The organism is Inquilinus sp. KBS0705 (assembly GCA_005938025.2).
GTDB lineage: Bacteria > Bacteroidota > Bacteroidia > Sphingobacteriales > Sphingobacteriaceae > Mucilaginibacter.
Genome location: VCCI02000001.1, coordinates 1,671,810 through 1,729,480, shown reverse-complemented (window position 1 = coordinate 1,729,480; position 57,671 = coordinate 1,671,810). Strand labels below are relative to the sequence as shown.

Annotated in this window: 50 protein-coding genes (2 of these 50 cut by a window edge); 34 read left to right on the top strand and 16 right to left on the bottom strand. The window is 42.5% G+C overall.

Annotated features, from left to right (window positions below; all coding sequences use genetic code 11):
- The 9 genes from FFF34_007625 to FFF34_007585 form a co-directional block, all read left to right on the top strand.
- A protein-coding gene (locus FFF34_007625; protein ID TSD67256.1) for a hypothetical protein crosses the window boundary here: on the top strand, positions 1-94 show its 3' end. It extends 860 nt beyond the left edge of the window; 94 of the gene's 954 nt are visible here — the last part of the coding sequence; its start codon lies beyond the left edge, outside the window; the stop codon is at positions 92-94.
- Between the two features lie 93 nt (positions 95-187).
- Positions 188-1,645: a serine/threonine-protein phosphatase gene (locus FFF34_007620; protein TSD67255.1), complete on the top strand. Its 1,458-nt coding sequence runs from the start codon at positions 188-190 to the stop codon at positions 1,643-1,645.
- On the top strand, positions 1,632-5,702 hold the full coding sequence (locus tag FFF34_007615) for a cell cycle protein (protein TSD67254.1): 4,071 nt from the start codon (positions 1,632-1,634) through the stop codon (positions 5,700-5,702). The genes FFF34_007620 and FFF34_007615 overlap by 14 nt, the downstream gene beginning before the upstream one ends.
- Before the next feature lie 60 nt (positions 5,703-5,762).
- Entirely contained in the window at positions 5,763-6,551 is a 789-nt protein-coding gene (locus tag FFF34_007610; protein TSD67253.1) for an FHA domain-containing protein, read from the top strand.
- Positions 6,551-7,963, top strand: coding sequence for a serine/threonine protein kinase (locus tag FFF34_007605; protein ID TSD67252.1), 1,413 nt, complete (start codon positions 6,551-6,553; stop codon positions 7,961-7,963). Before FFF34_007610 ends, FFF34_007605 begins: the two co-directional genes overlap by 1 nt.
- A gap of 100 nt (positions 7,964-8,063) precedes the next feature.
- Positions 8,064-9,107 (top strand): NAD(P)-dependent alcohol dehydrogenase, encoded by a 1,044-nt coding sequence (locus FFF34_007600; GenBank protein TSD67251.1) that lies wholly within the window; start codon positions 8,064-8,066, stop codon positions 9,105-9,107.
- Between the two features lie 270 nt (positions 9,108-9,377).
- The gene (locus FFF34_007595; protein TSD67250.1) at positions 9,378-11,768 is read left to right on the top strand and encodes an FtsX-like permease family protein; all 2,391 of its coding nucleotides are present in this window, start codon (positions 9,378-9,380) and stop codon (positions 11,766-11,768) included.
- 57 nt (positions 11,769-11,825) lie between these two features.
- A complete protein-coding gene (locus tag FFF34_007590) occupies positions 11,826-12,509 on the top strand; it encodes a winged helix-turn-helix transcriptional regulator (protein TSD67249.1) in 684 nt (227 codons plus the stop codon).
- Between the two features lie 71 nt (positions 12,510-12,580).
- Positions 12,581-13,423, top strand: a complete 843-nt coding sequence (locus FFF34_007585; protein ID TSD67987.1) for a 4-hydroxy-3-methylbut-2-enyl diphosphate reductase — start codon at positions 12,581-12,583, stop codon at positions 13,421-13,423.
- A 5-nt stretch (positions 13,424-13,428) separates the two neighbouring features.
- Here the strand turns inward: FFF34_007585 and FFF34_007580 are convergent, their stop codons facing one another.
- From FFF34_007580 to FFF34_007570, 3 genes are all read right to left on the bottom strand, one after another.
- Positions 13,429-14,073, bottom strand: coding sequence for a lipid-binding protein (locus FFF34_007580; protein ID TSD67248.1), 645 nt, complete (start codon positions 14,071-14,073; stop codon positions 13,429-13,431).
- 63 nt (positions 14,074-14,136) lie between these two features.
- The gene (locus tag FFF34_007575; protein TSD67247.1) at positions 14,137-14,580 is read right to left on the bottom strand and encodes a hypothetical protein; all 444 of its coding nucleotides are present in this window, start codon (positions 14,578-14,580) and stop codon (positions 14,137-14,139) included.
- A gap of 24 nt (positions 14,581-14,604) precedes the next feature.
- Positions 14,605-15,051, bottom strand: a complete 447-nt coding sequence (locus FFF34_007570) for a KTSC domain-containing protein (protein ID TSD67246.1) — start codon at positions 15,049-15,051, stop codon at positions 14,605-14,607.
- A gap of 276 nt (positions 15,052-15,327) precedes the next feature.
- Between FFF34_007570 and FFF34_007565 the strand changes: the two genes are divergently transcribed.
- Positions 15,328-16,569, top strand: coding sequence for a GAF domain-containing sensor histidine kinase (locus tag FFF34_007565; GenBank protein ID TSD67245.1), 1,242 nt, complete (start codon positions 15,328-15,330; stop codon positions 16,567-16,569).
- Here FFF34_007565 and FFF34_007560 read toward each other — a convergent pair.
- A complete protein-coding gene (locus tag FFF34_007560; protein ID TSD67244.1) occupies positions 16,555-17,448 on the bottom strand; it encodes an alpha/beta hydrolase in 894 nt (297 codons plus the stop codon). The two genes, FFF34_007565 and FFF34_007560, sit on opposite strands and share 15 nt — an antisense overlap.
- A 250-nt stretch (positions 17,449-17,698) precedes the next feature.
- Here FFF34_007560 and FFF34_007555 point away from each other — a divergent pair, with 250 nt between their 5' ends.
- Positions 17,699-18,823 (top strand): DUF5009 domain-containing protein, encoded by a 1,125-nt coding sequence (locus FFF34_007555; protein TSD67986.1) that lies wholly within the window; start codon positions 17,699-17,701, stop codon positions 18,821-18,823.
- Between the two features lie 60 nt (positions 18,824-18,883).
- On the top strand, positions 18,884-19,492 hold the full coding sequence (locus FFF34_007550; GenBank protein TSD67243.1) for an alpha-ketoglutarate-dependent dioxygenase AlkB: 609 nt from the start codon (positions 18,884-18,886) through the stop codon (positions 19,490-19,492).
- Here the strand turns inward: FFF34_007550 and FFF34_007545 are convergent, their stop codons facing one another.
- Together FFF34_007545 and FFF34_007540 are read right to left on the bottom strand one after the other, a co-directional pair.
- Positions 19,493-20,200: a response regulator transcription factor gene (locus FFF34_007545; protein ID TSD67242.1), complete on the bottom strand. Its 708-nt coding sequence runs from the start codon at positions 20,198-20,200 to the stop codon at positions 19,493-19,495.
- The gene (locus FFF34_007540) at positions 20,197-21,273 is read right to left on the bottom strand and encodes a hypothetical protein (protein ID TSD67241.1); all 1,077 of its coding nucleotides are present in this window, start codon (positions 21,271-21,273) and stop codon (positions 20,197-20,199) included. The genes FFF34_007545 and FFF34_007540 overlap by 4 nt, the downstream gene beginning before the upstream one ends.
- 155 nt (positions 21,274-21,428) lie before the next feature.
- Between FFF34_007540 and FFF34_007535 the strand changes: the two genes are divergently transcribed.
- The 5 genes from FFF34_007535 (at position 21,429) to FFF34_007515 (ending at position 26,704) form a co-directional block, all read left to right on the top strand.
- Positions 21,429-23,096 carry a hypothetical protein gene (locus FFF34_007535; protein ID TSD67240.1) on the top strand — a complete coding sequence of 556 codons (1,668 nt, stop codon included), beginning with the start codon at positions 21,429-21,431 and terminating at the stop codon, positions 23,094-23,096.
- A 387-nt stretch (positions 23,097-23,483) separates the two neighbouring features.
- Positions 23,484-24,530: a sugar kinase gene (locus tag FFF34_007530; protein ID TSD67239.1), complete on the top strand. Its 1,047-nt coding sequence runs from the start codon at positions 23,484-23,486 to the stop codon at positions 24,528-24,530.
- Positions 24,520-25,179, top strand: coding sequence for a bifunctional 4-hydroxy-2-oxoglutarate aldolase/2-dehydro-3-deoxy-phosphogluconate aldolase (locus tag FFF34_007525; GenBank protein TSD67238.1), 660 nt, complete (start codon positions 24,520-24,522; stop codon positions 25,177-25,179). The genes FFF34_007530 and FFF34_007525 overlap by 11 nt, the downstream gene beginning before the upstream one ends.
- On the top strand, positions 25,180-26,475 hold the full coding sequence (locus FFF34_007520; GenBank protein ID TSD67237.1) for an MFS transporter: 1,296 nt from the start codon (positions 25,180-25,182) through the stop codon (positions 26,473-26,475).
- A gap of 1 nt (position 26,476) precedes the next feature.
- Positions 26,477-26,704 carry a DUF2132 domain-containing protein gene (locus FFF34_007515; GenBank protein TSD67236.1) on the top strand — a complete coding sequence of 76 codons (228 nt, stop codon included), beginning with the start codon at positions 26,477-26,479 and terminating at the stop codon, positions 26,702-26,704.
- Positions 26,705-27,334: 630 nt separating this feature from the next.
- Here the strand turns inward: FFF34_007515 and FFF34_007510 are convergent.
- Positions 27,335-28,648 carry a DEAD/DEAH box helicase gene (locus FFF34_007510; GenBank protein ID TSD67985.1) on the bottom strand — a complete coding sequence of 438 codons (1,314 nt, stop codon included), beginning with the start codon at positions 28,646-28,648 and terminating at the stop codon, positions 27,335-27,337.
- A gap of 129 nt (positions 28,649-28,777) precedes the next feature.
- Between FFF34_007510 and FFF34_007505 the strand changes: the two genes are divergently transcribed.
- The 5 genes from FFF34_007505 to FFF34_007485 are packed head-to-tail and all read left to right on the top strand — an operon-like array spanning position 28,778 to position 34,182.
- Complete coding sequence (locus FFF34_007505; GenBank protein TSD67235.1) at positions 28,778-29,941, top strand: DUF2961 domain-containing protein; 1,164 nt, start codon at positions 28,778-28,780, stop codon at positions 29,939-29,941.
- Positions 29,942-29,950: 9 nt separating this feature from the next.
- On the top strand, positions 29,951-30,814 hold the full coding sequence (locus tag FFF34_007500; protein ID TSD67234.1) for a 2-hydroxyhepta-2,4-diene-1,7-dioate isomerase: 864 nt from the start codon (positions 29,951-29,953) through the stop codon (positions 30,812-30,814).
- 12 nt (positions 30,815-30,826) lie between these two features.
- Complete coding sequence (locus tag FFF34_007495) at positions 30,827-32,053, top strand: hypothetical protein (protein ID TSD67233.1); 1,227 nt, start codon at positions 30,827-30,829, stop codon at positions 32,051-32,053.
- 47 nt (positions 32,054-32,100) lie between these two features.
- Positions 32,101-33,378 carry an L-fucose:H+ symporter permease gene (gene fucP, locus FFF34_007490; GenBank protein ID TSD67232.1) on the top strand — a complete coding sequence of 426 codons (1,278 nt, stop codon included), beginning with the start codon at positions 32,101-32,103 and terminating at the stop codon, positions 33,376-33,378.
- 15 nt (positions 33,379-33,393) lie between these two features.
- On the top strand, positions 33,394-34,182 hold the full coding sequence (locus FFF34_007485; protein ID TSD67231.1) for an SDR family oxidoreductase: 789 nt from the start codon (positions 33,394-33,396) through the stop codon (positions 34,180-34,182).
- A gap of 1 nt (position 34,183) precedes the next feature.
- Here the strand turns inward: FFF34_007485 and FFF34_007480 are convergent, their stop codons facing one another.
- From FFF34_007480 to FFF34_007470, 3 genes are read right to left on the bottom strand one after another with little or no spacing between them, the layout of a single operon-like run.
- Complete coding sequence (locus FFF34_007480) at positions 34,184-34,834, bottom strand: arylesterase (protein ID TSD67984.1); 651 nt, start codon at positions 34,832-34,834, stop codon at positions 34,184-34,186.
- A 34-nt stretch (positions 34,835-34,868) separates the two neighbouring features.
- Entirely contained in the window at positions 34,869-37,421 is a 2,553-nt protein-coding gene (locus FFF34_007475; GenBank protein TSD67230.1) for an FtsX-like permease family protein, read from the bottom strand.
- Positions 37,422-37,426: 5 nt separating this feature from the next.
- Entirely contained in the window at positions 37,427-38,116 is a 690-nt protein-coding gene (locus FFF34_007470) for an ABC transporter ATP-binding protein (protein ID TSD67229.1), read from the bottom strand.
- Between the two features lie 168 nt (positions 38,117-38,284).
- Here FFF34_007470 and FFF34_007465 point away from each other — a divergent pair, with 168 nt between their 5' ends.
- The 3 genes from FFF34_007465 (at position 38,285) to FFF34_007455 (ending at position 43,647) form a co-directional block, all read left to right on the top strand.
- Complete coding sequence (locus tag FFF34_007465; GenBank protein TSD67228.1) at positions 38,285-38,989, top strand: NUDIX hydrolase; 705 nt, start codon at positions 38,285-38,287, stop codon at positions 38,987-38,989.
- Between the two features lie 96 nt (positions 38,990-39,085).
- The gene (locus FFF34_007460) at positions 39,086-42,631 is read left to right on the top strand and encodes a PKD domain-containing protein (protein TSD67227.1); all 3,546 of its coding nucleotides are present in this window, start codon (positions 39,086-39,088) and stop codon (positions 42,629-42,631) included.
- Positions 42,631-43,647 carry a type IX secretion system membrane protein PorP/SprF gene (locus FFF34_007455; protein TSD67226.1) on the top strand — a complete coding sequence of 339 codons (1,017 nt, stop codon included), beginning with the start codon at positions 42,631-42,633 and terminating at the stop codon, positions 43,645-43,647. The genes FFF34_007460 and FFF34_007455 overlap by 1 nt, the downstream gene beginning before the upstream one ends.
- 124 nt (positions 43,648-43,771) lie before the next feature.
- Here the strand turns inward: FFF34_007455 and rpoN are convergent, their stop codons facing one another.
- On the bottom strand, positions 43,772-45,247 hold the full coding sequence (gene rpoN / locus FFF34_007450) for an RNA polymerase factor sigma-54 (protein TSD67225.1): 1,476 nt from the start codon (positions 45,245-45,247) through the stop codon (positions 43,772-43,774).
- 149 nt (positions 45,248-45,396) lie between these two features.
- Between rpoN and mscL the strand changes: the two genes are divergently transcribed.
- Both mscL and FFF34_007440 read left to right on the top strand, forming a co-directional pair.
- Positions 45,397-45,798 carry a large conductance mechanosensitive channel protein MscL gene (mscL, locus tag FFF34_007445; protein ID TSD67224.1) on the top strand — a complete coding sequence of 134 codons (402 nt, stop codon included), beginning with the start codon at positions 45,397-45,399 and terminating at the stop codon, positions 45,796-45,798.
- On the top strand, positions 45,791-46,138 hold the full coding sequence (locus tag FFF34_007440; protein TSD67223.1) for an MmcQ/YjbR family DNA-binding protein: 348 nt from the start codon (positions 45,791-45,793) through the stop codon (positions 46,136-46,138). Before mscL ends, FFF34_007440 begins: the two co-directional genes overlap by 8 nt.
- A gap of 301 nt (positions 46,139-46,439) precedes the next feature.
- Here the strand turns inward: FFF34_007440 and FFF34_007435 are convergent, their stop codons facing one another.
- Positions 46,440-47,318 carry a ChaN family lipoprotein gene (locus FFF34_007435; protein TSD67222.1) on the bottom strand — a complete coding sequence of 293 codons (879 nt, stop codon included), beginning with the start codon at positions 47,316-47,318 and terminating at the stop codon, positions 46,440-46,442.
- Between the two features lie 125 nt (positions 47,319-47,443).
- Here FFF34_007435 and FFF34_007430 point away from each other — a divergent pair, with 125 nt between their 5' ends.
- From FFF34_007430 to tsaB, 4 genes are all read left to right on the top strand, one after another.
- Positions 47,444-47,602 (top strand): 50S ribosomal protein L34, encoded by a 159-nt coding sequence (locus FFF34_007430; protein TSD67221.1) that lies wholly within the window; start codon positions 47,444-47,446, stop codon positions 47,600-47,602.
- Between the two features lie 76 nt (positions 47,603-47,678).
- Complete coding sequence (gene rnpA, locus FFF34_007425) at positions 47,679-48,062, top strand: ribonuclease P protein component (protein TSD67220.1); 384 nt, start codon at positions 47,679-47,681, stop codon at positions 48,060-48,062.
- The gene (yidD, locus tag FFF34_007420; protein ID TSD67219.1) at positions 48,059-48,301 is read left to right on the top strand and encodes a membrane protein insertion efficiency factor YidD; all 243 of its coding nucleotides are present in this window, start codon (positions 48,059-48,061) and stop codon (positions 48,299-48,301) included. The genes rnpA and yidD overlap by 4 nt, the downstream gene beginning before the upstream one ends.
- 20 nt (positions 48,302-48,321) lie before the next feature.
- Positions 48,322-49,002 carry a tRNA (adenosine(37)-N6)-threonylcarbamoyltransferase complex dimerization subunit type 1 TsaB gene (gene tsaB / locus FFF34_007415; protein ID TSD67218.1) on the top strand — a complete coding sequence of 227 codons (681 nt, stop codon included), beginning with the start codon at positions 48,322-48,324 and terminating at the stop codon, positions 49,000-49,002.
- On the opposite strand, the gene FFF34_007410 is transcribed toward tsaB, so the two are convergent.
- Positions 48,999-50,432, bottom strand: a complete 1,434-nt coding sequence (locus tag FFF34_007410) for a hypothetical protein (GenBank protein TSD67217.1) — start codon at positions 50,430-50,432, stop codon at positions 48,999-49,001. The two genes, tsaB and FFF34_007410, sit on opposite strands and share 4 nt — an antisense overlap.
- Before the next feature lie 130 nt (positions 50,433-50,562).
- A complete protein-coding gene (locus FFF34_007405; protein ID TSD67216.1) occupies positions 50,563-52,161 on the bottom strand; it encodes a hypothetical protein in 1,599 nt (532 codons plus the stop codon).
- A gap of 86 nt (positions 52,162-52,247) precedes the next feature.
- On the opposite strand from FFF34_007405, the gene FFF34_007400 reads away from it, so the two are divergent.
- The 3 genes from FFF34_007400 to FFF34_007390 all read left to right on the top strand — a co-directional run bounded on the left by FFF34_007400 (position 52,248) and on the right by FFF34_007390 (position 55,885).
- Positions 52,248-52,634, top strand: a complete 387-nt coding sequence (locus FFF34_007400) for a DUF423 domain-containing protein (protein ID TSD67215.1) — start codon at positions 52,248-52,250, stop codon at positions 52,632-52,634.
- Positions 52,635-52,639: 5 nt separating this feature from the next.
- A complete protein-coding gene (priA, locus tag FFF34_007395; GenBank protein ID TSD67214.1) occupies positions 52,640-55,129 on the top strand; it encodes a primosomal protein N' in 2,490 nt (829 codons plus the stop codon).
- Positions 55,130-55,228: 99 nt separating this feature from the next.
- On the top strand, positions 55,229-55,885 hold the full coding sequence (locus tag FFF34_007390) for a protein-L-isoaspartate(D-aspartate) O-methyltransferase (protein ID TSD67213.1): 657 nt from the start codon (positions 55,229-55,231) through the stop codon (positions 55,883-55,885).
- A 91-nt stretch (positions 55,886-55,976) separates the two neighbouring features.
- Here FFF34_007390 and smpB read toward each other — a convergent pair whose 3' ends face one another.
- Both smpB and FFF34_007380 read right to left on the bottom strand, forming a co-directional pair.
- On the bottom strand, positions 55,977-56,426 hold the full coding sequence (gene smpB, locus FFF34_007385; GenBank protein ID TSD67212.1) for an SsrA-binding protein SmpB: 450 nt from the start codon (positions 56,424-56,426) through the stop codon (positions 55,977-55,979).
- A gap of 27 nt (positions 56,427-56,453) precedes the next feature.
- A protein-coding gene (locus FFF34_007380) for an iron/manganese transporter (GenBank protein ID TSD67211.1) crosses the window boundary here: on the bottom strand, positions 56,454-57,671 show its 3' portion. The gene runs 681 nt beyond the window's last position; the window shows 1,218 of its 1,899 coding nt (coding positions 682-1,899); the start codon falls outside the window, past its right edge; the stop codon is at positions 56,454-56,456.

The window sequence follows — 57,671 nt, the reverse complement described above, 5'->3', positions numbered from 1 at the left end:
AAGCGATATACATTCGCCTAAATGGGTAGAACTGCCGGTAAACTCGCGCATGTTGTTAAATGGTATTGTTGGTTTAAACCTGTTTAAATCATAGGTATGTCGCAAATATTATCTATAGGCTTGTTAGTAGTTGGGTTTTGCCTGCTGGTAACCCATTTTATTGATATTAAAAGATCGGGTAAACGCAATGGCTGAAAACTTTTACGGAGTAACCGACCCCGGTAAAGTGCGGGATAATAACGAGGATACCTTTTTGGCAAAAAAGGTAAGTAACGGCCTTGTGCTTGCCGCCGTTATTGATGGGGTAGGCGGCTACAATGGCGGCGAAGTGGCTGCTGCCATAGCCCGCGATGTAGTGGCCGCCCAGCTAGCAAACATCAACGGCGACATTATACAAGCGATGATAGACACGTTTAAGCTCGCCAATAAAAATATAGTCGACAAAAAAGCGGAAGACCGCGAACTGGAAAGCATGGCCTGCGTAGCCACCATGGCTATGGTTGATGTACCCAACAACCAGTTTTACTATGCCCATGTGGGCGATACCCGCCTGTACCTGCTGCGCGATGGTTCGCTGGTAAAAATATCCAAAGATCACTCGTTTGTAGGTTTTTTAGAAGATAGCGGCCGCATTACCGAAACCGCAGCCATGAACCACCCCAAGCGTAACGAGATAAACAAGGCGCTTGGCTTTACCACCCAGATTGATACCGACGAAAGTTTTATAGAAACCGGACAGTCGCCGTTTTTACCCGGCGATATGCTGCTGCTATGCAGCGATGGTTTAACGGATATGGTTGATAAGAACCAGATATTATCTATCATCACAGGCGAGGGTACCCTAAAAGATAAGGCAACCACGCTGATAGATGCTGCAAACGCCAACGGCGGCAGGGACAATGTTACCGCTGTATTGGTGAAAAACGATAAGGACCCCGCCAAGCCAATAGCAGCAGTACCCGCTACTGCCGAAACAAGGAAAAAGCCGCAGGAAGATAACGTTATGGCTACGGCCCCCCGGGAAAGCAAATCACAATCGAAAGAAGAAGAAACTACGCCTATGGCACAAAATAAAACTAATGGCCTTACCATTATACTGGGTATACTATGCCTGGTGTTTTTGGCTACCTCGGTTTGGCTGTATATGAGCAGCCACAAAGGCACGGCAACCCCTCAAACGGCCGATACTACCGCCCAAAAGCTGCGCAACCAGCAGGAAGTAAAACTGCAGGATGCCATAGACGAGATGAAGGGCGATACGTTGGTACTAAGTGACACGGTATTTAAACAACCCATTCTGCTAACCGATACCCTGCACATCGATCAGGATAGTTTGTATGTAAAGGTGAAAGGCAATATCACCTTAAAAAGAGATACCACATACCATGGCCCGGCGCTGGCCATTGGCAGCGCCAGCAAACACATCGTTTTAGACAATTTGAAGTTTGAAGATTTTGACGTGGCGATACATGTAACCAACTCGGCACTGGGTTTAGTGAACACCCAATTTGAAAATTGTAAGATATCGATACAAAAAAATGTTTCTTTTTATCAAAAAAAATCAGTAAATTACTATTTTGAGGAGACGAATATTTTAAAAGATTCCATAGCTAAACCAACAAAAAAAGCAAATGGAACCCGCTAAGATGACGAATACAAGCCGCGTAAAAGAACGGTTGTTCATATTGGCCATAGCAATCCTTTTCGGCTTCCTTTTTTTTAGATTATTTACAGTTTTACAAAGCCGCTTTGCCGATGTAGACAAGCGCTTGCAAGACGGTACAATAGTAAATTTAAACGATAAAGACCCCGCTGCAAAGATAAAAGCACTGCTAACTAAAGGCTATTATTTTGAAGATAAGCGCGATATTGAATTGATTACCAGTACTGTACGCAACAATATCAATAACGGGCAAAAGATTGACAACGTTGGTGAACTAAATAAGCGCAAGTACTTCATCACCGCCGACGATGCCTTTGAACAAGGCGGCGAAAGTTTTAAGGCCAGGGTAGCCGCATCACGCTCATTATTAGGCTACACCGGCGATGATTCGGTAAGGTTTGTACAGGAAAAGAACAGCCCGCCCGGCCTGCCAACCGTAACCAACCTGGCAATGGGCGAATACAGCATAAGCGGTAGCATTCTCGATAAAAAGGAGCCGGTACCTGGTGTGCTTATACGGCTGGAAATGATTCTGCCTCAGGACAGTATATTTAATGATGAAGAGCTACAGGACGTTAAAACCCTTACTCAAAAAGGTAACGGCTTTACCAAGGTTTACCTGCCCGATAGCGCCGGAAAGAAGCGCCTGCAGGAACTAACCGCCTATGCCCGTACGGATGCACAGGGTAACTATGAGTTTAAGAACCTGCCCGGGGGCAAAGCTTTTAAAGTACTGCCATTACAACCTGGTTATCAGTTTGGTGCATCGCAGGGTGTACAGGATTTAGACGATGACGTAAGCTTATCATTTACCCGGTCGCCGCATACGGTTAGGCTATTTTCAACGCGGGATTTCAATATTTTAAAGAAAGAAAAGTCGCTTATTATACGGACGCCTGCGGAGTTTAATCGTTCTTTTTGGATCATAGCTGTCAGCTTTATAGGGGCTTTCTTGCTGGTACACTTGCTGTTATCATGGAAATTCAGCGAAGCTGATCAACTGATACTACCTGTAATAATGATGCTTACAGGGTTATCTTTTTTAACCCTATTAAGCTTACAGGACCCATTGCGCGATAGGTTTTTAGCTAAAGATATGCTGTTTTACCTGGGTATTGGCTTGGCGGCCATGTTCACTATGCTGATAGTAAAACTACGCCGCTTTACCCCCGACCATTGGTTTTACAGGATGGTGGTATTTAAAAATGCCCGTACAGCAGCTAATGGCTGGCCTTGGGTGGTGCTGGCTGCCAGCCTGTTAGCAATGACCATTAAGTTTGGTACCGGCCCTGAAGGTAGCGGTGTAAAGGTTAACCTGTTCGGCTTTCAGCCTAGCGAAATTGTAAAATATTTGATCATTCTGTTCCTTGCAGGCTTTTTCGCAGCGAACGAGAAACTGATAAGCGAATATACCAGTTGGACAAAGCGCTGGTCGTTCTTCTCTACCGCTTTGATAGCCATTTTGGTAACTTTAATGCTGTTTTTACTGCTCGGCGACTTAGGCCCTGCAATGGTGGTATGTTTCACGTTTATAGCGTTATTCTCCTTCTCGCGGGGCGATTTTATGTTTATGGCGGGTGCTGTGGTGCTATATGTATTGGTATCCTGTATAATAAAGAACGTTTGGTTATCAGCAGTAATAACAGCCAGTATAGTAGCGCTTGTAATGTTATTTAAGCGCCGCCAGCTAAGCGAATCGGCTATGATGGTATTGGTTATCATGGCCGCTTTTTTAACTATCGATCAAATACCTTATTTGGGCAAGGTGTTCCCTGGTCCTGTTCAACGTTTGGTAGACCGTAAGGCTATTTGGCAAGATGCCTGGAATAATGAGGTTTATGGCGGCGACCAGGTGGCCAACGGCCTTTGGGCTATGAGTAGTGGCGGTGTATCCGGCCAGGGTGTTGGCGAGGGCTTTGCTAAAACTATTCCCGAAGCCCATACAGATATGATACTACCATCAATGGGCGAAGAATTTGGCTGGACAGGTATCGTTTGTATCTTCCTATTGTTCTTACTGTACCTGCATAGGTCCATTATTATTGGCCGCCGAACGGGAACACCGTTCTTGTTTTACTTATGCGCAGGTATAGGTATATCCACCTTTGTGCAGTTTTTACTAATAGCAGGCGGCTCTACAGGGGCATTGCCTTTGTCGGGTGTTTCGCTGCCTTTTCAAAGTTATGGTGGCTCGTCATTAGTGGCTAATTTACTGGCGTCGGGCTTTTTATTGTCGGCATCAATGGTAAGGGGCACAACTGTTCAAATGAATTACATATCGCGCCAGCAAGATAAAAACCTGGTACCGGCTTTAATAGCTGCTTGTATAGGTATAGTGTTACTTAGCGTAAACGTATCCCGCTATTTATTCAACAATAAAAAATGGGTGGTACAACCCGCTTTAGTTGCCGATAGGAGCGGCGCGCGCATGTTTAGTTATAACCCGCGCATAGCCATATTAATGAACAGGCTTGAAGCCGGTAACCTGTATGACCGTAACGGCGTTGTACTGGCTACCAGTAAGCCTGATGTGGTTAAAAAGCAACACCGGCAATTAGTAATAGCAGGCGCCGGAGATTATAATATCGATTCGGCTATGCACAAGCGGCTCGACAGGTATTATCCTTTTGATCAGCAAATGTTTTTTTGGACAGGGGATGCCAATACTGGTGTGTTTAACGGTAGTAGCAATGGCTATTTTGCCGAATATGAACATGCAGCTGAATTGCGCGGTTTTAAATTACCCACTACCAACTTTAATGTTACAGCTAACCGTTACCAGGAAGACAGGTTTTTGGCGCGAGGTGTAAAAGAAATGAATGTAGTTAAAAAGGACTACAGCGCCTTATCTCCGTTACTTTTAGCAGGCATAAACAGCGTTGAGGTAGAAGCCTTTAAAAAGCGCAACCGCGATGTTAGGCTTACAATAGATGCAAGCCTGCAAACAAGCATACAAAACTCCATAGCTACCGATACATCATTGTTGGACAACCGGGTGTCGGTAGTAGTAATGGAATCTAATACCGGGGATGTGTTAACCTCTGCTGTTTACCCGTTGCCGCCTGTACACGACTGGGATAAGTTAACCATGAGCAATGCTGAACAAAATCAGCTGGCCAACTGGATGACCACAACCGACCTTGGTTTTACTTATGCATCTCAACCAGGCTCAACGGCGAAATTGGCCACCTCACTGGCATCATTCAACAAATTAGGATTAGCAGCAGCCGATAAGAAATTTAATGTAGCATCATGGGAGCGTATACGTACAAAGGGTGTTGAGCCAGATGAAACCGGGCTGATAACATTGGAACGGGCCGTTGCAAAATCAAACAACGTCTACTTTATAAAACTGGCTAACCAGGAACACCTGGAAGAAGATATGGCAACCATTTACCTTAAAACAGGTATGTTTTTACATGGTGTAGGCGGGTACTATTTCGATCGGGATAACCTTAATACGGCCCAGGAAGAAAAATGGCGTAAGCTGTGGCGTAAAACCGAGTTTAACACCAAACCCAAATATGATCCTAATAATATTAGGCGTACGCGTGCTAAAGGTATTTCGGGAATGTCATGGGGGCAGGGAGAGTTAATAGCGACACCAGCAGCAGTGGCCAGGCTGGCTTCGGGCATTGCAAATGGCGGTACTATGATGAATAATCGGTTTGTATTAAAGGTGAGCGATTCTGCAACTACCATTAAACCTGGTATTAAATTAGCTAACGACCCTAAATATGCCCAGCTGATGCGTGGCTATATGATAGAGCAGAGTGCCCCTAAGGAGTGGATATTAGGCATTGCAGTGGCCGGTAAAACAGGCACCCCCGAGCGTATATGGAAAAAACAGCAGATAAATGATGGCTGGTACGTTTTTTTTGCACCCAAAGCTAACGGCCCGGGCAATATGGTGGTTTGTGTGCGGATAGAATCTACAAAGGGTTCGTCGGATGCGGTACACCTTGCAGGGAAGCACGTTATACCATTTTTATTAGAAAAGGGTTATATTAAAAGTATAACTCAGCAAACAACTGAATAAAGCTTTGGTTTAATATATTATATCATCACAATTAACCTGAAAAAGTAGAAATTACACGGCATGGTATTTAATTTGTTTAAAAGCGATAAAGAGGATCGTCCCGTCGATGTAAAAGGCATCAGGTACGAGGTTTTACAATTTGTTAAGCAAGAGCTGCAAAAAGCAGAAGGTGGAGAGGGTGGCAATATAAAGGGCCTATGCTTGTATTTAGCACCTACACCGGCAGAAAAGCACGTTTACGAAGCTGCAGTTTATGAAGACCAGCCCGAAATATTTAAAGACGAAATTCAAAGAATTGCCGACGATTACGCAGTGAATTTGCCCGAAAGCTGGACTTTGGACGTAACCTTTGAAGAGAGATTCCCGGAAGAGGCTGTCGTATCTAAAAAATTAAATGCCGCCTTCTTCATTAAAACCACTAAAAACTTCATTAAACAATCGGCTACTGCATATTTAAGGGCGTTAAGCGGCGAGACTGCGGAAAAGGAATATGCAATTACATCAGATATAGAAAAAGTAAATATCGGCAGGGATATAAAGGCGCAGGCTGATGATGGTTTTTTTCGCACCAATCAAATCGCATTCCCATCAGATAGCACTGTTGATGCTAACAGATACGTGAGCCGCCAGCATGCGCACATCGAGTGGAATAACGATGCTGGCAGGTTTATGCTATATGCTGATGAAGGGGGTGTGCCGCCACGCAATAAAATAAAGATACGGACGGAAAAAAGCGAAGATATTATCAAACTACACTCTACCCAAATCGGGCACCAGTTACAGGAGGGTGATCAGATCATTTTGGGTGAATCGGCCGTTTTAGAGTTTAGTTACCAACCAGCTAAATAATGAGTAAAGTATTTACCATAACAGAAGGATTAGAGAATTTGGGTGCCCTGCGCACCGGCGGTCAGGGCAGTGTTTATAAAGGAAGGCGCATGGGCGCCATACTTACAGCTGTAAAGCTGCTTCCCACACCGATCCATTCTGAAAGTTTGGAAGACAAGAACTACCGTAACTTTAGTAATGAAGTAGCTAAGTTGCAAAAAGTTAACGAAGAGCCTAATCCAAACGTTGTAAAAATTTTAAGCTCGGGCATAACCGAAAGCGGGTCGCTTCCTTACATCGAGATGGAGTACATAGAAGGCCCCGACCTTTGTGAATTGCTGCAACCACCTCACGAAAAAATATTTATGCTGCAGGAGGTTATTCGTGTGGCCTACCAGTTGGCGAGCGCTTTGGCGCATTGCCATAAATTTGGCATAAAACATGGCGATGTTAAAAGCAATAATGTAAAATACAACGTTAATACCGGCAATTATGTGCTGATAGATTTTGGCCTGGCAATTATGTCTGAAGAGGAACGCCGTAGCAGTATGCGGCATGCCGGTGCTATTGAATTTATGGCACCCGAACAGCATGACGGACAAATGCTTTTGCAAACAGATGTTTACAGCTATGGCGTTATCTTATATGAATTATTAACAGGGCAGGTGCCATTTTTATTGTCGGGAAATGGCGATACAGGCCGTAACAGCGTTATGCTGGCACACATGGAAGCGCCGGTTCCGGATTTGGTGGCTGCACGCAAAGCTGCCATACCACACAGTTGGACGGTAACAAAACAAAGTATTGAAGCACAAGTGCCGCAATGGCTGTTACAAATAGTTACCACTTGTTTGCAAAAAAATCCTGAAGACCGTTATAAGAGTGGGATAGAGCTGCATGAAGCAATAATAAGCGGTAGCTTGTCTGGTGATAAGCAAGGCCAGCAAGGCATATTATTAAGCGAAAACGAACGCTTACAAAACGAGCTTACCTTACAAAAGCAAATTGATGATGAAAAGGACAGGCAGCTGGCTACACTGCGTTTGTTTGCAAAAGAAAACGGTGGTAAATACAACGAGGCTAAAGGTTTGTACGAACGCAATACATCGTTAATGCTGCTATCAAAAAGGGCATTTGTTTTGGTGGTAATGTTTGCAATTATATTTATGGGGCTATTTTGCTATTCGTTTTTCAGTAAGAAGGATACCGACACAGCACCTAACCCAGGGGCTATTTACCCCGCTTCGGCAGTATTCTTAAAACCACCGTTCATATTTAAACCTTACACTTACGATAGCCAGGCAGATATTGTAGCCGCCGCGGAAGCTAAAAAGCTGTTGGCTTTTAAAAAGAAAAGATCTACAACTGTAAAAGACACCACCACTACCAAACCTGTTAAAAAGAAGCGAAAGAAGTTTTTAGGCATATTTTAATAATATTAACCGTCATAACCATATCACTTTTTTGCCTTAGGTTGTATCAAGCCGGTATGGCTGTATATTTGCTTCACACTAACTAAAAAACAAAGAATTTATGATACCAGTTAAAGGATATGCGGCGCAAGACCCGCAAACAGACCTTGCACCTTGGGATTTTCAACGCCGTGAAGTTGGCCCGCATGATGTGCAGTTTGATATTTTATATTGTGGTGTTTGCCACTCAGATCTTCATCAAATAAAAAATGATTGGTTCCCGGGTATATTCCCTATGGTGCCGGGCCACGAAATTGTAGGCCGTGTAGTAAAAGTAGGTGACCACGTTACCAAGTTTAAGGTAGGCGATTTGGCCGGTACCGGTTGTATGGTAGACTCGTGCCAGGTTTGCGAAAATTGCAAGCAGGACCTTGAGCAATATTGTTTGGAAGGTAATACCCAAACCTACAATAGCATGGAGCGCGATGGATCGTCGCCTACTTACGGAGGTTACTCTAACAGTATTGTTGTGAGGGAAGAATTTGTACTGCACATATCAGATAAATTAGACCTTGCAGCTACCGCGCCGTTGCTTTGCGCAGGTATTACCACTTACTCGCCATTACGCCACTGGAAAGTGGGTAAAGGCCATAAACTGGCTGTTTTAGGCTTGGGTGGCTTGGGCCATATGGCGGTTAAGTTCGGCGTAGCTTTTGGAGCAGATGTAACTGTTTTAAGTACTTCGCCTAATAAGGAAGAAGATGCTAAAAAGTTAGGCGCGCACCACTTTGTGGTAACATCCGACCCTGAACAAATTAAAGCAGCGACGGGTACTTTTGATTTTATATTAGATACTGTATCTGCCGAGCATGATTTTAATATGTACCTGAGTTTATTGAGAACCAATGGTGTACATATTTGTGTAGGTGTACCACCGAAGCCGGCAGAAATTGCTGCGTTTAGCTTATTAGGAGGACGTAAGAGCCTGGCGGGTTCGGGTATAGGTGGCATAGCCGAAACTCAGGAAATGCTTGATTTTTGTGCAGAAAATAATATAGTATCGGATATTGAAGTCATCGACATAAAAAATATTACCGCAGCTTATGAGCGTATGGTTAAAGGTGATGTACGTTACCGTTTTGTAATAGACATGGCTACCTTGTAAATACATAACTTTATAAACTAAGAAGCGGGTAACTGATGATGTTGCCCGCTTTTTGTTTATGGCTTTTTTTGATATTGTACATTAATGCTTTTATAATAAGGTAATTATAATAGACTATACAACTTTTAGGATGTATCGTCTGCGCACATCAACTGTAACATAACCGAACGCTTTAAATTTATTATTTTTTTAAATGGTTGATAATCATGTTATTATAAAGTGGCATGCCGTTAGCATTAAAGTTGTAGCGCTATAATTAACTGTAAACAGATGATCACCAATCACTTAAAATTTGCGTTCCGCAATCTCACACGCACCAAAACATTTTCGGCAATAAATATAGGAGGCCTGATAGTAAGCTTAACTGCTTTTATACTGATGTCGTTATATATCGAAAATGAGTTAAGTTATGACAAGTTTAACACCAAGGCTGACAACATTTACCGCGTGGTTGACGATAAGCAAACCAACGCTTTAATGCAGCATGGAGCCGGTTCGGCAGGTCCAATGGCACCGGCTTTGTTAAACGATTTTCCGCAAGTAAAGCAGGCAGTGCGTTTTATAGGTGCCGAATCGCTGGTTAAATTTGATAATAAATTATTTGAAGAGCGCAAGATATACTTTGCAGATGCAGGTGTTTTTAAGGTGTTTAATATGCCAATGCTTAAAGGCGACGCCGCAACAGCACTTACTACGCCAATGAGTGTTGTAGTTACCCAAACCTTAGCCACCAAGTATTTTGGTAATAGTGACCCCATAGGTAAAACACTGATGTTTGATGGTAAAGGCATGAAAGTGACTGGTGTAATAAAAGACGTGCCTGCAAACTCTCACCTATCGTTCGATATTTTAATATCAATGACAACCGCCGAACAAAAAGATTCGGGTTACGACTGGTTGTTTAGCAACTGGTATTCTAATAATTTCTGGACCTATATTTTACTACCTGATGGTTACGATGCAAATAAGTTGGTAAGTCAGTTTGGTGCTTTTGCCGACAGGCATAAGGCCAATACACCTGATACCAAACATCACTATAACTTAGAAAAATTAAGCGATATATACCTACACAGTGACCGTGAAAATCAAATAGGCAAAACGGGTAATATTAACAGCCTATATGTATTTAGTGCCGTCGCTATTTTCATATTACTTATTGCTTGCATCAATTTTATCAACTTATCTACCGCACGTGCTGCCGAAAGGGCTAAAGAGGTAGCCATTAAAAAAGTTAATGGGGTAAGGCGGGGACAGTTGATTACCCAATTCTTTATCGAATCGTTTTTAATGGGTGGTATTGCATTAGCCATTGCCATAGGCACGGCTTATATGTTATTACCAGCGTTTAACAATTTTGCAGGTACAAGCATCATATTTAACTTGTTTACCAGCCTGCATATTATATCGTTATGCAGCATCTTATTAGTAGTTGGTTTGTTATCCGGTAGTTACCCGGCATTTATCCTTTCGGGCTTTAATCCGGTTACAGCCCTAAAAGGTAATTTAAGGTCATCTATATGGAGTGTGGCTATACGCAAGGGCTTGGTTGTATTCCAATTTGCAGTGTCAATTATATTGATCATTAGTAGCATTGTAGTGTATAACCAATTGCAATTTATGCAAAAGCACGATCTTGGATTTAATCCCTCGCAGACCATGGTGATTAATTTTGAAGGGGATGATGCAGTAAAAAAGCAGTATCAACTTATTAAAAATGAATTAATGCGTGTAAATGGTGTTAAAAGTGTAACAGCTTCGTCAAATGTACCCGGTACGGCATCATCTGGCGGGTGGTCAATGAATTTTGTTAAAAGAACCGGCGACACCGTGCATGCTGAACTCCCCATATTTTTAACGGATTTTAACTTTATGAAGCAGTACAACATCCCGATGGTAGCCGGTAGGGGCTTATCGGAGGGCTTTGCTGCAGATACTGTTGAATCTATGATAATTAATGAAACAGCACTACGTAAACTCGGCTTTAATAATGCCGAAGAAGCTATGGGCGTGAAGGTTGGCATGTACCCTAACGACGCTAAAATAGTAGGGGTGTACAAAGACTTTCATTTCGAATCTTTACAAAAACCAATTCAACCACTTGCTATACGAATTATGCCCAATAAATTCAGGCTGTTTTCAATAGAAATGAATACTGCAAATGTGCAGCAAACAGTAAGCGATATACAAAATATCTGGAAAAATATGGTGCCCCAACGCCCAATAGAATATAGCTTTTTAAACGAAAGCTTTAACAGGCAATACCAGGCCGAGATCAAGTTCGGACAAATTTTTGGTGTGTTTACAACACTGGCCATAAGTATTGCTTGTTTCGGTTTGTTTGGCTTAGCATTATTTAGCGTTAAGCAGCGTACCAAAGAAATTGGAATACGTAAGGTAGTAGGGGCATCGGTTAGTCAAATTGCTTTTTTACTATCTAAAGATTTTGTGAACCTGGTTATTATAGCAACAATCATAGCTTCGCCTATAGCACTTTATGCCATGCATAAATGGATACAAGCTTTTGCATACCGTATTGAAATAAGCTGGTGGATGTTTATAATCAGCGGGTTAATTGCCGTTATAATTGCGCTGAGTACCATTAGTTACCAGGCAATAAAAGCGGCGATAGCTAACCCTGTAAAAAGTTTAAAAAACGAATAAGTAGTACCAATAGCCGTAAATGTTGATAGGATAACTATATTTGATTTTGATCAATTAATGAAATCCTACAGGCTAATACACGAATTAATAGACCTCGTTGAAAAATTTGAAGAGGAGAGCGGTAACGAGGAATTATCGATACAGGATTTTGCCGGATTTTTAGTAAGTCGTGTTGCCGAGCCTGCTGATACACAGGTAAGCACAGATGTACGTTTTGGCGATAAAGAAAACGAATCGCAACAGTTAGCTTATCAATTGGATAACAGTATAGGCCGGTTGGTTGTGTATATGAGCCGTTACGCAAAATCGTATATTAAAAAGGCCCTGGATGGTACACCTTTACAAACAGCAGAGGATTTTACCTGCCTGGCTATTTTACTCACTCATACCGATTTAGCCAAAAAAGACCTGATTAGCCACAATTTACAAGAAAAAACGTCGGGTACAGAAGTTATACGCCGATTAATTAGCGCCGGGCTTGCCAAACAGATAAATGACGAAAAAGACAAGCGCAGCAAGCGTATATCTATCACCAATGAGGGGAAGGAGCTTCTGTATAAAGTTTTTGAAGATATGAACTATGTTGGCCAAATAGTAACCGGTGACCTTACTACTACGGAAAAATTTACATTGAATTACCTGCTGCAAAAGTTGGAGAATTTTCATTACCGTATTCATCAGGATAAACTGGTAGTTACCAAAGAAGATATGAAGAGTATCGAAAAGTTTACATTAAAATAATAGTTCAATAATATTTTACTTAAACAAATTTAGAACAATATTGTACCTTTATAAAAAGGTATTATTGAATGTTGGATCTAAAAAGTTTTATTGATACAAATTCAGGGTTTTGTTTTGGGGTGATATATGCTATTGATATGGCCGAAGACTTGCTGGCCGAACAAGGGTACCTGTATTGCTTAGGCGATATTGTACATAACGACGAAGAAGTTACCCGCCTCCAAGCCAAAGGACTTAGAATTATAGATTACACTGAGCTTGGCAACTTATGGAACGAAACTGTTTTGATACGTGCCCACGGCGAACCCCCATCTACCTATCAAATTGCGCTACAGCAAAATATTCGTTTAATTGATGCCTCTTGCCCCGTTGTTTTGAAATTGCAGAACCGTATTAAACGATCATACGATAACGGAGAGCTTATTTACCTGTTTGGTAAGGAGGGGCATGCAGAAGTAGAGGGCCTTAAAGGGCAAACCAATAACCAGGCTGTAGTATTTGCAGGTTATGACGAGTTGGATAAAGCGTCTATACCGAATGCAATAACACTTTACAGCCAAACCACAAAAAGCACTACCGAATTATATAGTATAAGAGAAAAGCTGGAGAGGGATGGCGTAAAAGTGAGTCTTAAAGATACCATATGTCGACAGGTATCTAACCGCGATATTGAATTGCGAGACTTTGCAGCTAAGCATGATGTGGTGTTATTTGTATCCGGTTCTAAATCTTCAAACGGGAAAATGTTATACAAGGCTTGTAAAGAAGCAAATCCGCAAACATTTTTTGTGTCGGGCACGGATGAGATAAGCGCCGAATGGTTTAAACCGAACCAAACTGTAGGGATTTGTGGCGCAACATCAACCCCTATGTGGCTAATGGAAAAGGTGAGAGCACATATTGCCCAATATTAAGCTGATTACTCTTTTATAAAATGTAGCGTAGCGTTTTTTAAGGCAGGCTTTTTTAATTGTTCTTTAAGGCTTTTAAAACTCTGTACAGGCCCTTCAGACGAAAATATATTTACCAGCCAGGCCGGGATATTGCCACCCGGATCTACCTGCAAAGTATATTCTACATGTATCTCGTCTTTTTTTATTGGTGTTATTGTCCACTTTCCTATTGAGTTGCTAATGCGTACCAAGCCATCTTTAGCAGGGATTAATCCTGCGACTGCTGGGCCATCCATTGTTACCACTTTAGTTTCAGGATCTTGTGTCACGGTTAAATGAGCTACAAAATCGCGGTTTTGAACCGGCCAGGGCAAGCTTATTTCTGAATAGTAATATAGTTCTGAGGGCGATACCTGTTTAATTAATGTACAGCTTTTGGTGTGGTAAACCCATTCGGTACAAGCTTTAACATCAAGTAATACGGTAACTATTTGTGCTAAATTAGCCTCGTAACTACATTCTACCCTTAAGGCTTTTACACGCGAATTATGAACGGGGCTGCTATAAACCTTAATTCCATCATTATCACTTTTTAGCGTCCATTGGTACTGGGCGTAAGCAATAGCGTTTACAAATAACAGGGATATAAAAAACAGTATCTTCTTAAACATGAATGATTATTATATAGCAAAAATAATTGTTCAGTTGTATTAAGCTGTCATAGCTAAAACATCTTAAAGCCAAGTAACAGGTAGATTCTTGCGTTTAGCGGCATAATTAGCTATAATAACCATTACAATTATATAAATCATGTTAAATGCAGCATAACCCCAGGTTGGGTATTTATAATGTTTTAAATAAACTTCACGTGGAAAGTAATTTCTGTAGTAGATAGGCAGGCGATTATGCACTTCAAGATATCGTTTTCCGTACACATCGCCAATATTGTCAATGTAGGTAACTACATTATCGTTTACATAACGGTTTAAATATACGAGCGAAACCTTATAAGGCTTTGGTGCGTGGGTAAGCTCAACTTTAACTACGGTTGCAATGGCCCCCCTTTTTGTGGTAATAAACACCACATAGTCAATAAGCTTTAAAACACCTATACAGGTTAGCACTATAGCTACGATAAACAATAACAAGTTGCCCCGCTTTTTTAAAATATCTACCATAACAATTAAGTACTAATATAGGAATTATGCAGTGGCTACCAGCTTACTCATGCTGCGGTATACATAATTATTAAAAATATGCCTGCGTGCAAACCTGCTCGGCGAATCAGCATTTATTAATTTTATATACACAGCTTTTGGCACATCAAAATATTCGTATGCGCTGCCATCTGTAAAGTTAACCTGTAAAACCTGTTGCTTATATTCAAAATCGGCTATGGCTGCAGTGGTTGTGGTAAGGGTGTATTCGGCAAAAGACTGGCTGCGAGTTTCGGGCGCTATGCTTACCAAAAAATGGTAAGCTTCTATTATGGTTTTACTTTTTTCTTCAGCATCTGTACGGCTTTCAACATCCTGAAACTTATCAGGGTGCCATGTTTTCATCAGGCTGCGGTAAGTAGTTTTTAGTTCCTGTAGTTCTGTAGCTTCCTGTACTCCTAAAAGCTTCCTATAGTCGACAATTTTTTTCATGTGTTTTATTTTTTCTATCATCGTTGAGTATGAGGCTATTAATAAAAACACATGCTCAGGAAAATAATTCTGCAAAGGTACGATTTTTAAACCATTTAGGCCAGTATGGTCGGAAAATAGCCTTAACATGCTCACCATCGCTAATAATGCATAGACAGGTTTTACTTAATATTTCAAATTAAACATTAACTATAGTATTATATATTTTAGGTTACTGTTAAAAAATGTGGTTTCCGTATTACAATCTAAAGCACTATATTTATAGTCTAATTACTATTGGTGAATCTTTCTTATCCGATACCCGAGAACGAAAGTGAACGTTTAGAAGCGCTTTCGTCTTATAATATTCTTGATACTGAGCCCGAAGAAGACTTTGAGGAGCTAGCACTACTTGCATCCGAAATTTGCCATACACCCATTGCTCTTATTACACTTGTAGACGAAACGCGCCAGTGGTTTAAAGCTAAAATTGGCGATAAAGTGAAAGTGACAGAAACCCCGAGGGAGCATGCTTTTTGTTCGCATACCATTATTAATGCTGATGATGTAATGGTGGTGAATGACGCCCGTAAAGATGAGCGTTTTGTTAATAATCCATTAGTTACCAATGACCCGAGCGTTATATTTTATGCCGGAGTACCGCTGGTTACTGCCGATGGTTACCCGCTGGGGTCATTATGTGTAATTGACCATGAGCCAAAAGAATTAACAGATAGCCAGTTGCAATCCCTGCGTATTTTAGCTAAGCAAGTGTTAACACAAATGGAGCTCCGTAAAAAGCTTACTGCATTGCAGCTAACCAATGAAGTGCTGCTGGAAGCCAATACTTTTATTCAAAAATTTGCGACTACCGCCGCACACGATATTAAAAATCCACTATCAAGTATATTGCTTACGCAACAGGCTTTGCAATTGCGTTTAAACGAAGTAAAAGATATTAAAAGCCTGCGTTTAGTAGAGTTAAGCATAAACTCCTCAAAAAAACTATTGAATTTGGTGGATGAAATGCTTGACTATTCAACCAAGCCGGCTTTACTGCTTACCAACCAGGAGTGCCTACAGCTTAATCAGGTGCTTAAAAATGTACTGGGCTTATTAGAAATACCATATACTATTAAAGTTAACTTACCGGTACAGGACAATACAATTATCTGCTCATCTGTAGCTATTGAGCAAATATTTATGAATTTATTGACAAATGCAGTAAGATACAATGATAAAGAAAGCGGTGAAATTGATATTGCATTTAAAGAAAATGATACTCACTACATTTTTACCATTGCTGATAATGGCATGGGCATAGCTGAGAAAAACCTTGAGAAGATATTTTATAAAGAAGTAACCCTTAATGTAATTGATAGGTTTAATAAAAAGGGGACGGGTATTGGCCTTTATACCGTTAAGGCGCTTATCGAAAAATTAGGCGGTACCATTAAGGTAGAATCAGTTATAGGAACCGGGACCTCGTTTATTTTCACTGTCCAAAAAAATCTGCGTACCACATCAACGCTGGCGTAAATCGGCAATTACATTTTCAAGAGCGGTGTTAAATTCATTTGGCTTTTCAATCATGGGGAAATGCCCAGTAGCATGTATTGTTAATAGCTTGTAAGGGATTTTCTTCCTCACTAATCCACTGGTATCTGTAGGTTGGTAGTCGCTGTTAATCATATACAGTTTCTTGTTTGCTTCAATCAGCTTAGCTGCTTCGTCAAAGTTATCCTGGGTAATAGTTGCTATAGCAATAGCTGGGTCTGCACGTTTAACATCGGCTAAAATACGTTTGCGAATGCTGTCGGCGGTCGTTTTGTAAAACAGGTCCTGGTTAAAGTAGCTTGTAGCAAACGCGACAAAATCCTTTTTCATAGCTGTAACAGCTTCATCGTACTCTTTTTTAGCTTTTACCGTATCGCCTGTTTGTGGTACACCGGGCCCTTTAAAGTTGTCAACCCCTACAAGCCCTATCACATTATTACCTGCATCAATTGCTCCCTGTAGCACAATATCACCAGACATTGAATGCCCTATCAATATTACATTCTTTAGATGCAGCTGGTCAATTACTGCCTTTATATCTTCCCCATACGCCTTTGTAGTCCAAACCTTTCTGTTTTTACCTGATTGCCCAAAGCCGGGCAGATCTATGGCAACAACCCTGTACTTTTTATTGAAATGATCTATCTGATTGCTCCAGTAACCTTTGTTAATTATCCATCCATGCACAAATAGTAACGTGGTGTCACCTGTTCCACTATCCGTATAAGCTATGTGCACGTTGTTACTTACAATATCGACCTTAGTTTTTGAAGAAGATGCATTGTTACCTGCCGGATGATTGGTACAGGCAAACAGTATACAACAGAGTGCAATAGAATATACTTTTTGTAATGACTTCATGGCTGTATTTTAATTTTACAACATTAAAAAAAAAAGGTTTTACAATCAGCGCTTTAACTTAATTTAACAGATGATAAATCATTGAAAAGCCATTATAAAAAACGCAATAGCAACAATAATTACGATATTGCTAAACCTTACCAAATTAAACCATATGAGCACTACACCCAACCTAAACGATGTGCCTATTATTGAGCCTGTGACTAAAACAGGCCGTTTAACGTCTGTTGATGCTTACCGTGGCTTTGTTATGCTGCTTATGATGGGCGAAGTGTTATCCTTTCAGCATGTGTCGGAGTCTTTACCCAATAGTTCCTTCTGGAAGTTTCTTTACTTTAATCAGGATCATGTGCAATGGGCGGGGTGTTCTTTACATGATATGATACAGCCTTCCTTCTCTTTTTTGGTAGGGTTGGCGTTGCCGTTTTCTATAGCAGGCAGATTAGCTAAGGGAGGGAAATTTAGCGAGTTACTTAAGCATGCGCTGATACGGTCAGTTATCCTTATCGCATTGGGTATTTTTCTGCGGTCGATGTGGAGTAAGCAAACCTATTTTACATTTGAAGATACCCTGAGCCAAATTGGTTTAGGGTATACCTTTTTGTTTTTACTGGGCTTTTGCAAACAGCGTACGCAGCTTGTTGCCTTAATTTTAATATTAGTTGGTTATTGGGCTGCATTTGCTTTTTATCCCTTACCCGGCGCACAGTTTGATTATGCAGCTGCGGGAGTGCCCTCAAACTGGGAACACAATTTCACTGGTTTTGCAGCGCACTGGAACAAGAACACCAACTTTGCATGGGCTTTTGACAAATGGTTCCTAAATCTTTTTCCCCGCGAATATTACTTTACCAATAACGGCGGGGGGTATTCAACCTTAAGCTTTATCCCTACACTTGGTACCATGATCATCGGTTTATTGGCCGGTAATATGCTACGGTCGGGTAAGGCGCCGTATACTTTAGTTAAGCAATTTATAGTGATAGGCATTGGCTTATTAGTTTTAAGTGGCATTCTGCACTTCACAGGTGTTGCACCTGTTGTGAAAAGGATATGGACACCCGGTTGGGTATTATTTAGCGGTGGTATATGCTTTTTGTTTCTGTCGTTATTTTATGGCGTTATTGATGCCGGCAAACATCAAAAATGGGCCTCGTTTTTGATTGTTATAGGTACCAACTCAATTGCCGCATATGTACTGGCAGATGGTTTTGGTTCGTTTATTCGGCAAACGCTTTATATCCACCTTGGTCAAAATTACGATCAGATATTCGGCATTGCTTACAGCACACTTATAAAAGGCGCCTTGGTGTTAATAATACAGTGGTTAATATTGTATTGGATGTACCGTAAAAAGATATTTATTAAGATATAATGTATCAAATTATGCCGTTGTAGGATGCAACAATGTTAATTGCCGCTATGTTAAACACTAATGGAACAGCTAAGTTTTTTTGATGGGGGTGGGCAAAGTTTAAACCTGCCTGCAAACTTAATGGACTATCGGCCCGGCTTTTTTACATCCGTTGAAAGCGCGGGTTTAATGCAAGAATTAAAAAATACCATAGCATGGAAACAGGAGAGTATTCAGATGTATGGCAAATTGCTAAATACGCCACGCTTAACCGCCTGGTACGGCGACAACAGTAAAACTTACGCTTTTAGTGGGAAAAAATACGATCCTTTACCCTGGACACCTGCACTGCTATTTGTGAAAGAGCGAATAGAGCAGGCCGCCGGAATATCATTTAACAGTGTATTATTAAATGATTACCGAAATGGTAACGATTCTGTAGCCTGGCATGCCGATGATGAGCCGGAGTTAGGTGTTAATCCTATAATTGCTTCGGTAAGTTTCGGGCAGATACGCCGGTTTGAAGTAAGGCATAAACACAACCATAAACTTAAATATGCGGTAGAATTAGAGAACGGATCGTTGCTGATAATGAAAGGCGATCTGCAGCACAATTGGGAGCACCAGGTGCCAAAATCAAAAAAGCCAATGAGCGAAAGAATAAATTTAACATTCAGGGTAATTGGCTAATTATCCATCGTGGTTTAGCTTATTAAATAATTTATCCCTGTATGATTGCCCGATTGCCAGATCCTGATCCTTTACCCTTAAAAAGTTCCCTTCAGCAAAGCGGATATGATCGGCATTAACCACGGTAGACCTATGGATACGCAGGAATTTTGATGGTGGCAACAATTGCTCCAGCTTAGCAAAGGTCATGTAGGTAACGTAGGTTTGGTCGGTTGTGTGTACTTTCAGGTAATCGCCATAACCCTCAATGTAAATAATATCGGTATGGTTTATCTTTACCAACCGCCGGTCAACCTTTAAAAAGATGTAGCCATTGTTATCGTCCGCAATGCTTGGTACGCTTTCAGCGATATCTTCTTTCCTTGGGTTTACCTTTTGTATAGCTTTAATAAAGCGCTCAAATGTGATGGGTTTAAGCAGATAATCCAGGGCTTCCAGTTCAAATGCATCAACTGCATAATCGGCATATGCCGTGGTGAAAATTACTTTTGGGGCGTTTTTTAATGATCGTAAAAAACTAATACCGGTAATGCCCGGCATTTGTATATCTAAAAACATTAGCTCAATTGTATGCTCATGTAGTATGCTAAAGGCCTCTACAGCGCTTTGGCATACTGCAATGCATTTAAGCCCCGGTGTTTGGCTAATGTAACCTTCTAATAATTGCCTTGCCAGCGGTTCGTCGTCAACAACAATACAATTTATCATCGTTTGTTTAATTCTAAAGTTAAAGTTACGGTAAATACGTCATTAGCCTCGTGCACAATCAACTGGTGGCTGTTGGGGTAAAGCAATTGTAACCGCTTTTGTACATTTTTAAGCCCTATGCCGCCTTCATGTTCTTGCGTAGTTTTGCTGTCGGCAATCGGGTTGGTCGTTTGAAATATCAACTCATCTTCATCAACAACCAGCACTAGTTTTACCCATTTATTTACCAGGTTTTTTTGAAGTGAGTGTTTAAAGGCATTCTCAATTAAAGGTAAAAACAACAAAGGTTCGATGTTTATATTGCTTACATTGCCTTGTACAGAAAATTCAATAGCCTCAGCATTATCATGGCGTACATTCTCCAAATGAATATAATTTTTTATAAAGTTAACTTCCTTTTCTAATGGTACTTTGTCTTGCTGTGTATTGTATAAAACATAGCGCATAATGCCGCTTAGGTCGGCTATCATCTCGGATGTTTTGGGCGATTTTTGTACGCTAAGCGAATACATATTGTTTAGTGTGTTAAAAAAGAAATGCGGCTGCACCTGCGATTTAAGGTGATCCAGTTCCAATCGTAACTTCTCGGTCTCTACAGTACTCAGGTTATGCTGATTTTTAAACAGCAGCTTTATCACATAAATGGATGTGGCTGTTGATAGGACTAAGCAGGTATAACCTATTGATTGATTAAAGTAATTAGAGGTAAAATCGGCAGGGTGGGCAGATGCGAGGTTATCGCGATAGCCCTGCGTAATAAAAGGCATGGCCATTTCTGTAAGGCTTGCCAACCGGCCCATTATCTCGTATATAAGGAGATATACCGGCAATAGTAGTACAAACAGCCAGTAACGGCCTTTGCCTACTGTATAGGGCAGGAAAACGCGGTAAAAAAGGATGATTACGGGTAGGTCGAGTATGTTGTGCACAACCAGGCCAATGGTATAAGAGAAGTAACTGAATATTTGCAAACCCACAGCCAACGGACTAAGGATACTCATAAAGACCAAATAGGCTATTTCTGCAACCAGGCTTTTTTGTTTATAGCTGAGCGATGAGAACGAAAAATTCATATCCAAAATTAGGGTTGCTGCTTTGAAGGTATGTGTTTTTTCGATGAACGGGTGTTTTTGCACGTTGAATTTTTATCACCCGCATTTATCGAGAGGATAGGAGGGTTCATCTAAAAGTTTATAACCTACTGTAAATGCCTTAGCACATTTGTGGTATGAAAACACGTATCGCTTTTATTGTTATTGTCATCATGGTTCTTGCAGGCAAATTGCAGGCGCAAACAAAACAGCAAATTAACAACTTGGCCACCTTTGCCAAGGTGTGGGGTTTCTTAAAATATTATCATCCGCAGGTAGCTAAGGGTAACCCCAATTGGGACGAAGAATGGGTAAAATCGACATTAACTATAAAGAAAATAGAGACAAATGAAGAATTTAAACGCTTTATAATCAATTGGTATTCATCAATACCTAAAGTAAAACTTAGTAATACAATCACTCAATTAAACAGCGATTCGGTTTACAGGGTATTTAATGAAAAAGACATAAAACGTTACAACATACCTGCCGGTATGAAGCAGGAATTAATGAATTTGTACCTCTATCATCAACCAGATTCGAGTAAATATATCAGCAATCTATCGGGGCCATATAAGCTGGATTATGTATGGCATAACGAAGAAGCATTTGCAAACCCAGCTTACCCGGATGAGGCCCACAGGCTGCTGGCACTGGTGAGATACTGGAACATTATCAACTATTTTTATCCGCATAAAAAGGAGTTTGCACCCAATTGGAATAAGGTATTGACTGATTTTATCCCACAATTTATGGCTGATAAGGATGCTGCCGAATACCGCCAAACCTTTATGAAACTTACTGCACAAATAAAGGATAGCCATTCCTTTTTTGTGCAAAAAGAGTGGGATGCGGCACACAAGCAAAACCCGCCATTTTTGGTGTATTATATTGATGGTAAGTATATTATAGGTAACAGTCAATACGAGCAATTGATGAAGAAGCACGATTTACGGGCCGGCGACGAGATACTGGCGATAAATGGCCGTAGTATTGATGATTGTGTTAAATATCTTACCCCGCTTACAACGGGTAGCAATGCCGCTTGCCTGCACCGTAACATAGGTGAAAGCTTATTTAGAATAGATACCGGTAACACAGCCAACCTAAGCACAAGGCGCAATGGCATGGTTATAAACCAGCAAATTAGCTTGTATAGCTATGGCGATTTATACCAGCACCGTAGTAAAAACCATCCGCCGCTATGGGTAAATATGGGCAATGGTGTTTGGTATGTGCGCTTTTGTAAAATAACTGATAATAAGTCACTTGTAAAGATGTATAACGACATAAAAGATGCCAAAAGCATGATATGGGAAATGCGCGATTACCCGTATTTCCCAACGGTACAGGCCTTTTTACCGGGACTTATAGCGAGGCGTGTTGCTAACGAGGTAAACTACGATGGTGAGCTGTTTTACCCAGGTATGTTTAAAGCAAAAGTAGACCAAATACCACTTGCGCCTGATACCCTAAAGCTACCGTTATATAAGGGCAAATTGATAGTGTTGGTAAACGAATTTACCCAAAGCCTGGCCGAAAGCGTAGCGGCAGAATTAAGCAACCGGCCAAATACAATTGTTGTGGGCAGGCAAACCGCTGGCGCAACGGGTAATATGCTTTTTACCGATTTTCCGGGTGGGATAGAAGATTCATATACAGCCGTAAAGGTAGTAGGATTAAACAATAGCTTTAAGCAAGGGCAAGGGGTTAAGCTGGATAAGAAGATAAGTCTGTCTATCAAAAGAATGCAATCCTCGCCAGATTATGAGCTGCAACAGGCGTATTTAGAAGCTGTGAAATAATTGAATTTGGTTTTCAATAAAAAGAGGCTGCTCCAAAAGGCAGCCTCTTTTTTATTTGATCTTTTCCATTCCACATCTATATTTAAAGCTTTGCACTTTTTTCGCTGTCATGCGGGAGATTTTTCGTTTTTTTTCGTTTTAATTCGTTTGGTGTTGTTCACTAAGATAACATTATCCGGCATATAAACAAGTAAAAAGGCGCAATTATTTGTCGACGATAATTTTTGTAGCCGGATTTTTTCTTCTCCCAAATTTAACATCGTTGCCTCCGGGATATTTTAACCGACGCTAATTATCATGGAAAAAATTTAAATTTTTAGGGTTTATGGTGTATAATGCATATTTTCAACCATCAGAAACCTAAGTTAAACATCCCGACTTGTGCTAATGAGTAATTTATTGTCTGCGAACCATAAAGATGGCGCTGTACTGTCCTTTGGCGAACTATTGTTAAGGATCAGTCCGGATGCTGAAGGTAACTGGCTTAACAATAACTCCTTGCCCTTTTACGTAGGCGGCGCCGAACTGAATGTGGCAACCGCCCTTGCACTATGGGATGTGCCGTCCCGGTACTTTACAGCATTACCCCAAAATGGCCTTACCGAACAGGTAGTAACCTATCTAAATAAAAAGAACATCAATACCCAACCCATATATTACCACGGCAATCGTATGGGGCTGTACTACCTTACCAAAGGCAAAGATCTTAAGCATAACGCGCTGGTATACGACAGGGCGGGCTCGGCATTTGCCGACCTTAAACCTGGTATGATAGATTGGGATAAAGTACTCGACGGGGTAAGCTGGTTTCACTTTAGCGCCATATGCCCGGCAATCAGCCAGCAGGTAGCCGATGTTTGTTTAGAGGTATTGCAGGCTGCGTCGGCTAGGGGTATCACCGTATCGGTCGATCTGAATTACCGCTCTAAATTATGGCAGTATGGTAAACAACCACAGGATGTTATACCCGCGCTGGTTAAGTACTGTGATTTGATAATGGGCAATATATGGGCTGCCGAGCAGATGTTGGGGATAGATGTTTTGGGCGATATACACGAGTCGGGGCAGAAGAGCATTTATTTGAAAGAGGCCCTGTCATCATCACAAAGGTTAATACAGCAATACCCTAAATGCAAGGCGGTGGCCAACACCTTTAGGTTTGATGAGGCGGCAGATATAAAGTACTACGCTGCCTTATACACCAACGGCGAGTTTTATACCTCGTACGAATATTGTACCAACCAGATAGCCGATAAGGTAGGCACCGGCGACTGCTTTATGGCCGGCCTTATCTATGGGTTTTATAACGCATTATCGCCCCAGCAAACATTAGATTTTGCTACCAGCGCGGCGTTCCAAAAGCTGTTTATAGCCAGCGACGCCACAAATAACACTATTGAACAAATTGAAAACGCAATAAAGTATGACCAATAAGGATTTTGTTTCGGATGCTATTTTAGCACAGGGCATGTTGCCCTTGTTTTTTTACGAAGATGCTGACGTTAGCCTTGATGTTATCCGTACGCTTTACCGCGCAGGTGTAAGGGTAATTGAATATACCAACAGGGGTAAAGAGGCATTAAGGAATTTTGGTATCCTAAAAAAAGCGGTTGCAAGCAAAATGCCCGACCTCTATCTGGGCATAGGTACTATAAAAACCGGCCTCGAGGCCGAATCGTTTGTAGCGGCCGGGGCCGATTTTATTGTATCGCCTATTGTTGATACCGAGGTGGCAATGGTAGCCAGCAGCTACAAATTGCTTTGGATACCCGGATGTATGACACCTACCGAAATACACATTGCCCAGCACTATAAAGCAAAGCTTATTAAACTGTTCCCCGCCAATATTTTAGGGCCTGACTATGTAGCATCTATAAGGGGTATTTTCCCGGGGCAGCTATTTATCCCAACAGGCGGGGTTGAATTAGATGCTGACAACATCACCCGCTGGTTCCGGTCGGGGGTAAGCGCGGTGGGTATGGGCAGTAAGTTGATTAGCCGCAGCGTGTTAGACGAAAAACTTTACGACAAACTTTATAAGGATACCCTTAAAGCATTAGAATTGGTGCAGATAAGCAAATAAATGAAAAACATAAACGCCAAAAACTACCGCTGGGGCGTAGTGATATTACTGTTCTTCGCCACATCTATCAACTATCTCGACAGGCAGGTTATTGGCCTGCTAAAGCCTACGCTCGAGAAAGAGTTTAGTTGGGACGAAAACGACTATAGCCACATTGTGATGGCTTTTTCGGCAGCTTACGCTTTTGGCTTGTTGTTTTTTGGCGGTATTATAGATAAAATTGGCACTAAGCTGGGCTATACCATATCGCTTATTGTATGGAGCGTTGCCGCCATGCTGCATGCAGTTGTACGGTCTACCATGGGTTTTGTATTTGTGCGTGCCGCCCTGGGCCTGGGCGAGGCGGGCAACTTTCCGGCGGCCATAAAAACAGTGGCCGAGTGGTTCCCTAAGCGCGAGCGGGCTTTTGCTACGGGCATATTTAATTCGGGCGCTAACATAGGTGCCGTGCTGGCCCCTGTAATTGTACCCTGGATATTGGGCGTTTATGGCTGGCAAATGGCTTTTATTATTACCGGTGCCATTGGTTTTATATGGTTGATATTTTGGTGGCTGATATACGAAGTGCCCTCAAAGCATAAAAAAATTAGCCCTGCCGAACTTGAATATATACACAGCGATGTTGAGGAAGCCCCCGCTACCGATGGTTTTAACCCGCAAAAAATAAAATGGGTGCAATTGTTTGGTATACGCCAAACATGGGCCTTTGTGGTGGGTAAGTTTTTAACCGACCCTATATGGTATTTCTTCCTGTTTTGGCTGCCATCATACTTCTCCAGCACCTTTAACCTCGATCTTAAAAAGCCCAGTCTGCCATTGGTGCTGGTTTACACCGCCACCACAATAGGCAGTATAGGCGGCGGTTATTTATCGTCCTGGTTCATCAAAAGGGGCATGCCTATATTCAGGGCGCGCAAAACGGCCATGCTCATGTTTGCGCTTTGTGTGCTGCCCATATTCGCGGCCAGGTTTGCCACCAATATTTGGCAGGCTGTAGGGCTTATTAGCCTGGCTACAGCGGCACATCAGGCCTGGAGCGCCAATATCTTCACCACCGCATCAGATATGTTCCCTAAGCGCGCTGTAAGCTCTGTAGTGGGCATAGGCAGTATGGCCGGGGCAACGGGCGGTATATTCTTCCCGATATTGATAGGCTTTATTTTAGAACGCTATAAAGAGGCCGGCGACCTGACCGGTGGATACAACATCATCTTTTCGGTATGTGCATCGGCTTATTTGGTAGCATGGTTTATAATGCATTTGCTTACACCAAAAATGAAACCCGTAAATTTGTAAAATGGAGCAAGCACCCAAAGACCCACTACACGGTAAAACTTTACAAGCCATATTAACCGCCTTAGTAGCCCATTTGGGCTGGGCCGAAATGGGCTACCGCATACGCATCAATTGCTTTTTAGATAACCCCAGCATCAACTCCAGTCTTAAATTTTTGCGCAAAACACCCTGGGCGCGCAAAAAGGTAGAGGATATGTATATCGAGTTTTATAAGGAAATGCCGGAATAGGGGTTCTGTAGAGGCGGGATACTTCGCGTCTCTCTTCGCGTCTGGAACCCTGCATTTAAAATAGGTAGGCGCCATTGTGCCTGGTTTAAGACACGAAGTATCGTGTCTTTACATTAGCGCCGTTGTTGGTGTTGTCACCAACAACATTTAGTACAGGTAACATCGGTGTATGAATGCATGGCGGCTTGTTGGTGACAACACCAACAAGGGCGGAATAGGTAGGCACCATTGTGCCTTGTTTAAGACACGAAGTATCGTGTCTCTACATTAGTGCCGTTGTTGGTGTTGTCACCAACAACATTTAAGACAGGTAACATTGGTGTATGAATGCATGGCGGCTTGTTGGTGACAACACCAACAAAGGCGGAACAACGGTGAAAACACATCATGTCATATCGAACGAGGTACGAGGAGATATCTTGTTCGCCATGCACAGTCGCCGACCTTCTTATCGAACAAGATCTCTCGTCGCTGTCGCCCGCTCGAGATGACAATTAAAAAAAGTGTCTTGTCTAACAAGATCCCTCGTCGCTGCGCTCGCTCGGGATGACAGTTCTTTCTCTGTAGAGGCGCGATACTTCGCGTCTCCGACCGCTTCTCTAAGACACGAAGTATCGTGTCTCTACATTTTTAATGCTTCTTCTTATTATTCAACTTTGCCTTATAGCCCGAGCTGAAATTATACGTTTTTGAATTTTCGGGTTTCTTTTCGTGGAAGGCTGCGCCTGGTTCGTATTTGTTTGGGTCGGGTTTGGCGGGTTTTTTGGCAGCTTCTTTTTCGGCTTCTTTTTGCTTGCGTTCCTTTTCTATCACCAGTTCGGCGGGTAATTCGGCACGCTGCATTTTTTGGCCGGTGTTATGCTCAATCTTCACTACCTGGTCCAGTTCCAGGTCGGTAATAAACGTTAGGGCAAGGGTTTCATCATCCGCAGTGGCATCATGGTTGCTCACATGCTCAATATACACCGCCTTATCGGCAGGCACATCCAAATGTATAATAAACGGAATATTGTTAAGGTCGATGCTTTCGGTATTTTCATTTGCCACTATCAGCACACGCAGCTTATCATTCGTTTTAAACTCACTAATATCCTTTACCAGGTTATACTCATAGTCGGTAGGGTTTAATATGGCTACGGCACCGCCCATGCGGTTACTCAGGCTCTTGTAAACCGTTTCGGCAGTTTGGCGGGTATTGGCAAAAACTACAGCTTTGGTAAACAGTTCTTCGTCATACAAAAACAAATTCAGCAGGTTAAGCTTAGTGCCAAAGTTGGGCACATGGTACAGCATCTGCGGGTGCATAGGTAATTGCGCGTCAGCCAGTTCCTCTACCTCAATTGTAGTAGGCAAGTGCATAAACGGGGCTATCATCTTTTCTAACTTATCATGCAAAACCTCGCTAAAAACAAGGTGCTGGGCTTTGCCAATGCTATTGGCTAACTCCACTACAGGTAATTGCAGGCCTTTTTTTACTATCTGGTGGGCATCGTCAATAACCAACAATTCAACCTTGTTCAGGTTTAAACCCAATTTAAGGTAAATGGCTCGTGCACGGTCGGGCGTGGCAATAACAATATCGGCACCATCGGCCAATTCGTCCATTTGCTGTTCGGTACCTGTACCGGCATGCAGGGTAACTATGGTTAACGATTTATTTTGGTTCAGCCTGTCAAACTGGGCCACTATCTCAAATATCTTTTCCTGGTCGGGGGCTAATATAAGTACACGGGGCACACCTTCGGCATTGTGGTTAAAACGGTTAATGGTGCTTATCACGTATGTGGTGGTTTTACCGCAGCCTTCGGGGCCAATGCCAATAACATCCTGCCCGCCGGTAATGCGGCCCAGCGTTTTCAACTGTATCTCTTTGGGGGTATTAAACCCCGCGTCAACAACCGATCGTACCAATAACTTTTTAAGCTTAAACTTTTCTGCCCACACCATACTAAAAATATAAAGGCTGCAAAGATACCAAAACCATATTGCTTTTATAATAATGATGCTATAAGCTTGTAAATCTGTCTGCTTATTCATTTCTATTTTATTACATTTAGTCGTTAAACCTAAATTATGAGAAAGCATATTTTTTTGGCGGGCATGCTTTGTGCCTTAGCCGTAACTGCCGTGGCGCAGCAAAAATTTAATGGGCTTGATGCTAATATGGGCAACATTTACCGCCTGTCTGATGCGGTGAGCCGGTCTATAAGCCCCGAAAATTTTAAGGGTGAAAAAGGCAAAGGCGGTATGGCCACAACCGGAAACGGCGCGCAGGCTGCGCGCGATTTGGGCCAAACCTGGAAAGTGAGCCCCAGCGTAACCATCAAAAAACACACTACCTACACCGTTGCCGAAATTGACGGGCAGGGTGCTATACAACATATATGGATGACCCCAACCGGCAACTGGCGCTACTCCATCATCCGCTTTTATTGGGACGATGAAACAACCCCATCTGTAGAGGCACCAGTGGGCGACTTTTTTTGCATGGGCTGGGGCAAGTACGCGCCCATAACATCGCTGGCGGTAGTAGTAAACCCTGGCAGCGCGTTCAATTGCTACTGGCCAATGCCTTTCCGCAAAAAGTGCCGCATTACCATGGAGAACATTGATGACGAGGATATGGTGCTTTATTACCAGGTAGATTATACACTGACCAAAGTACCGGATGATGCCGCTTATTTCCATGCCCAGTTCAGGAGGATAAACCCGCTGCCTTATAAAAAAGACTATGTACTGGTAGATAGTATACAGGGCAAGGGCCAGTATGTAGGTACCTACCTGGCCTATGGTTCAAATAAAAACGGCTGGTGGGGCGAGGGCGAGATAAAATTTTTTATGGATGGCGACACCAAATTCCCAACCATAATAGGTACCGGCACCGAGGATTACTTTTGCGGATCGTATGACTTTGATACCCGCAAAAAGCGGCCCGATGGCAGCGAGGGTACGGAGTATACCGAATTTAGCGGCCCGTACACCGGTTTGCCGCAGGTAATACGCGGCGACGGGCATTATAACATTGCCCAGCGCTTCGGGCTATACCGCTGGCATATTACCGACCCTATACGTTTTGAAAAGAACCTGAAGGTTACTTTGCAGGCTTTAGGCTGGCGGCACGATGGCCGTTACCTGCCTTTACAGGACGACCTGGCATCGGTGGTGTTTTGGTACCAGGAAGGACCGCACGGGCCGTTCCCTAAACTACTAACAAGGGACGAACTGGAAGTTAATTAAGCAGCGGGTATGAAATTATACAAAACTAAACAAGGCATATTGCTTGAGCATGAGAATAGTTTTTTTGTGGTAGACAGGCAATGGGATATACTGATCAATCGCGATAAGCTGGAAAGTTATTTGCAAAAGTTGTTAACCGGGTTAAACCCTATCACCGCAGCAGAGAAAGACGCCTGGCTAAGTGCCGAAAATATATTACCGCCTATTGGCCGGCAGGAGGTGTGGGCCGCCGGTGTCACCTACCTAAAAAGCCGGGATGCACGGATGGAAGAATCTGAAACGGCGGCCAGCTTGTACGATATGGTTTACGACGCCGAACGGCCCGAACTGTTTTTTAAAGCCAACCCATCGCGTGTATCGGGGCATTTGCAGCAGGTGTATATCCGTACAGATTCGACCTGGGATGTACCCGAGCCTGAGTTGACCCTGTTCGTAAATACTAATGGCAATATACAAGGATATACAGTGGGCAACGATATGAGTTCGAGGAGTATTGAGGGAGAGAACGCCTTGTACCTGCCGCAGGCCAAGATATATGAAAAGAGCGCGGCATTAGGCCCCTGCCTGTATGTGAGCGAAACATCTATCGACGCGTCATCAGCCATTAAAATGACCATCAGCCGAAACGGGGAGGAGGCGTTTAAGGATGATACATCGGTATCGCGCATCAAACGGTCGTTTACCGAATTGACCGGCTATTTATTCGCCGAAATGGATTTTCCGGGGGGATGTTTCCTGATGACGGGTACCTGCCTGGTGCCACCGCCAAGCTTTACTTTACAGCCCGGCGATGTGGTAGAAATGAGTATAGACCATATTGGTACCATGATAAACACCATTGCCATTAACCCAAAACATAAAAGCACCCCATAAACCCTAAATCAAATGAAAGCCCACCAACTATTATTACCGGTAGCACTTATGCTATTGGTATCATGCGGACAAGATGCCAAAAAAACAATCGCCGCCGCCGTGGAAGATGGTAAAGGCACATTTGGTTATGATCTCGATTTCCTTAAAAAGAAGGATAGCGTAATTGTACTAAAAACCGACGATGGCAAGGGGCAGGTTATTGTATCACCTAAATACCAGGCTAAGGTATTTACATCAACTGCAAACGGAGCAAATGGCAAAAGCTTTGGCTGGATAAACTATAAAACCTTTGATGCCAAACCAGACGAACATATGAATGCCTACGGGGGCGAAGACCGCTTGTGGCTGGGCCCCGAAGGTGGCAAATTTTCGTTGTTTTTCAAGCCCGGTACCAAAATGGAATTTAATAACTGGCATACCCCGGCCGCTATTGATAACGAAAGCTGGACGCTGGTATCGGCAACCGATAAAGAGGCAACCATGAGCAAAACTACCGAACTGCTTAACTATGCCAACACCCTGTTAAAAATAAAGCTGGACCGCAGCGTTAAGATATTACAAACACACGATATACGCCAAATGTTAAACACCGACCTGGGTAATACCATCAGCGCGGTGGCCTTTACCACCAGCAGCACCATTACCAACAACGGCGATAAAGCCTGGGACAAAACAACAGGTGCACCCTGCCTTTGGAATTTGGATATGTTTAAACCATCCCCAAAAACCAACATTATAGTGCCCTACCACGAGCATGTTACCGGTCGCGTAGCCACAACAGATTATTTTGGACAAATACCGTTTAATCGTATCAAATATGACAATGGCGTTATACTGTTTAAGGCGGATGGAAAATCGCGCGGTAAATTGGGTTTGCCGCCTAACCGCGCCAAAAATATGGCAGGCAGTTACGATGCCGACGATAAGGTATTAACCATTATTGTGTACGATTTGAACGCTTATGCCACCTACCTTAACCAGGAGTGGAAAACCGATGCCGATGCATTTGCCGGCGATGCGGTAAATGCCTATAACGATGGCGTGCTACCAACAGGTGGCCAATTAGGGCCATTTTACGAGCTTGAAAGCGTATCGCAGGCAGCGTTTTTAAAGCCTGGTGCAAAGCTTACCCACAACCATACGGTGTTCCATTTTACAGGGGATGAGGCGCAATTGAACGAAATTGCGGTAAAAACGCTCGGAATTTCTTTAAAGGATGTACAAGCTGCGTTTAAATAATTTATATTCAGCCCAACTAATTACCAAACCAATTCTAAACTACAAAAATGCCGAAAGACAATAAGCTAATAGCCGTAGCATTAATTACGTCCTTGTTTTTTATATGGGGTTTTGCCTTAAACTTGAACCCTATATTGATACCTCACTTAAAAAAGGCCTGCCAGCTTACCGATTTTCAATCCTCGTTGATCGACTCGGCTTCGTACTTTGCCTATTTTTTGTTGCCCATACCGGCTGCACAATTCATGAAAAAATATGGCTATAAAGGCGGCATCATATTTGGCTTGCTGCTGTTTTCGTTCGGGGCGTTTTTGTTTTACCCGGCAGCCGCGGTGCGTAACTACGCTTTCTTCTTAGGGGCCTTGTTTGTGGTTTTCTCGGGTGCTGCATTTTTAGAAACAGCTGCAAACCCATTAATAACCGTTATTGGCGATGCTGAAAGTGCTACACAGCGTATTAATTTTTCGCAGTCGTTTAATGGGTTGGCGGCTACGCTGGCACCATTAGCAGGTGGGTTATTTATACTATCGGGCAAAAATTTAACAGCGGCGGAGACTAAAAGCATGTCTGCCGAACAATTGAACGCCTACCTGAACACCGAAGCATCGGCTGTGCAGATACCTTATATCATCATCAGTATAGTTGTATTTATAGTGGCTATTATGATATGGCGCACCACCTTCCCCGAGATACAGGAAGAAAGCAGCGACGAGGTAAAAAACGATAAGCGCCCATTAGGTGCCCGCATTGCCGAACTATTAAAGAATAAGCAATTAATGAGCGGCGTACTGGCCGAGTTTTTCTACGTAGGCGCACAATCATGTGTAAGCAGTTTCTTTATCCGTTTTAGCGAGCGTGTGGCAGGCTTTGAAGAAAAGCCGGCGTCGTTTTATTTAACGGTAGCATTTTTAGGGTTTATGATCGGCCGCTTTGCCGGTACGTTCCTGATGCGGTTTATTAACCCTGTAAAGCTGTTGGTAATATATAGCATTATAAACATCGCGCTGATAGCAGCGGCTGTAACCTTAAAAGGTACCGTCGCGGTTTATTCGTTAATGGGGGTTTGGTTCTTTATGTCAATTATGTTCCCAACTATATTCTCTTTAAGCATTCGCGACCTGGGCGCTAAAACAAAATTAGGCTCATCATTGGTTATTATGGGTATCGTGGGTGGCGCGGTGTTCCCGCCTATAATGGGCCGTATATCAGATATGTCTAACATACAGCTGGCTTATCTGGTGCCGGGGGCTTGCTTTATAGGGATATTGATATTTGCCTACAATAATTTGAAGGTGAAAAAAGTAGACATGGTTGTTTCGCATTAATAAGATAGTAATAATATGGATCTGGGATTAAAAGATAAAGTAATTATAGTAACGGGTGGCGCTAAAGGTATAGGCGAGGGTATTGTTAAAATGCTGGCTACCGAAGGCGCCTTGCCTGTAATTATTGGCCGGAGCGAAGAGGATAACAATATTGTAGTTGATGCCGTTGCAGCGGCTGGTGGTAAGGCACACCAGGTGGTGGCCGAACTAACCAAGCCCGAAGAATGCGAAAACGCCGTAAAAACGGTTTTGGAGAAATTTGGACGAATTGACGGGCTGGTAAATAATGCCGGTGTGAATGATGGAGTGGGTTTAGAGAATGGCAACTACGAAAGCTTTATGGCATCGTTACACAAAAATGTGGTGCATTATTATTTAATTGCCCATTACGCCTTACCTGCACTAAAAGTATCAAAAGGATCGATACTTAACATTACCTCAAAAACAGCAGAAACAGGGCAGGGGAATACATCGGGATATGCCGCTGCAAATGGTGGCCGCAACGCACTAACCCGCGAGTGGGCTGTTGAACTGTTAAAATACGGCATACGCGTAAACGCTGTTGTAGTAGCAGAGTGCTGGACACCACTTTACGAAAGCTGGATAAAGACGTTGCCTAACCCCACAGAAAAACGCCAGGAGATTGAAGCCAAAATACCTTTGGAAAACCGCATGACCACTACGGAAGAGATAGCCAATATGGTGGTTTTCCTGCTATCAAACAGATCGAGCCATACCACCGGGCAAATTGTTTATGTTGATGGCGGTTACGTACACCTGGACAGGGGACTGGTAAACGCGTAAATTATAATAGTCCCTTTATTACTTTCCAAACATTAGCGCCTACAATTTTAGCGCCTTCGGCGGTAGGGTGTATACCGTCAGGTTGGTTTAAGCTGCGCACACCGGCAACATCCTGCAATAAAAAGGGCATCAGTGTCATGTTGTTTTTGGCTGCTAGCTGGGGGAAGATATTTTTAAAGTTATTAGCATAGTCGGCACCCATGTTTGGCGGCACCAGCATACCTAACAATACCAATTTTGCTTTAGGATACTTTGCCTTTACCGTATTAATAATAAACTGCAGGTTTTCGGTAGTTTGTTTCACGGGCAGGCCGCGCAGGCCATCATTAGCACCCAGTTCAAGTACAAAAATATCAACGGGTTGTTTAAGCGTCCAGGCTATGCGAGCCCTGCCCCCCGCTGATGTTTCGCCGCTAACGCCCGCGTTTATCACATTGTAGGGTAATTTTGCCGAGTCTATCTTGTTTTGTAACACACCGGGGAAGGCTTCCGAAGCATCATCTAAACCGTAACCTGCTGTTAAGCTATCGCCAAATACTAAAATGTTTTTGGTAGCGGCAGTTTTCGCGGCTTGTGTGGTATCAGTATCGGCATCGCTTTTTTTATCGGTTGTTTTACTGTTGCAGCCGGTAATTAATACCGCCAATACCATTAAGCCTGTTTTAAATTGATTGCGCATATAAATATTAGGTGTTTGACCGCAAAACCTCCAGCGGCGGCCTGTTTAAAATTCCGCGGCTGTTTAGCAGCCCTATTATTACTGTTAACAATGTTATGCTAAAAAAGATGATGATGACCGGCAAAAAGTTTATCGCATAAGGTATCTTAAAACTGTACTGTGCCAGTAACCAGCTTGACCCTATGGCTATTACTATACCGGTAAGGGCCGATAGCGTACCCAAAAACAAATACTCTAAAGCGGTTATGGCAAATATCTGCTTACGGCTGCCGCCTAATGTGCGTAGCAAAACACTCTCCTGTATGCGCTGGTACTTGCTTAAGCGTACCGATGATATCAGCACAATAATACCCGTGATGATACTAAATGCGCTCATGAATTTAATCACATAGCTTATCTTATCCAAAAGTTCGTCTAACACGCTTAGTACCAAACCCAGGTCGATGACAGAAACGTTTGGAAACTGCTTAACCACCGCTTGCTGGTATTGTGCCGACTGCTGATTTGATGCTACATGCGTAAGCAGTACATGAAACTGCGGTGCATCTTCTAGAGTCCCGGTAGGGAAAACGATCTGGAAATTCGTTGATATTTTGTTCCAGTTTACCTTGCGTATGCTGGCTATTATAGCATTCATCCTCACGCCTTGTACGTTAAAAACCAAGTGGTCGCCCACGCGCGCGTTTATGCGCTGCGCAAAGCGTTCTTCGGCCGATACAGGTATATCTTCACCCGGCGTTGCCTTGCCTACCCATTTGCCGCTGGTAACTTCTTCTGACGAGGTAAGCGAATCGCGATAGGTGACCCGGTATTCGTAAGAGAAGGCACGCGGCGATATGCGCAAGGTGGTGTCTTTTTTTACATCGGCCGCTGTTTTGCCGTTCACTTTTTCTAAACGCATAGCAATAATAGGCACCTGCGACAATACAGGCAGGCCCTGCTTACGGGTAAGGTCGGCCAGTGGTTTTTCCTGGTTGGTTTGTATATCAAACAGTATCATGTTTGATTGATTGCCGCTTGCCGATAAGGTAACCTGGCTAATAAGCAATTGCTGTATTAAAAATAGGGTGCATATAAAAGCGGTACTTAAACCAATAGAAACCGTAAGTATAATGGTTTGATTGTTTGGTCTGTACAAATTGGCAAAGCCCTGTCGCCATATATAACTCCAGCTGCCGCGTATAATTAAGCGCGTAAAACGGATGAGTAACCAGGCAATAACGGTAAGTATTAAAAACGCGATGAGTATGCCTGCGGTAAATACTGTTGCCGCCATCCAATCATCTAATTGCAGGTAAGCAAACGATGCTACAAACAATACTACCAGTAAATAAACCAGCCACCTGAATGGGTCGCGCCGGATGCTTACGCTATCAAATGATAAACGCAGCGTATTTAAGGGTGATATATTGCGGATGGATATTAGTGGCAGCAATGCAAACAATACCGATATAATAACCCCCAAAACAATGCCTTGCCATATAGCCAGCCACGATATACTTACGGATATGGTAATGGGTAAAAAATCTTTTAATACCAAGGGCAGTAAATGCTGTATGCCTGTGCCCAATATAGCGCCCGCTACCGAGCCGATGAGCCCTATGCCGGTTATTTGTACCAGGTAAATTAAAAAGGCTTCAGCGGCCTTTACACCCATACAACGCATAATGGCTATCGAAGCTATTTTTTCGCGGATATAAATGTTAATGGCACTTGCCACGCCCACACATCCTAATAGTAACGCTATAAAGCCGACAAGCGAAAGGAACCTGGACAGATCGGCAAAAGAGCGGCCTGTGTTTTCTTTGCGGCTTGCAACCGTATCCGAGCTGTAATCGGCCTTATCCAGTTGTGGGTCTATCTTTTTTGCCAGCTTATCAACATCAACTTTGTTGCCGAATTTAAAAAAGTAGTTATAGTTAATGCGGCTGCCTTTTGCAATTAATCCGGTTTGCGGCAGGTATTGCAGCGGGATATAAACAATAGGTGCTATACCCGATGATATGCCCGTTTGGCCCGGCGCTTTGTTTAAAACACCCACTATTAAAAACGATTGCCGGCCAACCTTTATAGAGTCGTTAACTCGGGCGTTAAATTGCAGCATCAGGGTTTTGTCAACCAGGGCGTTTTTGCCTTTTTTAAAAGTTCTGCCTGCCTGTACCGGTGTCGTCTCCAGTTCGCCATAATAGGGGAAAGCCCCCTCTAGCGCCCTTACCTGTACCAGCCGTGTGCCTTGTGTTTTTGGGAAGTAAACCATTGAGGCAAAGCTGCGCTCCTGCGAGCGGTCGCCGCCTAAAGAATCAAGCAAACGCTGAAGTTTGGCATCAGGTTCTTTATTACCGTTAATGGTTAAATCGGCACCTATTAAAGTTGCGGCCTGCCCGTTTACATCGTTTTGAATATTGTACCTGAACGAGTATATGGCTACCAACGCGCCAATACCAAACACTATCGACGATATAAACAACAACAGCCTGCCGCGGTTGCGGCGGCTATCGCGCAGGGCCATTTTAAACAGCCAGGCAACATTTGTTTTTCTTTTATAGTTTGTAGTATCCATATTGGCTATTGGTTACCGGTTTTATCATCAGCAACCAGCTTGCCACCCTTTATTTTTATAATACGATGCGTTTTAGCGGCCAACTCCAAATCGTGGGTTACCAAAACCAGTGTGGTACCTGCTTCGCGGTTAAGGTCAAATATCAGCTTCACTACTTTTTCGCTTGTCTCGGCATCAAGGTTGCCGGTAGGCTCATCGGCAAATAATATTTTGGGTGAATTGGAGAATGCCCTTGCCAATGATACGCGCTGCTGCTCGCCACCCGATAGCTGCGCAGGGTAGTGGTGACCACGGTCGGCAAGTCCCACCTTATCCAACAGGTCTAAAGCGCGTGCCTTAATGTTTTTTTCGCCCCGCAGTTCTAAGGGGACCATTACGTTCTCTAAAGCTGTAAGCGTAGGCAACAGCTGAAAGTTTTGAAATATAAAACCCACATACTGGTTGCGTACCTGCGCGCGTTTGTCTTCGCTTAAATTACCCAGGCTAATGCCATTTAACTCAACAATGCCCGCGCTGGCACTATCCAAGCCGGCACACAAACCTAACAGGGTGGTTTTGCCACTGCCCGATGGGCCCACTATAGCGTTGGTAGAACCAGCCGCAATGCTAAAGTTTATATCATCTAAAACCGTTAAAACGCGACCAGCGCTTTTGTAGGTTTTATTCAGATTGGTAATTTTTAATATGTTTTCCAATAGATGTATGTTTTTGGTTAACGGTAAATATCAAATTATATATCAATAACGTATTGTTTTTAAAATTTAGTTACAAAACCGTTACATTTTAACCACATAAAACAATTTATGTGCTATTTATAAAACGCTGAATTATATTTACACTTGTAAAATAACAAATATCATTTTATGAGCGAGTACGCCGGCCAGAGCAGAATTTTAGTTGCTGTTGATTGTATTATTTTTGGATTTGATGGCTGGAACATAAAATTGTTACTGGTTGAAAGAAGTTTAGAACCCGAAAGAGGCAAATGGAGCCTTATGGGCGGCTTTATACATTCATCAGAAAGCCCTGATGATGCCGCTAACCGTGTTTTGGAAGAGCGTACCGGCCTAAAAAATGTATACATGGACCAGTTTATGGTTTTTGGTAAGCCGGACAGGGACCCGGTAGAGCGTACCATATCGGTAGCCTACTTTGCATTAATAGATATACAAGAATACGAACAACAACTAACCAGCGAAAACCACCCCGTATGGTATTTGTTGGATGATATGCCTGAAATGGTTTTTGACCATGCCGAAATGGTGGAGGCTGCCAAAAAACAGTTGCGCTATAAAGCCGCGCTGCACCCTATATTATTCCAATTACTACCCGACAGGTTTACTATACCGCAACTACAGGCCCTTTACGAGGGTGTGTACCAAACCCAATTTGACGACCGCAACTTTAGCCGCAAGCTGTTATCAACCGGCTTATTAGTTAAGCAGGCCGAAAAAGACAAGCAATCATCAAAAAAAGGGGCTTTTTACTATAAGTTAGACCAATCTAACTATGAAGAGAATTTTGAAAAATTCCTGAACCTGGTACCAAATCCGGATAAGTTTTTTTAATCCGTTACATATTATCACAAAAGTTTAATTGCTTAATATTTAAACGATTGCTTATTTTTATAACGCATCAGCAGGTAAAATATAAACCCAATTAAATTGAACAGGATAAGTGCGTTAAAGCTGGCTTCACTATTTATATTAATGTGTTGCGGTTGTTGCGCGTTTTCGCAGGGAAGCAGTTCTAATCAGGGTAAAGAGTTTTGGACGGGTTATATGTCGCACATAAGCGGTAATAGCGGCCCCCGGGGTAGCAGAATGACGCTTTATATCACATCTGATGTTAATACTAGTGGTAAGGTAGAGATTGCTGATGGCTCTTTTGCTGCAATTCCGTTTAATGTTGTAGCAAAACAGGTTACACCTGTAGATATCCCGCCTATAGCTTATATTAATGCACAGGGTAAGTTTAATAAGGGGCTGCATATTACATCGTTGCGTAATATAGCGGTATATGGTCATATATATGCGGCAAGCGTATCGGGTGCTACACTTTTGTTGCCGGTAACTACCTTGGGTAAAAGTTATTATTCCATCAATTATAAGCAGGATTCCAACTCGGAGGACTCTTCACAGGGCGATCAATCTCAAGGGCCGTCTTACTCGTCGTTTATGGTAATTGCTACAGAGGACAATACCACGGTTGAAATTAAGCCTTCGAGGGTTTTGCTTGATGGCAGGGCATCGGGTGTGCCATTCCAAATCATCTTAAATAAGGGCGAGGTTTATGAAGGGCTGGCCAATACCGATCTGACCAATACCCGTATACGTACCATTGTATCGGCCACGGGCGAGTGTAAAAAAATAGCTGTGTTTTCAGGCAGTACCAAAATGGGCATCGGCTATCATAACGATAATTTTTCGTCAGATAATCTTTTTCAGCAGGTGTACCCGACATCTGCATGGGGTAAAACTTATATTACCGTCCCGCTTAAAAACCGTGACTACGATGTTTACAGGGTAGTGGTAAGTGACCCCAACACCGTACTCAAAATAGACGGTGCCATTATCCCGCAAGGCCAATTTGCAGGTACCGACTATTATGAGTTCCCGTCCAGAACACCACATACTATTAGCGCCGATAAACCAATACAAGTTGCGCAATATGCGGTTACACAAGGTAAAAAGTTAAATACCACGGATGAGAACAGTACAGATATCGGGGACCCGGAGATGATTTTTCTAAACCCGATCGAACAAACGCTGGATCATGTTACCCTCTATTCTACCAGCCGATACAATATTTTAAAGGAATACATTAACGTGGTAATAAAAAATACAGGTGTCGCTTCTTTTAAGCTGGATAATGTTGATTACTCGGAATATTTTAGGCCTATGCCTCAAAATGAAGACTATTCGTATGCGCAAATAAATGTTACCGCCGGTACGCATACCATCAAATCAAAAGAGGGTTTTAACGCTATAGCCTATGGCTTTGGCGACCGCGAATCTTATGGCTACGCTGCAGGGGCAAGCCTTAAAAACCTTAACCAATACATTACCCTAGCCGACCCTTTAACCAATAAAACACAGGATAATGGTTGTACAGGCGTGCAATACCTGGTGCAATTAGCGTTGCCTTACAAAACCGCGCGTATAGAATGGGATTTTCATGATGGTACGGCACCTTATATTGATAATAATCCGGTTGTAAAAAAAACAATGGTTAGGGAAGGGAAAACGATTTACATATACGAATACTTTAAAAAACTGAGCTTTACAGCCGGAGATTATAGCCTTACTGCTACCGTAATAAACCCCGTAGCCGATGAGTGCGGAACGGAGGTAAATATTGATTTTAACTTTAACATAGCCGATTATCCTACTGCAAAATTTACAAGCGTAGGCGGGTGCCCTAATGCACCACTACAATTTACCGACGAATCTGACGCGAAGGGGAGTACCTTACAAACCTGGCTGTGGGATTTTGGCGACGGTACAACATCTGACGAGCAAAACCCTAAACATGTGTTTGCACAAGCCGGCGATTATACCACCAAGCTTATAGTTGTAAACGAAAACGGATGTTCATCATCCCAGGTAACGCGAACGGTGCATATATTAAATAAGCCCGTTGCCAAATTTACGCTGTCGGCACCGGTTTGCGCGGGTAGTGATGTTACGTTTACAGATCAGTCGGTATCTGAGGGGACAATAGTTAAGTGGATCTGGGATTTTGGCGATGGTAGCCCTGTGGTAACACATGCCAATAATAGCCCCTTAAACCATGCGTATGCTTTGGCAGGCAACTACACGGTTAAGTTAACCATAACCAACAGTACCGATTGTGTGAGCGACGTTTTTGAAAAGGCAATTGATGTAAAGCCTTTACCCAAGGTTGATTTTACCTTGCCTGATTATTGTGTGGGCGATGTATCGGCAAAGTTTGCGGATATAAGCACCATAACCGATAACACCCAGGCGGGCTTTACTTACAGCTGGAATTTTGGAGATACGCATTTGCAAACGGGTCAGGCAAACACCGCCGCAGGCAAAAGCGCCGAGCATAAATACAGCCAAATAGGTGTATACCAGGTAACCCTAACGGTTACCACTGCAAACGGTTGTACTTCATCCAAAACAAAAGCGTTTACGGTAAATGGGGCAGACCCCAGGCCCGACTTTGTTATACAGAATTCAACCAGCTTGTGCAGCAATAACGGGGTGTCTATTAAGGATATATCTACCGTAGATTTTGGTAAAATAACCCGCATTATTATTTTTTATGATTATGATAATAACCCGCAGCAATACGAAGAATATAATACCAGCACCATGCATGCCGATGGGATTTACTCGCACGATTATGGTGCACTAACTGTTTCTACGCCGTTTAATATACAGCTTGAGGCTTATTCCGGCGCAACTTGCGCTACTTTTAAGCAAAGGCTGGTTACTATAAACCCCCAGCCGGTAGTAAAGGTATCAAAGATTGGCTCGTTGTGTTACAGCGATGCGCCTGCACATATTATGGTTAATTTAAATGGCTTCACCGGTACCGGCACTTTTAGCGGGACGGGGGTAACCTCCGCAGGTGTATTTGACCCAAGAGTAGCAGGGCCGGGTACGCATACCATTGTATATAAATTTGTTACAAATGGTGGCTGCGATTTTACAGATACGCAGGATATTGTGGTAAACCCTGATCCTGTGGTAAACGCAGGCACCGATTTTTTACTGCTCGAAGGGGAGGGTTTTGTGATGCCGGCCACAGCTACAGGTAATGGTTTAGCCTATAAGTGGCTGCCTTCTAATGGCTTAGACCATGATGACGTATTAAACCCGGTGGTTAAGGCAACCGACGATACCAATTATAAACTGACAGTTACAAGTGCCGAGGGTTGTACTGCTTTTGACGAAATATTTGTTAAAGTGTTGAAGACGCCAATAGTTGTTAACGCGTTTACACCCAATGGAGATGGCATAAATGACACCTGGACAATAAAAAATATAGAAACTTACCCAGGAAATACGGTTGACATATACAACAGATACGGAGAAAAGGTATATTCGTCTGTTGGTTATGCCGTAGCGTGGGATGGTAAGTACCATGGCGTTTACGTACCGGCAGGCGCGTACTATTATATTATAAACCCTAAAAATGGGCGAAAACCCATTTCCGGAAATGTCACTGTTATTAGATAATGTTTAAACGAAGGTTAATTTTATTAATACTGCTTGCTGTTTTTGCGCATTGTGCCAATGCGCAACAGCGCCCACAGTACACGCAGTATGTATTTAATAATTACCTTTTAAACCCTGCCTTAAGCGGTATTGAAAATTATACCGATGCTAAACTTGGCTACCGCAGCCAGTGGACAGGTTTGCAAGGTGCGCCCGTAACCGCTTACTTTAGTATAAATGCCCCGCTGGGCAGTAATTTTTTGCAAGGCGATGCCACCGGTTTCCCTGGTGGTGGTAATACCGATCCGGCAAGCCGTTCGTTTACGCAGGATTACCGGGCATCAGAGCCGCACCATGGCATTGGCTTTATGGTAGTAACAGATAAGGCCGGCCCAATTACACAAACAAATTTAAGCGGTACTTATGCCTATCACCTGGGCTTAACAGATAAGCTAAACCTGGCGGTTGGTGTGCAGGCGGGTTTTAACCATTTAAATATTAACACATCCGAATTAACCCTCGAAAACCAAAACGACCCGGCTATTAATAATTTGCAAGCCAGCCAATGGAAACCTGATGTAGGCGTAGGGGTCTGGGCATATTCGTCAAATTACTTTTTTGGGGTATCGGCACAACAAATATTGCCGCAAAACTATATTACCACAGGTAATAATACGGGCCTGAGTAAAACTGTACCACATTATTTTATAACAGGTGGCTACAAGCTTTATTTATCTGATGATGTAACGCTGCTGCCCTCGGCCCTGCTAAAATTTGTTAGCCCGGTGCCTACCACCTTTGATATCAACATGAAGCTGTCTTTCCGCGATAGATTTTGGTTTGGCGGCTCGTATCGTAAGGATGATTCTTATGCGGTATTGACCGGTTTTAACCTAAGCTCATTAATAAACGTAGGCTATTCGTATGATGTAACCACATCGGCCCTGCGTACGGTAAGTAACGGTACACACGAGCTGGTTTTGGGTATCTTGCTAAACAACCGTTATAAACTTACGAGCCCACAGCACGGGTGGTAAAGTAGTTTGCAGTTTCCAGTAGGCAGTTAGCTGTGTTAATTCCCGGGAAAAATAATCAGTAGGCAGCAGACAAAATAGCAAGTGAAATTTTTGCAAACTGCAAACTACCCACTGCAAACTTACTCTACAGTTCTTTCCTTAACCTTGCAACCGGGATATTCATTTGCTCGCGATATTTGGCTACTGTGCGGCGCGCTATATTATAGCCCGCTTCTTTAAGTATATCAGTCAGCTTTTCATCGGCAAGCGGGTGGCGCTTGTCTTCTTTGCCAATATGTTCTTCCAGTATCTTTTTCACTTCCTTGTTTGATACCTCTTCGCCGCTTTCGGTTTGTATGGCTTCGCTAAAGAAAGATTTTAGCAAGAAAGTACCATGCTCGGTTTGTACATATTTGGAGTTGGCTACGCGCGATACCGTAGATATATCCATGCCAATACGGTCGGCAATATCTTTTAATATCATCGGCTTAAGGTTTTTATCATCGCCGGTTAAAAAGAAATCGTATTGGTACTGCATTATGGCATTCATAGTTTTAAGCAGGGTTTGCTGGCGCTGTTTAATAGCATCAATAAACCATTTTGCCGAATCGAGCTTTTGCTTTACAAATTGTACCGCTTCCTTTAACTTTTTATCTTTTTGTGCTGCCTTATCGTAATGCTGAAACATCTCCTGGTAGCTGCGGCTAACCTTAAGCTCAGGCGCGTTTTTAGAGTTTAGTGTAAGTACCAGCACCCCATCATTATTACTGATATGAAAATCGGGTATCACCTGCATTTGTTTAGTGCTTACCTCGTTGCTATCACCCGGTTTTGGGTTAAGCTTTAATATCTCATTTACAACACCACGCAATTCAACCGAATTCATATTTAACGATCGTTCCAGCTTATCGTAGTGCTTACGGGTAAACTCTTCAAGGTAGTGCTCAACTACCAGTATCGCTTTTTTTATAATAGGGTCGTTAGCGTCTTTACGCCTTAATTGTATCAATAAACATTCCTGCAGGCTACGCGCTCCAACACCCGGAGGGTCAAAACTTTGTATCACCTTTAGCATGTCCTCCACTTCTTCATCGTCGGCCATTACGTTTTGCGAAAAGGCCAGGTCATCAGTAAGCGACATTATAGGGCGGCGCAGGTAGCCATCGTCGTCTAAACTGCCTATAATTTGCTTGCCAATGCTAAAGTCTTTGTCTGATAGGGGTAGCAGGTCTAACTGTGCTTGCAGGCTTTCAAAAAACGAGCTTTGTACAGCAATAGGTATTTCTTTGCGTTCGTCCTCATCTTCACCATTCTGGTCATAGCGCGATCCGTAGTCGTTTACGCTATCATCCTGCAGGTAATCATCAATATTAAACTCATCCATCGGGCCCTGGTCGTCATCACTGTTGTAGGTGTCTTCATCAGGGTCGCGGTCGGGGTATAATTCTTCGGGTTCGTTTAAATTGGTTAAGCTTAGGTCTTCAAGGGCAGGGTTCTCCTCTAATTCTTCTTTAATACGCGTATCAAGTGATACGGTAGGCACTTGCAGCAATTTTATAAATTGGATTTGCTGTGGCGAAAGTTTTTGTAAGAGTTTTTGTTGAAGGTTTTGTTTAAGCATAATTATAGACAGTGCAAAAATACACCAATTACCCTTAACTTTAAAAATTACTTATTAGGGTTTAGGCTATGATGTTAATGCTGCAAACTAAAAATTGTTTTGCAGGGCAGCTAAAATTTGTAACTTTAAATATACTTAACACATTACCTATGGGATTTATTAAAGAGTTTAAAGAATTTGCCGTTAAAGGCAACGTATTAGATTTAGCTATTGCAGTTGTTATAGGTGGTGCCTTTAGTAAAATAGTAAGCTCGTTGGTTGAGGATATTATTACGCCAGCTGTTTTAACACCTGCTTTAAAAGCAGCACACCTGTCTAACCTCAGTCAGCTGGTTATACCGGGCACAGCTATAAAGTATGGCAACTTTTTATCGCAGGTGCTATCATTTATCATCATTGCCTTATCTCTGTTTATTGTAATAACCGCAATAAACAGGTTTAAAAAGAAAGAAGAAGCTGCGCCGACTGTTGTACCATCGCCGACCAAAGAGCAGGTTCTGTTAACCGAGATACGCGATATTTTGGCTGATAAGAATAAGAACCTTGGCTGATATTATAAGCATCCGAAGGGTAGCATTATCGTTGCCCGAAGTTAGTGAGGAGCCCCATTTCGAGAAAACATCGTTCAAAGTAAATAAAAAGATATTTGCTACAGTAGTGCCGGAGCATAACAGGGCGACGGTAAAATTATCTGCAACTGATCAGGATGTATTTTGCACTTTTGATAGTGCGGTAATTTATCCCGTACCAAACAAATGGGGTAAGCAAGGCTGGACACATATAAACCTGCTAACGGTAAAGCAAGACATGCTAACCGAAATATTAAAAGTGGCGTACTGCGAAATAGCACCAAAGCATTTGGCCGACCAAGTATCGTTTAACGAAGAATGAGCAACTTATTTCTCATAGCAGCATATGGCGCTTTCTTGATGGGATCAATCCTTTTACGAAGGTTATTAGTTAAAATAAGATTTCGGTTGCTTTTTATCATAATACCGTTATATTGGGTATTGATACTTGGTTACTGCTCTTTCATTCTTCCTCTTGCGAATTATCTGAATAATCGCGGCGCTAATATGGATTTCGGCCATGCCTCAATTGGATTAGTACTATTAATAATAGCCTGTTTTATAACATCGATGTTTATTATAGGCGGTGCTGTTCGTTTAAGAAATTCAGCTGGCAATCTTCCTTAAAACGTCTTTTTTAACTTAGGGTCGGTTAAAATTATATAATCGCCAAATTTTTCAAACTTGCTCCAGTCGGGGTTGTCGAAGCTGTCATCGGCATAAACGGCAATATTAATAACCTTTGCTGCCGGGGCATATTTTTTTAGCTGTGCAACAGTGCCCAGCTTTTCCTCGCTATGGAAACCGCCGTTTAGCTGTAATATTTTAAACCCCTTATTAGCTTTGTAAAACGTAGCGATGGAATAAGCCATGGTTGCATCCCACAAATTTTGCGATTGATACATCTTCAGATCGCCCATGGCGGCATGCCCGCCCATTATAGTTACAAATTTATCATAATAAGCCCCTGTGGCGGTATCAATTGGCAGCGGGGTAAGGTTGGCCTTGCCTTTAGCATCAAGCTTGTTAAGGCTGCTTAAACCCATGCGGGTAACCATGTTGGTATATCGGGTAGGCGCGTTGGCTGCTATAACAGGTATATGTGCTGTTTTAGCCAGTTCTATCATTGGTTTATAGTCTTTATAATTTTGCCATGCCCGGCCCTCGGTGATCAGATTCTTTTCGCGAATAAGGCCGGCCAGGTATTCATTTAACACCGTTTGGCAATCGGTCTGAAACATTTCCATTGATAAGGCTGATTTAGTAGGGTACTTCTCTACCAGTTTCTTAAACAACAGGCTCTCCAGGTAATGTCCGGTAGAATCGTTATGCTCTTCGCCAAAAAACAATACATCGGCTTTGTTCATGTCATTAATTATGTCATCGGCGGTGGCTATGGTTTTTGTTGCTGTATTATATATTTTATAGTGCTGCGCCATGTTTTCCTGGCTAAAAACATATTGGGGAGAAAGCAATAAAAACAGCGCTGCAATAAATTTCATATCCTAATTGTTAGGTTGTTAATAATTTTGATGGTCAAATAACGCAATAGTATTTGAAAAAACTAAAAAATACGCTACATTTGCACACTTGTTTTCAAAACGACAGAATAGAATAAAATATAGCCATGAAAAGAACGTTTCAGCCCTCACAAAGGAAAAGAAGAAATAAACACGGTTTCCGTGAGCGCATGTCAACTGCTAACGGCAGAAGAATATTAGCAGCAAGAAGAGCCAAAGGCAGAAAAAGACTGACAGTATCTGACGAGCGCAGCCACAAAGCATAATTTGGTTGTTGGTCCTTTTTTAATAAAAGGAGCCGAACCGGGTGTATAGCGTATTTTCGGTTCAGTATTAACAACTATGTATACTTTTACAAAAGAAGAACGGTTATGTAACAAAAAGCTTATCGACGGGCTTTTTCATAACGGTTCTTCTTTTTTATGTTATCCCTTCAAAGTTTCGTGGATGCCTGCCGATGATGGGCAAACTTCCCCGGTGCAGGTTGTAATTTCGGTATCTAAAAAGCGCTTTAAACGCGCGGTAGACCGTAACCTGGTTAAACGCCGCATACGCGAAGCATATCGCCTTAATAAGCAAACATTGTTATATGATGCTTTGGTTAATGCCGAAGCAAAAATTGTATTATCGCTTGCTTATATAGGTAAAGAAATAGCCGGTTACGACCTTATCGAAAAAAAAATGCTTAAGCTTTTAACGCAGCTTGGGGGGCAGGTTGTAAAATGAACTTTTTGTGGAATATATTTAAAAGCGGTGTAGGATATCTATTTTTGCTGCTGATAAAAATATACCAGTACTTTATTTCGCCTTTAACCGGGGCCTCGTGCCGTTACACGCCCACCTGCTCGCAATATGGGGTGGAGGCAATAAAAAAACATGGCGCCTTTAAGGGCGGATGGCTAACTATAAAACGTATTGGCCGCTGCCACCCATGGGGTGGGCACGGCCACGATCCGGTACCATAACGTTAAATCATTGTGATAAAATGAGCCTTATACTCCAGATAGAAACTGCTACAACTTCCTGTTCTGTTGCCCTGGCCCGCAACGGGCAGGTGCTGGCTTTTAAAGAGATAAATGCGCGTAACATACATGCCGAGGTTATAACGATTTATATTGATGAACTGATAGTAGGAGCGGGGGTACAGTATGCTGATTTAGACGCCATAGCCGTAAGCTGCGGCCCGGGCTCGTATACAGGTTTGCGTATAGGAGTATCAACTGCCAAGGGCTTGTGCTTCGCGCTGGACAAACCACTTATAGCTGTTGATACATTGGCCGCTATGGCAAGTGGCGTTGCCCCAGGCGTATCTACTGATACACTGCTTTGCCCCATGATAGATGCGCGCCGCATGGAGGTTTATACTGCTATATTTAAGCATAATGGCGAAATAGTAAAACCTGTTGCTGCCGAAATTATTGATAGCAGCAGTTTTGCCGAACTGTTAGCCAATAATAAAATGCTCTTTTTTGGCGATGGTGCCGAAAAATGCCGAGAGGCTTTAAGCAATAGCCCTAATGCTCAATTCGATGGTGCGTTTACCAATTCGGCCACCCACCTTACAAAAATTGCTGCTGACAAGTTTGATAAAGCTGAATTTGAAGATGTAGCTTACTTTGAGCCTTTTTATCTAAAAGATTTTATTGCCGGGACTAAAAAGAGTTAATCTTCGCTTTTGGTTAAACGGTTAATAAAGCGTTTAAAGAAGCTTTTACGTTGGCTGGTAGCTACCGAACTTGAATTCATCGGATGCTCTAATACAGGGCCAAACTTTAACGAAAATCCTAAAAATATGTCGGCCCCGGTATACGTTGGCGTACTATTAATGTAAGCATCGCTTTTATGATCGGCGGTGGCCAGTTTAATGGTTTGCAACAACCGGTCGCTGCCTATGTAAAACTCCACGTCGGTAGCTTTTATCATAAACTGGGTTCCAAAATTGATCATTTTGTAATTATTGTATGCCGCTGTAAAGGTAAATACATAGTTGCCATACTGTATAGGGTTAACCAATGCGCCAACATACGAATCAAAAAATACATCTTTTGAAGCAACAAGAGTGGGTGAATATTTAAAGCGCGATTCGCTATCTATCCAAAAGGATTTATTTACACTTACTTCAAACTTTGCGTCGGTGTTAGTATTAAAGCCAGTTTCGGTTCCGTTATCATGAATGATGCGTTTTACAGCGCCAAAAATATTATCCTCACGCTTTTTTGTATTTATACCTGTGATATCCTGAACGGCGTTAAAGTTATATATGTAGGACTGGTTGTTCCAATGTATAAAGCCAAGGTCTTTCATGTTGGCTTGTAAGGTGTATCCATTATCGAGGTGAAACATGGTTCCCACAGTTATTGCAGCACCCGGATTTGTGAACGTAGGTAATATATCGCGTCCGGCTAAGCCACCCGGTATATGGTTTAGTTGGTACTGCCCCCGCAAGTTTAGGTTGGCTACACCGTTAAATTTATCAAAGTTGATATGCGATTCAACAATGTTCAGTTTTTGATATTCTACCCCAAGTAACGCGCTCAGTTTTATACCAAAGGCAATTTTTTTATTTACGTTTTGGCGGTAAATAAAGCTGAATTGGTGATAGGCCTGTACAGTAGCATTATTATTAAAAACGTTATCGTAATGCTCATTAGGGAAATTGGCGTAGCCGTTAAACAGGGCTAAGCTTTCGTCAGACATTAAGCCCCTTATTTCTACTTTGCTTTGTAAAGAGATACCCATTTCTGTATTATCCTCGATATCCGAAAATACCTTGTATAAAACCGAGTAGGCGTTTACATTGGCGTTTATGCGGTTAAAGCGCCCTTGGCCTATCATCAGGTTATCGGTACGGTATTTATAATTAAATGCGCGATCTTTTAAAGTGGTTTGGCCGTTACCGGTTACAAATACATTAGTATTAAAATTAGGTGCAAAAAGGTTAAAAGCATATTTGCGGCTGGTATCGGCTATAAAGCTGTTTTGCGCGGGGTTCTCAAACGAATCGAATAAGGTGCCGGTGTTTAACTGCGAAAATTGTTGGGCAAAGATTTTAACGGTGGAAAACAATAGAAAAAAAACCAGTAGAAATCTCTTCATAAATAGCTCACCCTGCGGGTTTCTCTGTAAGTAGTTGTTTTTTATTCAAATATCGGTCCGCATTAGCGCCCTGCTAAATATACTAAGCCTTTAACGTATTAAACCTGTAATGGTTATAGCTAAAGGAGTTTTAATTAGATTTTTTATTTGCAACGGTATCAACCGGGCTTTGCTGCATACAAAAATTAGTGTAGAAGTTTTTGTCTGTCGCTGTTAATTGATATGATGCAGCGTAGAAGTTTTTCCACGTAAGGGAATCGTTCTTGTAAGCATCATAAAAACCCGGCTTAAGTTCGTTCTTTAAAATTTGCTGTGCATTTTTAAAATGGATAAAAAAAGCAACGTTACAACGTTCGGCAAGCAGGTTATCAAAACTATTGTAAGTATCTGTTTTGTTTAAAAATTTGCGATTGATATAAGTATCGTAATAAGTTTCTAATTCCCTTATACTGTTTGCTAAAATTAAATAATTATCTATAATTCTAAAATACGGTTTCCTGAACCCGCTAAAGGCATCGCCCAGTAAAAAATAAGGTAGTTTGGTGTAGTTAAATTGCCCTATATCGTCAGATATCATACCGCTTATATTGGTCATCAATGGTTTTAATTTCGAACCATCTTTAACACTGATAATGGCCAGGCGCTCCTGGTAACGGGTGTTTACTACGGCAAATTCATTGCCTAAGCTATGCGCAAATTCGGTATTGATGTTCATGCCGGTTTCGGCTTTAACCTTGCTAAATAGTTGTTCTTTTTCGGTTTTAAGGCCTGCCCTTAAATGGAAGCTGGCCAAATCAGACGAAAACAAGGCCGGGTCAGACACCGCCAATGTTAGCGCATAAGCCGTAGTAGATGGGAATATTTCTTTTAAATGGTTAATAACCGGCTGTTGGTTGGTAAAAATGCTTAAATAGGTCTGTTTTTGGCTGGTTTGTATATTGGTGTAGCCATTAAACATAATGGCATCGGTTTTATAGTTCAGGTTCAATGCCGCAAGGGCGGGCAATAAGCGAAAGCTTTTAAAGATATCTGTGTTTTGATTTTTAAACAGTTGGGCAAAAAGCGGGTTAAGTTGCTCGTAGTTGATATAGATATTAGCCAACGAGCTGGAGTTTTGCTGATCGGGCAGTAATAAAAACGATTGTTTGTTTTTATCAGGCTTGTAATTGGCGTATTGTGCGATAAGGTCTTTTGAGAAACTGCCCGAAAATATATTTTCCTCGTTACCCAACAGGTAAAAGCGTTTTTTAAGCGATTGGAAATATATGGTATAACCTTTCTTGTCTGCAATTTTTAGGGGGGTTATCACCATTCCTGTTTTGCTTTGCTTGCTTAATTTATCAAAGCCTGCAGCATCAAAATCTTTAGCAGCCGATGATGTTAAAAGTAATTGCACATCGTTACTGTTTGAGGGGTGTAAAGACAGGTAGACATTAGTGCCGGTAAAAAAAGAGGCTATGGCATTGTTATTTAAAAAAGCTTTTCTAACCGTGTCAAGTTCTGTTACGCGTTGTTCGCCAATCAGGCTGTTTAGCTGGTTGTTGCCGGTAAATATATCATAAAAGCTTTTCTCGTTGGTAAACTCAAATACCAGGGCGGCATTGCCGGGTATAGTGCGCATAACGCTGCCAGCATGTGTGCCCGATAAGTTTAAGTTTTTAAAATACTTAACGGTTATGTATGCTGTAGCGGCAAATAAAATTAAAGTAATTATTACCAGTCTCTTCATTGCTGTTTGCGCTTGCAAGTTAGAATTTTACAGTACCACAATAAAGTAATACTTTCAATTTGGTTAACTTAGCCTTTTAAATCTGCATGAACAAACAAATTATAGTAACCGCATCGCTTTTAGGCGCTGTGGCGGTAATATTAGGTGCCTTTGGCGCGCATGGTTTAAGGGCTGTATTAGAGCCTCATCAGTTAGAGGTTTGGCAAACTGCTGTACAATACAATTTTTACCATGTATTTGCGCTGTTATTCCTTTCACTGTTCAATCAGGATAAAAATAAAAGCGCCGTTTGGGCCTATTACTTTTTCTTGTTTGGCATATTGCTTTTCTCCGGTTCGCTGTATTTAATTTCGTGCAGGGATATTTTGGGCATGCCTGGTTTAGCTGTATTAGGTCCGGTTACACCTATAGGCGGGCTGTTGTTTATTTTAGGCTGGGTAATGCTTGCCGTTACTGCTTTCCGCAATAAATAAAGCTAATGTTAGAATTTGCCAAGGTTGAGCATACCGATCGTAAAACGCTTTTTGTTGAGGTGATATTGCCGCTGGCCATCAGCATCAATTACACCTACCGCGTGCCTTACGATATGAATAACGCTATTGCTATAGGCAAAAGGGTAGTTGTGCAATTTGGTAAAAGCAAGCTATATACGGCAATTGTATGTAATATAACCCAACAGGCCCCCGCTAAGTACGAAGCCAAATACATTATTGATATTTTAGACGATGTGCCCGTAGTTACACCTGGGCAGCTACAGTTTTGGCAATGGATGGCCGGCTACTACATGTGTAACGAGGGTGAGGTGATGAATGCCGCTTTACCCACAGCGCTTAAACTGGCCAGTGAAACTAAAGTGATGCTTAACCGCGATTTTGAGTATGACCGCACCCAGTTACACGATAAAGAGTTTTTAATTACCGAAGCGCTGGATATACAGCCGGAGTTAACCATAAGCGATATTGCCAAATTACTTGGCCAAAAAACGGTGATGCCGATACTGAAAGGCTTGTTCGAAAAGAATATCATCACTATATCCGAAGAAGTTAGCGAGCGCTATAAACCACGTAAGCGTACCTATTTAACCCTTAACCCCGCCTACCATAACCAGGAAGCCTTAAAAGAGCTTTTTATAATATTGGAAAAGCGCGCACCCAAACAGGCCGACGCGGTTTTGGCTTTTATCAAGTTATCGCGCCAGCAAAAAGCGATATCCAAAAACGAATTGATAGAAGCAAGCGGTTCAGGTGATGCCAGCATCCGGTCGCTGATTGAGAAGGAGATTTTTTTTGCCGAGGATAAAAACATCAGCAGGTTGCATTACGATGAGGATGAAGATGCAATTAAGGAATTTGAACTAAGTGATGCCCAACAGGTAGCTTTAGCAGATGTACGCACGCATTTCGAAAAAAAAGATGTGGTATTGCTGCACGGTGTTACCTCATCGGGCAAAACGCAGATATATATACGGCAGATAGAAGAGATGATAGCAAGCGGCAGGCAGGTGCTTTACCTGTTGCCCGAAATTGCTTTAACTACCCATATTATTGAGCGCCTGCGTATTTATTTTGGCGGTAATATTGGTGTTTACCATTCGCGTTTTAACGACAACGAACGGGTGGAGGTTTGGCAAAAGGTGCTTAATAACGAGTATAAAGTAGTGCTTGGTGCCCGGTCGTCGGTATTTTTACCTTTTCAGGATCTGGGGCTGATCATTGTGGACGAAGAGCACGAAACATCGTACAAGCAGTTTGACCCGGCCCCGCGTTATAATGCCCGCGATGCCGCCATTTACTTAGCCAACATGCATCAGGGTAAAGTGCTTTTAGGTTCGGCTACACCATCATTCGAGACCTATTATAATGCGCGGGTGCAAAAATACGGCTTGGTTGAGCTGACCGAACGTTTTGGCGGCGTGCAATTGCCCCTGGTACATGTAGTAAGTATTACCCAGGAGTTGAAACAAAAGACCATGCAATCGCACTTTACCAGTGTGTTGATGGCCGATATGCAACAGGCCATTGAAAACAAAGAGCAAGTTATACTATTCCAAAACCGCCGAGGTTACGCGCCGGTGTTAATGTGTAAGGTTTGTGCCTACACACCTAAATGTATCAATTGCGATGTAAGCCTTACCTACCACAAGCATACAGGTAAGCTGCATTGCCACTATTGCGGCTATAAGGAAGATTCACCGGCTATTTGCCCGGCATGCGGAGCAACACATTTAGAATATAAGGGGTTTGGAACGGAAAAAGTAGAGGATGAGTTATCGGTAATTATGCCCGATGCCCGCTTGGCCCGTATGGATTTGGACACTACGCGGTCGCGCAATTCATTACAAACTATTCTTAATAACCTCGAAGAAAAGAAGATAGATGTACTAGTAGGCACCCAAATGGTAGCCAAGGGGCTGGACTTTGCAGATGTTACCGTAATAGGTATTATTAATGCCGATAGCCTTTTAAAGTACCCCGACTATCGCGCTAACGAGCGCAGCTTTCAAATGCTGGCACAGGTAAGCGGCAGGGCCGGGCGCAGGGGCAAGCAAGGTAAGGTAGTGATACAAACCTATGACCCAAGCCACCGCGTTATTAAACAGGTGATAGCGAATGATTACAGCGATTTGTATTTCACCGAAATGGAGGAGCGTAAAAGCTTTAAATATCCGCCATATTACCGCATCATCAATCTGGACGTTAAACATAAAACCCCCGAGATATTATACAACCAGGCCGAGTATTTGGCCAATGAGCTGCGCAAGCATTTTGGCGAAAGGGTGATAGGCCCCGAGCCGCCTTTAATTAACCGTATACGCAACTACTATATAAAATCTATCATGCTTAAGTTTGAGCGCGATACCATATCAATTGTAAAAGCAAAAGCTATTATAAGGGAGGTGATAACGCAGTTTCAAACTACCAAGCTAAGCAAGGGTGGTATTATTCAGCCCGATGTTGATCCATACTAATTGATGTTGGTAATTTATTATCCTGTAAATCAAAAAGCTTTATCCTAATCAAAATCTATTCTTATTTAAATGCGCTAATCGTGTTAACTTAGCTTCATAATGGCGTATAAGTTTATTGATAATTACCGCGAACAGGGGGCACGTAAAAGGCTGGTTGAAGTGTTGTGTAAAAAGGGGATAGAGGACGAGCAGGTTTTAAAAGCCATAGGTAAAGTACCACGCCATTACTTTTTTGATGAAACTTTTTGGAACCAGGCGTATAAAGATATTGCTTTCCCTATAGGGGCCGGGCAAACCATTTCACAGCCATACACGGTGGCTTATCAAACTGAGTTGCTGCATATACAAAAGGGCGACAAGGTATTGGAGATAGGTACAGGTTGCGGTTACCAAACCTGTATATTAATGGAATTAGGTGCCAGGGTTTTTACTATAGAAAGGCAGGAAGCTTTATATGAGCGTACCGTGCAGGTATTGCCTTATATGGGCTATAAGCCAAAATTCTTTTTGGGTGATGGATCGATAGGTATTGCTGCCGACGCCCCTTACGACAAAATTATTGTTACCGCCGGTGCGCCAACCGTACCCGAGGTTTTGTTGCAACAGCTAAAAATTGGCGGCATATTGGTGATACCGGTAGGTGACGAACAATCGCAAAAAATGGTTACCGTGTTAAAGACCGCTGAGCATGATTACGAACGACATGTATTAGATACGTTTAGGTTTGTGCCGCTTGTGGGCGACAGGGCCTGGTAAGATTTCAGTGGGCAGTATTTAGTTTGCAAATTTGCAAATGAATATAAAGATTATCGGTTTACGAGCACTAAAGCAAACTGTAAACTGGGTGCTACCTCTTCATCGCCCTGTCCATTTCTACTTTGGTATCGCGCTCTTTCAATGTTTCGCGTTTATCAAAGGTCTTTTTACCTTGTGCAAGGCCAATTTCAAGTTTGGCAAAGCCGCGTTCGCTGATGAATAGCGCAATTGGTACAATGGTTAATCCCTTTTCTTCTCCCCGGGTTTGCAGTTTCTTCAACTCTTTTTTGTTAAGCAAAAGCACACGGTCGCGCTTAGCCTCGTGGTTATAAAACGAGCCGAACGAATATTCGGAAATATGCAGGTTGCGTACATATAGCTGATTACCAATAAAGGTGCAAAATGCATCGTTTATGTTAGCTTTACCGTTGCGTATAGATTTAATTTCGGTACCAAGCAATTGAATGCCTGCTACATACTTATCTAATATGCTGTACTCAAAGTAAGCTTTCTTGTTTTTGATATATAAATTCTGCTCCATCTTGCTTTCTCTGCTGCAAATATGCAATTATTTTTTTTGGGGCTTAACCACCAGCACAGGTACATTCACCATGTGCCTAACCGCATCAACGGTTGTGCCAAATATCAGGTCTTTTATAGCCTTGTGCCCATGCGATCCCATCACCACAAATTCAATTTTTTCTGATTTAACGATATCAGCTATCGAACTTGCCGCACCACCAAAACCTATGTTTGCTTCGGTTTTGTAACCCAGCTCTTTCAGGGCATTAACATAAATATCAAGGTTGCTTACATCGCTTTGGGTTTCGCTATCCATCACCTGTTTGCCGTAATAACGGGCTCCGGCTGTTTCAACCACATGTATTAAATGATAATGCGCCTTTTTGCCGCCCTGCATTAAAGCATGGCGGATGGTATCCTGATCGTTTTTGGAGAAATCAATAGTTACACCAATTCGGCTGTAGTTAACGGCTTCCAGGTTATCTAAAACGCTTGCGATGCCATGCGGTATGTATATAGGCTGGTCGGCATGTTTATACAACAGCGGCCTTAAAAACACGTATAAAAGCAAGGCGCCAACGCAAGCAGCAATGGGTGTAATTACAAAGTGCACCAAATTTGCTGATCCGGGACTTGCCGCTGCCCAGGTATCAATTTCCTGTATGACCAGCCTAACATTTAGGCCAACTATCAATACGGCAAATATCCATGCCAATATTTTTAAGGGCATTTTGGTGGCAAAGTTGCCCATGCGCTTTTTATCGGATGTGAAGTGTATAAGCGGAATAATGGCAAACCCCAATTGCAGGCTTAAAACCACCTGGCTTAATATAAGCAGTTTACCCAATCCGGCTTCGCCAAAGTGTAGTATGGTAAAAAACGCAGGTATTATCGCCAGCAACCGTGTCAACAACCGCCTTAACCAGGGGGCTATACGCAGGTTTAGGTGGCCTTCCATAATAATTTGACCTGCAAGTGTACCTGTTACGGTCGAGCTTTGCCCGGCGGCTATAAGCGCTATGGCAAACAGGGCAGGGGCCAGCTTGCCAAATATATTGGTGAGCAGTTTATGCGCGTCTTGTATCTCGGCTACCTCGTAATGTCCGCGACCAAAGAATGCGCTGGCTGCCAGTATCAATATAGCTGCGTTTACAAAAAAAGCAAGGTTAAGTGCAATGGTGGTATCCCAAAAGTTATAACGGATGGCTTTTTTAATACCATCCTGGCTGCGGTCTATTTTACGGGTTTGTACTAAGGATGAGTG

Bases quoted from the DNA above. Each gene is read 5' to 3' on its own strand.
- FFF34_007620 (TSD67255.1), top strand. From the start codon at position 188: ATGGCTGAAAACTTTTACGGAGTAACCGACCCCGGTAAAGTGCGGGAT.
- FFF34_007615 (TSD67254.1), top strand. From the start codon at position 1,632: ATGGAACCCGCTAAGATGACGAATACAAGCCGCGTAAAAGAACGGTTG.
- FFF34_007610 (TSD67253.1), top strand. From the start codon at position 5,763: ATGGTATTTAATTTGTTTAAAAGCGATAAAGAGGATCGTCCCGTCGAT.
- FFF34_007605 (TSD67252.1), top strand. From the start codon at position 6,551: ATGAGTAAAGTATTTACCATAACAGAAGGATTAGAGAATTTGGGTGCC.
- FFF34_007600 (TSD67251.1), top strand. From the start codon at position 8,064: ATGATACCAGTTAAAGGATATGCGGCGCAAGACCCGCAAACAGACCTT.
- FFF34_007595 (TSD67250.1), top strand. From the start codon at position 9,378: ATGATCACCAATCACTTAAAATTTGCGTTCCGCAATCTCACACGCACC.
- FFF34_007590 (TSD67249.1), top strand. From the start codon at position 11,826: ATGAAATCCTACAGGCTAATACACGAATTAATAGACCTCGTTGAAAAA.
- FFF34_007580 (TSD67248.1), bottom strand. From the start codon at position 14,073: ATGTTTAAGAAGATACTGTTTTTTATATCCCTGTTATTTGTAAACGCT.
- FFF34_007575 (TSD67247.1), bottom strand. From the start codon at position 14,580: ATGGTAGATATTTTAAAAAAGCGGGGCAACTTGTTATTGTTTATCGTA.
- FFF34_007570 (TSD67246.1), bottom strand. From the start codon at position 15,051: ATGAAAAAAATTGTCGACTATAGGAAGCTTTTAGGAGTACAGGAAGCT.
- FFF34_007560 (TSD67244.1), bottom strand. From the start codon at position 17,448: ATGAAGTCATTACAAAAAGTATATTCTATTGCACTCTGTTGTATACTG.
- FFF34_007555 (TSD67986.1), top strand. From the start codon at position 17,699: ATGCTGCTTATGATGGGCGAAGTGTTATCCTTTCAGCATGTGTCGGAG.
- FFF34_007550 (TSD67243.1), top strand. From the start codon at position 18,884: ATGGAACAGCTAAGTTTTTTTGATGGGGGTGGGCAAAGTTTAAACCTG.
- FFF34_007545 (TSD67242.1), bottom strand. From the start codon at position 20,200: ATGATAAATTGTATTGTTGTTGACGACGAACCGCTGGCAAGGCAATTA.
- FFF34_007540 (TSD67241.1), bottom strand. From the start codon at position 21,273: ATGAATTTTTCGTTCTCATCGCTCAGCTATAAACAAAAAAGCCTGGTT.
- FFF34_007535 (TSD67240.1), top strand. From the start codon at position 21,429: ATGAAAACACGTATCGCTTTTATTGTTATTGTCATCATGGTTCTTGCA.
- FFF34_007530 (TSD67239.1), top strand. From the start codon at position 23,484: ATGAGTAATTTATTGTCTGCGAACCATAAAGATGGCGCTGTACTGTCC.
- FFF34_007525 (TSD67238.1), top strand. From the start codon at position 24,520: ATGACCAATAAGGATTTTGTTTCGGATGCTATTTTAGCACAGGGCATG.
- FFF34_007520 (TSD67237.1), top strand. From the start codon at position 25,180: ATGAAAAACATAAACGCCAAAAACTACCGCTGGGGCGTAGTGATATTA.
- FFF34_007515 (TSD67236.1), top strand. From the start codon at position 26,477: ATGGAGCAAGCACCCAAAGACCCACTACACGGTAAAACTTTACAAGCC.
- FFF34_007505 (TSD67235.1), top strand. From the start codon at position 28,778: ATGAGAAAGCATATTTTTTTGGCGGGCATGCTTTGTGCCTTAGCCGTA.
- FFF34_007500 (TSD67234.1), top strand. From the start codon at position 29,951: ATGAAATTATACAAAACTAAACAAGGCATATTGCTTGAGCATGAGAAT.
- FFF34_007495 (TSD67233.1), top strand. From the start codon at position 30,827: ATGAAAGCCCACCAACTATTATTACCGGTAGCACTTATGCTATTGGTA.
- fucP (TSD67232.1), top strand. From the start codon at position 32,101: ATGCCGAAAGACAATAAGCTAATAGCCGTAGCATTAATTACGTCCTTG.
- FFF34_007485 (TSD67231.1), top strand. From the start codon at position 33,394: ATGGATCTGGGATTAAAAGATAAAGTAATTATAGTAACGGGTGGCGCT.
- FFF34_007480 (TSD67984.1), bottom strand. From the start codon at position 34,834: ATGGTATTGGCGGTATTAATTACCGGCTGCAACAGTAAAACAACCGAT.
- FFF34_007475 (TSD67230.1), bottom strand. From the start codon at position 37,421: ATGGATACTACAAACTATAAAAGAAAAACAAATGTTGCCTGGCTGTTT.
- FFF34_007465 (TSD67228.1), top strand. From the start codon at position 38,285: ATGAGCGAGTACGCCGGCCAGAGCAGAATTTTAGTTGCTGTTGATTGT.
- FFF34_007455 (TSD67226.1), top strand. From the start codon at position 42,631: ATGTTTAAACGAAGGTTAATTTTATTAATACTGCTTGCTGTTTTTGCG.
- rpoN (TSD67225.1), bottom strand. From the start codon at position 45,247: ATGCTTAAACAAAACCTTCAACAAAAACTCTTACAAAAACTTTCGCCA.
- mscL (TSD67224.1), top strand. From the start codon at position 45,397: ATGGGATTTATTAAAGAGTTTAAAGAATTTGCCGTTAAAGGCAACGTA.
- FFF34_007435 (TSD67222.1), bottom strand. From the start codon at position 47,318: ATGAAATTTATTGCAGCGCTGTTTTTATTGCTTTCTCCCCAATATGTT.
- FFF34_007430 (TSD67221.1), top strand. From the start codon at position 47,444: ATGAAAAGAACGTTTCAGCCCTCACAAAGGAAAAGAAGAAATAAACAC.
- rnpA (TSD67220.1), top strand. From the start codon at position 47,679: ATGTATACTTTTACAAAAGAAGAACGGTTATGTAACAAAAAGCTTATC.
- yidD (TSD67219.1), top strand. From the start codon at position 48,059: ATGAACTTTTTGTGGAATATATTTAAAAGCGGTGTAGGATATCTATTT.
- tsaB (TSD67218.1), top strand. From the start codon at position 48,322: ATGAGCCTTATACTCCAGATAGAAACTGCTACAACTTCCTGTTCTGTT.
- FFF34_007410 (TSD67217.1), bottom strand. From the start codon at position 50,432: ATGAAGAGATTTCTACTGGTTTTTTTTCTATTGTTTTCCACCGTTAAA.
- FFF34_007405 (TSD67216.1), bottom strand. From the start codon at position 52,161: ATGAAGAGACTGGTAATAATTACTTTAATTTTATTTGCCGCTACAGCA.
- FFF34_007400 (TSD67215.1), top strand. From the start codon at position 52,248: ATGAACAAACAAATTATAGTAACCGCATCGCTTTTAGGCGCTGTGGCG.
- priA (TSD67214.1), top strand. From the start codon at position 52,640: ATGTTAGAATTTGCCAAGGTTGAGCATACCGATCGTAAAACGCTTTTT.
- FFF34_007390 (TSD67213.1), top strand. From the start codon at position 55,229: ATGGCGTATAAGTTTATTGATAATTACCGCGAACAGGGGGCACGTAAA.
- smpB (TSD67212.1), bottom strand. From the start codon at position 56,426: ATGGAGCAGAATTTATATATCAAAAACAAGAAAGCTTACTTTGAGTAC.